The organism is Haloglomus irregulare (assembly GCF_007421925.1).
Classification (GTDB): domain Archaea; phylum Halobacteriota; class Halobacteria; order Halobacteriales; family Haloarculaceae; genus Haloglomus; species Haloglomus irregulare.
This window is the reverse complement of the sequence record NZ_QMDX01000002.1, coordinates 273,089-318,020: the sequence shown is the minus strand read 5'-3', so window position 1 is coordinate 318,020 and position 44,932 is coordinate 273,089. Positions and strand designations below refer to the sequence as shown.

Below are 44,932 nucleotides of genomic sequence, written 5' to 3'. Positions count from 1 at the left end.
TCGACCTGACGGTCCACGACGGCGTCGCCTACCTCGCCCACTGGGACGCCGGGACGTGGGCAGTCGACGTGAGCGACCCGACCGCACCCGAACTCCGTGCGAAGGTGCGCGGTCGCGACCCGGAAGCGTTCCTCGAGATGACGCGGGCCGAGCGCCGGCAGGAGTTCAGCGAGCCGCCGGGAAACGACCACTTCGTCGCAGTCGACGGGACCGGGGACCTGCTCGGCGTCGGCGGTGAATCCTGGGACGTGACTCCCGACGGCGAGGGGGGCGGTCCGAGTCCCATCACCCTCTACGACGTGTCCGACCTCGACGACCCGCGGGAACTGGCCGTCATCGACCCGCCGCCGACCCCGGACCCGACGCTGGGTGGCGTCTGGACCACCTCGCACAACTTCGAGTTCCGTGGCGACCGGCTCTACACCTCCTGGTACGAGGGCGGCGTCCGGGTGTACGACGTGCGCGACCCGGCAGAGCCCGAACTCCTGGCGCGCTGGCGCGATAGCGACGACACGAGTTTCTGGACCGCACGGGTCGCCGTCGAGGGCGAGTTCTTCATCGCGACGAGCCACCGTGACGGCCCACGGGCCGCCGAGGGGAGCAGCTTCGACCGTGCCGCCCTCTACACGTTCCCCGACCCGCCGAGCGACGCCGCGCCGCTGTCGGCGACCCCGAGCCCTGGGACCCCGACGGGGACGGCCACCGACACCCCCACGACGACGCCATCGCCGACGCGGAGTCCCACGGCGACGACCGGGGAGTCGACCGCGACCGACGGCCAGTCGGGCTTCGGCCCCCTGGCGGCGCTCGGGGGGGTGGGGCTGGGTGCATGGCGGTTGCTTCGGGAGAGGGGAACAGAAGATTAATGCCGGCCACATAATGGGATTATTTCCCCGTTTTCCACTCAACTCCGGATATTACACGACTCGTTTCGACCGCATGATAGTCGGCCATCAGATCCGAACTGGACCTCCCGACGCATCGCGTGGGGGTGCCATCGGTCGTCCGTACTGCATCCGCGCGAGCGGAGCGAGCGCGAGGACCCCCGAGCCGGCAAGAACGCCGCTCAGAGTGCGTTCTCCACCGCCGTCGCGACGTTGCGGGCCTTCCGCGCGAGCGCCTCGCTGACGTGGCCCCGGTCGACTGCCGTGTCGAGTTCGTCGTCGTCGACGCGCCGGACGGTGCCGTCGGCCTCCTTCACGACGTCGACGTGGAGGTCGACGTAGCGGGCGGCGTCGGGGAACAGCTCGACGGGCGTGCAGACGTTGACGTAGGTACCCCGACGACTGCCGTCGTCGGCGCGGTAGACCGTCGGGTACCACCAGCGGCCCTCCTTCAGCGTGGTGACCGCCACGTCGCCGGCCTGTCGCTCGGCACTGAGCGCGTCGTAGGTGCCGCCGGGGCTCATCTCCCGGCGGAGGGTGACCGAACCCCCGGGGTCGTAGTCGGTCACCTCCCCCCGACCGAGCGAGATGAGGCGGCCGTCGGGCTTCCCGTGGTGGAGCGCGAGCCGGTCGCCCTCCCGGGGGCCGAACTGGCGGGTGACGGCGGCGAAGGGAAAGGGGTCCTCGGGCTCGGAGCGGCTGGCGGCTTCCCCGCCGGCCGTTCGTTCGCCGGTCCCACCGGCGAACCGGTCACCCGCGACGGCCTCGGCGAAGTCGACGGCGGCGCTGGCGGCCCCGGCAGTGGCCTTCGTCCGGTGGTGGCCGGGCATCGTCGTGGTGACGCCGCGCCGATGCTCGTCCAGCTCGAAGCGGGACTCGCGGCCGAACCAGCACCAGGCGGTCGCCCCGATGGTCGCGAGGAGGCCGGGCGCCTCGTCCGGGTCGGGGTCGGTCGCAGTCGCCAGCGTCTCGACGCGGGCGACGCCACGTGAGAGCGCCGCCTCCAGTGCGTCGAGGTCGGCGTCGTCGGCGCCGCGGTCCCAGCGGGGCGCCCAACCCTCGGGGACCTCGACGGGGAGCAGCTCCGCCATCCGGGCAGCCTCGCCGGTGCCGCCGGTGCCGCCGCGGCGGAGTTCGACGAGGCCCGCGTCGACGACCAGTCCGGTACCGAGCTCCGGGCGGTCGTCGTCCCACGGCGGGCGTGGGTCACGGACCTGTACCCGGAGGACGTCGCCCTCCTCGACGTAGTCGTCGCTGTTCGCGTAGGGGAGATAGCCCGACGCCGGGCCGCAGTCGACGACGGCACCCCCGCCGGCGTCGTCCATGACGACCCCCTGGCAGACGGCGCCCGCGGGGAGCGTGGCGTGCCATGCGAGGGTGTCACGGCTGATGCCGGCGAGCCGTTCGCGGAGGCGGGCGACCGCCCACGGCGCGCCGGAGATGCCGACACCCTGGCGCTCCCCGGTCGTCGTGACCGTCGCGTCGGCGGGCGCGACGGGGAACGTCGCACCGGACTGGCCGGCGGCTTCGCCACCGGCTGTTCGCTCATCGGGGTCACCGGCGAACCGGTCACGGATGGGCTCGGACGCCTGCACCACGCGCGTCGGGACGCCGTCGGTCGTCGAGTCGTGCAGGAGCGCCGTCAGCGCCGTCGTGTAGATACCCCGAACCCGGACGGAGAGCGCCTCGGCGTCGGCGGGAACCGCCGGCGGCCCGTCGCCCGCATCGTCGCTCATTCCAGTGCCTCGCGGGTCGGTGCGAACCGGACGCGACCGTTGACCGTCGGTCCCAGCGTGAGTTCGACGACGTCCTCGGTGAGCATCCGGCCGTCCTCGACGGGGACGCCCCAGGAGTCGAACCGGAGCCAGCCCCGCAGGTCCGCGGCGTGGGTGTAGGTGTCCAGCCAGCGGATCTCGTGCTCGGGCAGATCCGCGGCGGAGTGGGCCTGGTCCATCGTGGAGTAGACGACGTCGTGGGTCTCGAAGAAGGATTCCAGGTCGGCGGCCGCGGTCTCGACGGCGTCGGCCACCCGTGCCGAGGCCGTCTGCAGGTCGTCGGTCGTGAGGCCGACCTCGCGGAGCGCCGCCTGCTCGCGGGGGTCGAAATGCATACCGTCCGTTCGGCGGGCGGACCTCAAAAGGGTCCGGTGTCCGGCCTGGCGGGCGGAAGCGTTAGGTCCGGCCCCCGAGTACGCGGTGTCGAATGGGAGACCGCGACCCGATCGAGGCGCGAAGCGACGGCACACGGGACCTCTACGACATCTCGACCTGGGAGCCACGCTCCGCGATCGACAGCCTCGCGGTCAGGGTCTACCGGGGGATCATCACGACGACGCGGGCCGTCGTCATCCTGCTGGCAGCGCTCATCCTGTTGAGCCAGTTCCTGCTCGGCAGCATCGGCGCCACCTTCGCGCGGGACCCCTACTCCGTCGGGCTGGTGGTGCTCTCGGTGGTCCCGGCGCTGGGGCTGGTCGCGTACGTCTACGTCGCCGACATCACCACCTCCGAACCGCTGGAACTCCTCGTCGGGACGTTCGTCCTCGGGGTGCTGTTCGCGGGGTTCGCCGCCATCCTCAACTCGGTGTTGAGCCCGGTCGTCCGCGGCGGGCCATCCATGCTGGGGCCGCTCGGGGCGCTCGTCGGGACCGTCCTCTTCTTCTACCTCGTCGTCGGCCCGGTCGAGGAGTCCGTGAAGCTGCTGGCCGTGCGGCTCTACCCCTTTCGCGACGCCTCCTTCGACGCCGTCATCGACGGCGCGGTATACGGCGCGGCCGCGGGCCTGGGCTTCGCCACCATCGAGAACGCCCTCTACATCACCCGCAACCTCGGCACCGGCGGGAACGAACTCGCGCTCGGGGCCGCGCTCGGGTCGGCGGGCCTGGGCTGGGTCGCGACCGGGCTCGCAGGGCTCCCGGTGGCCCAGACCGGCGGGAGCGGCATCATCGGCATCGTGGAGTCGGGCGGGCGCATCACCGCGCTCCGGGCGCTCGCGGGGCCCGGCCACGTCATCTACTCCGCCTTCGCCGGCTACTACCTCGGGCTCGCGAAGTTCAACCGCGACCGGGCCGGCCCGATCGTCGTCAAGGGCCTCATCATCGCCGCGACCATCCACGCCACCTACAACGTGCTCGTCGGCATCGTCCCCGTGCTCGTCAGCGTCGCCGCGAGCCAGTTCCTCGGGGTCACCGTCCCGCAGCTGGTCGCCTTCTTCGCGTTCGTTCTCGTCTACGACGGGGTCTTCGGCTACGCGCTGCTCCGGAAGTTCGCCAACTACCGGACGGCATATCGGGACGTCCACGGTCCCGGCGACGACGAGGACGGGGCGTCGTTCGTTCCGGAGTCGACGGAGTTCGACCCGTAGCGGGGGGCCGAACGCTTACTATACCGCTGGTCGAACGCCGGGTATGGTCCGTGCGTTCATCATGACGAGGGTCGAGACCGGGCACGCCGAGGGCGTGCTCGCCGAGGTGTCCGGCTTCGAGCGTGTCACGGAGGCGAAGGTCGTCGCCGGCGACTTCGACCTGGTCGTCGAGGCCGAGGGTGAGGAGGTGTACGACGTCCTCCACTCGGCGTCGAACGCCATCCGCGGGCTCACCCACGTGGTCGACACGAAGACGTACGTCTGTCTGGAGTAGCCCCGGCCCACCCGAACGGCCGTCACCTCACGGGTCGTCCGCGCGACCATACCGACATGGCGGAGGGCTGACCGGTCGCCGAACTGGCAGCGGAGTGCGTTGGTCACGCGAGCGACCGGGACCCGGACGCGATGGCCCGCGAGGACTGAACCACAGCGGGCGAAGCCCGCGAGGACGTCGTCGAGGAGTCCGCCGCCCTCGACACGCTCCACGGGCGCTGCGGGAGTCCTTCGAGGGGCCGCTCACCGCCGTCTCGGGTCCGGCGTTCGCGGTCGAGACCATCCACGAGGTCGACCGGGGGACGGCCACCGGCCAGTGGCGCCTCGCCGGCGCCGTCGAGGCCAGCCTGGGGCATCGGGGCGACCGGCGAACCGCTCGACGGCCGCGGCATCGACGTCATGGAGTTCGAGGACGGCCGCCTCGCGCACAACACCGTCTACGACGGGCCGACCGCCCGACAGGTCGGGCTGCTCGCCGGGGAGGACTCGCTGCCCGACCGCGCGCTCGTGGCCGGGGTCGGCGGGGTCACCGAGCCGCGGACGGAGCCGCTTGACTGCCCCCTACCGCCACACCGTTCCGGGTGCCGTGTGTCCTGCCTCCGTGTTGAGGTTTAACAACACCCCACTCCTATAGGGGTACGTATTCGATGCTCAGTAGCGACCGCTTGACATCAGCGCGGACCGCGGGCTACGTCGTCGCCGTGACGTTGGCACTCGTCTCCGCGACGGTGTTCGGACCGGTGGTGTGGAACGCTGCTTCGTCCTCGACGAACCCGACCGTCGCGGTCATCACGCTGGAGGGACCCACCAACGACCAGAACGTCAACCGGGTCACCCGACAGCTCCGCGAGGCGAGGCAGAACGATTCGGTGGCGGCGGTCGTCCTCCGCCTGGACAGCCCCGGCGGCCCGGCATCCGCGAGTTCCGAGTTCTACCTCGCGGTCAACCGGACCGCCAGTCAGCTCCCCGTCGTCGCGTACGTCAGGGGGCTCGCGGCCTCCGGTGGCTACTACGGTATCGCGCCGGCCGATAGCATCGTCGTGAAGTCCGGGTCCACGGTCGGCAGCATCGGGACCGTCGTCCAGGTCCCCTCGTCGGCGGTCGAGTCGGCCGGGCAGCGGTCGGACACCTTCATCCGGACCGGCCCCGACAAGGCACAGATCTCCCTCGATGGGCTCCGGGAGCGGCTACAGATACTGCAGGCGGGCTTCGTCGGGACGGTCATGCAGCACCGTGGTGACGAGCTCTCGCTCTCGCGGACGGAGGTCGCCAACGGGCGGGCCTATCTCGGCGCTACGGCGGTCCGGAACGGGTTCGCCGACGAGATCGGTGACCTCGGTACCGCCATCGAGCGTGCCGCGACCCTCGCCGACGACATCGAGGGCGACGACTACGCGGTCGACTACCGCGAGGCCCGGCCGACCCAGCTCTCGCTGTCCATCGGCGATAGCCGCGTCACCCGCGTCGAGGGGGACGTCGTCTACGTCGCCACCGAGGGGGAGGCGAACGCCCTCCCCGACGGGTTCGTCCGGCCCGTCCGCTACTGGATGGTCTGGGGCGTCCCGGCGGCTCCCCCGGACGACCCCGCAGCGGGGGCGGGCGGGAACACCAGTACGGCGACGGCCACGCCGACGCCCGGGGGTCAGGGCTGATGTCCGAGGGCCGCATCGCGAAGCCGCTGGCCGTCTACGTCCTCCTGGTGGTCGGTCTGCTCCTCGCCGTCGGCCTCGTGGGCGCCCTCACGGGCACCGGCGCGACCGACGGCCAGCAGGTCCAGGGGCAGTCGCCGGCGCAGTACCAGCCCGACGCCGTGCTGAGTGAGGTCGATCCGGAGAGCGGCACCATCGAGGTGGCGGGCGCGGATGAGGTCGGGGGCCAGAAGCGCGTCCTCATCGACACCCAGCACGACAACGAGTTCTCGCGGACCGACCTCGGACCGGCCGTCGACGCACTGTTCGCCGCGGGGCACTCGGTCACCTTCGCCGAGGACACCGGGGACGGTGATGTCGACTACGAGGAGTCACTGGACGAGTACGACGCCCTGCTGGTCATCCAGCCGACGGATCGGTTCACCCCCGAGGAGCGCCGGGCCGTCCGCAACTTCACTGACGACGGCGGCCGCCTGGTCGTCCTCGCCGAACCCCCGCAGGTGGAGGTCCGGGGACCGTTCGGCACCCCGAGGGTCACCGTCTTCCGCGCGACCAACCTCACGGGGGGCTACGGGGTCCGTATCGGTGCCGAACAGCTCTACAACACCGACGACGACGCCAACGACAACAACTTCCGCAGCTTCTACGCGAGACCCGCCGACGACAGTCGCCTCACCAACGGCGCCGACGCCGTGACGTACGATATCGGCGGCTACGTCGTCGTGCAGTCGGGGAGCAACCTCACCGGGCGCCTGCCCGCGGCCGAGGGCACCCGGGGGCTGGAGACCCGGCGCCCGGTCACGCCCCCGACCGTCGCCAGCGGCGATAACGTCACCGTCGTCGCCGACGCGTCGTTCGTCGAACCCGACGAGGTGTACGACGCCGACAACGAGGTGTTCGTCGGCAACCTGCTCTCGTTCATGATCCGGGGGCAGTCACCCGCCGAACTGAACGCGACGGCGACCCCCACGCTGACCCCGTCGCCCACGTCGACACCGACGCCGACGTCGACCGCCACGGTGACGTCGGGCGGGGGCAACAGTAGTTCGATGGCGGCCCCGGAGGCACGGGCGCCGACGGGGTGACCGCGGCCCCGTCGCTCATCGGTCCGGTTCGGCGTCCACGCCCCTCGCCTCGGGTTCGGGGAGGTCGGCCTCCGTCGGCTCGGTCGCACCGCCACCCGGCGTCTCGCGGTCGATGACGGCCTCCTTCCAGGTTCCCCGCGTGAACCAGAGTCCGGCGGCGAGCGCGCCGAGGATGTGGCCAGTGGTCATACCGACCCAGATGCCGGTCGCGCCCATGCCGAGCAGGAACGCGAAGCCGTACACCATCGGCACCCGGCCGACCCAGAGCGCGACCAGCGAGAACCCCAGCGCAGTCCGGGTGTTCCCGGCGCCCCGATAGGCGCCCAGCAGCACCTGGAAGACGCCGATGAAGGCGAACTCCACCGCCCGGATGCGGAGGTAATCCGTCGCGAGACCGATGGTCTCGGTCGCGGTCGCCGTCCCGGTGGTCATGAAGACGCTCACGACGGGGCGGGCGGCGACCAGCGCGACGACGCCGACCCCGATCATGACGGCGGCCGCGGCCCCGGCGGCGAGGCCGACGGCCCGCTCGGCGCGGTCGGGCTTGCCGGCGCCCAGGTTCTGCCCGACCATCGTGTTCGTCGCGCGGCCGAGTCCCATCGCCGGGAGGAAGACCAGCGAGATGAGCCGGTTGCCCAGCCCGTAGGCCGCGACGACCGGCGGGCCGAAGGCGGCGACCATCCCCGTGAGCGCGACCATCGCGAGCGCGGTGGTCGACTGCTCCAGCGCCGCGGGCGTGCCGATGCCGACGATCTCGCGGACCCGCTCGTACCGCAGCCGGAGATGCCGGAGCAGCACGTCGGGACCCCGGGTCGTCCGGAACAGGACGTAGAGGCCGACCACCGTCGCCAGCCCCCGGGAGATAACCGTCGCGTAGGCGGCGCCGGTGACGCCCAGGGCGGGCGCGCCGAACCAGCCGAAGATGAGCACCGGGTCGATGGCGACGTTCAGCCCGACCGATAGCGCCATCACGACCATCGGCGTCCGGGTGTCCCCGTAGCCGCGCATCAGCGCCGAGAACAGGAAGAAGCCGAACAGGAACGGCGTCCCGAGGAAGAACACGCGCATGTAGTCGGCCGCGTGCGGGACCACGTCTCGGGCGGTCGCGGCGTCCGCGGGGAGCAGGCCCAGTAGCGGTGTCACGCCGAGGTAGCCCAGCGCACCGAGACCGGTCGCCAGCAGTGTGACGAAGGCGAGCGTCTGGCCCGCGACCTGGCCGGCACCGTCGCTGCCGCGGGTCCGCTCGGCCCCGTCGCCGTCGGATTCGGCCCCGGTGTGCTGGGCGACCAGCGTCGACCCGGCGACGGTGAAGCCGCCGCCGACCGAGAGCACGAAGAAGACCAGGGGGAAGGCGAGGCTCAGCGCCCCGACGGCCTCGGCCGAGAGCCGCCCCAGCCACAGCGTGTCGGCGAGATTGTAGGTGACCTGCAGCAGTTGGGTGACGACGATGGGCCAGGCCAGGCCGAACAGCGGGCGCGCCAGGCTCCCCTCCGTGATACTGTCCTCCGCAGGCTGCACCAGCGGAAGGAAACGGCCCCCGGTTTTGTGTCTGTTCCTTCATCGACAGCGTACCGTATCGGCACTACTGACCGCAGCGGACCCGCGGGCCCGAGTGCCCCGTTTTCCCTCCGAAACCCGGATCCTTGCGACGATTCCGACCGGTTATCGCTCTACCCCGACCGTATCCGAGATATCGCTCGCGAGCGTCGGAGAGTGAGCGTTAACACGCCGGCCGCCCGAGCCCGGTCATGAGCGACCCCGATGACCGCCCGACACAGGTGGGGAGCGACGCGGGCGACGGCGACCGCCCGCCGACGGCGTTCGTCCCGGCGCACGTGACCGGCTTCTTCACCGCGGAGCCGGCCAACGACCCCACGAAGGCCGGCTCGACCGGCGCCGGACTGGCGCTCTCGGACGGCGTCACCGTCCGGGTGGAGCCGGCGACGCCGGGCACCTACGAGGTGCTGCTGGACCGGGAGCCGATGGACATCGAGGCACCGAAGCGCGTGCTGCAGGCGCTCCGGGTCGACGGCGCGCGGGTCTACGCCCGGTCGGAGGTGCCGCTGGCGTCCGGGTTCGGCGTCAGCGGTGCGCTCGCGCTCGGGACCGCGCTCTGTGCAAACGCGGTCTTCGACGGCGAGCTCTCGGAGAACGAGCTCGTCACGGTCGCCCACGGCGCCGAGGTCCAGGCCGGGACGGGACTGGGTGACGTGGTGGCGCAGGCTCGTGGGGGCGTCCCGGTCCGGCTGGAGCCCGGCGCGCCCGCGGAGGGCGTCATGGACGGCATCCCCGCGCGGTCACGCGTCGAGTACGTCACGCTGGGCGAGCTCTCGACCGCCGAGGTGCTGTCGGGCGATACCGAGGAGCTGACCCACGCCGGCGAGCGCGCGCTGTCGGCGCTGGTGCAGGAGCCGACGCTACCGCGGTTCGTCCGCGCCTCCCGGCGGTTCGCCCGAGAGGCGGGCCTGCTCACCGACCGCGTCCGGGACGTCGTCCTCGACGTGAGCGAGGCCGACGGCAGCGGGGCGATGGCGATGCTCGGCGAGACCGTGTTCGCGCTCGGGACGGGGCTCTCCGACGCCGGCCACGACCCCTCGGTCTGCCGGGTCCACCCGACGGGCGCGCACCTGACGCTGGACGGCTGGTAGCGCGGGCGACGGGAAGGCGATACGCTGAAACGACGGCCGCCCGTCGGTGAGCGCGTGCCCGAGGCCGACGACCCGACCGTCATCGACACCCTCGCCATCACCGCCGAGGACCTGATAGCGGCGCTGGAGGCGAACGCCCGCCGGGACGCGGGCGCGGTGCTCCGCGTGACGCCACCGTTCAGCGGCCGGATGCGCGCGCGACTCCACCTCGCCGGGGCGGAGGGCGGCTACGACGACACCCCGCGCCCGATCCATATCCCCCCTCAGCGGTTGCTGGCCGACGACGCGCCGGCCTTCCCCTCCGTCGACGCGACCGAGGACGACCTCCGGTCGAACCCCGAGACGGAGTACACGCCCGAGCGGCACCGGGAGCGACACGAGGGCCGCGTCGAGACGTGGCGCGACGCCGTCCGCGACCACGTGGGCGAGGCGGCGACCATCGAGACCGACGGCGGCGCGGTGGCGGTGACCGTCACCCTGCTTGGCTGACGCGCGGTCGCGGCCCCGTCGTGGGCGTGTCCGGGGCGACCCCAGCGTACCGGTCGGCTATCTACCTGGACGTGCAGTTCGGTAGATGCGCGAAATCACCTCAGATCGCTCGATAAAACGTCTCATGGGTTCTGCATCGCTCGTAAAACGTCCGGCGGGTGCCTTGAGAACGGAGTGAAACGTCCGAAACGAATCGAAGGCTCTGTCGGTTATATGTCGATACGGGGGTATGAAATGGACAGAGACGATGTCCACGAACAGTCCCTCGCTGTGGCCTATCAGCGAGTCCCCCGCCCACATCGCTGATGCCCTCCTCGGTTCCGCTCGCACCGTTGCCGAACACCTCCGCCCCCTCCTGCAGGCGACCGCGTTCTGGTCCGCTGTCGCCATGCCGTTCCTCTACGTCCCGCTACTGGTCGGCGGGCTCGCGGACGGCGAGGCGGTGACGTTCATCGGCCTCCTGTTCCTGAACGTGGTCGCGCTGGTGCTCGGCCACGGCCACCGCAGCGGCGACGTCGAGGACGACGCCGACGCGGCCGGGCAGTAAGCCGGTGCCGGCGAGCAGTCCGACGACGGTATCCAGCGCCGCGACGGTCCCCTCGGGGCCGGCCGTGAACGCGACCCCGTCCCCACAGCCATGCCGGGGGCGGCGCGGACGGCCACTCGAACCGACACCCGGGAGTCGGACCGCCCGACGATTGATTACCACCGCGAGCCACGGCGGAGTCGTGAGTGACGTTCCCGACCGCGTCGACTGCCTCCAGTTCCCCAGCGACGACGCCGGCGAGGTCCGCCTCGTTCCCGTCGGGACGGGCGAGCGCATCGTCGCGGCCCACCGCGAGGAGGTCCGGCGGCGGCGCCGCGTGGGTGCCATCGCCGTCGTCGTCGCGACGCTGCTGACGGCCGCTGGCGCGGTGCTGCTGGTCGGTCCCACCGTCGAGGCGGCCGCCGGGACCGCGCTGGTGGCGCTGGTCCTCGGGGCCGCGGCCCGCCGTGGCGGGCGGATCCCCCTGCCGGAACTCGTCGCGTCCGACCTCCCCCTCGCCGAGGCCCGCGACCGGTACGAGGTGGTGGCGGCGACGGACGACCCCATCTCGGACGGGTCGGACGGACCGGGGCCCGCCGCGTGACCCCGCAGTTTGGCAACGTGTCTCAGTTTCAGGGAAGCGTTTAGTCACTCCCGACAGGACGAGTGGGTATGCCAGGTCCCGCGTTCCGCCGCGGCGAGACCGTCGCCCTCCACCCGGCGAACGAGGAGGACATCGGCTTCCTCCACGAGCACGCCAACGACCCCGAGATCAGGTGGGGCCTGACGACGGCGTTCCCGCGGACACGTACGGAAACCGAGGAGCGACACGAACAGTACGCCGACGACGACTCCGGCGTCGGGCTGTTGGTCGTCCCGCGCGACGACGACGAGCCCGTCGGGAGGGTCGTCGGGTTCGGCATCGACCCGACACACGGCACCGCCGAACTCGCCGCCTGGGTCGACCCCGACTACCACGGCCGGGGGTACGCCTCGGAGGCGACGGCGCTGCTGATCGACCACCTGTTCGCCGAGCGCCGCCTCCACAGGCTCGTCGCGCGGGCTATCGTCCCGGACGAGCCCAGCCGCGCGGTACTGGAGGGGCTGGGCTTCCACGAGGAGGGCGTCCAGCCCGCCGAGAAGTACGTCGACGGCGAGCATGTCGGCGTGGTACGCTACGCGATGCTGGCCCGGGAGTGGGACGGCGTCGAGGCCGCCCTGGGAGGTGAGGCCTGATGCCCGGTCCCGTCTTCCGCCGTGGTGAGCGTGTGGCCCTGCACACGCTCGAGCGTGAGGACCTCGACCTCGTCGCGCGGCTCCGCAACGACCCGGAGCTTCGCTGGGGGCTGTGCCCCGCCACCCCCGAGAGCGACGTGACCATCGAACGCTGGTTCGAGGACCGCGTGGCCGAGACGGACGCGAGCGACGAGGGCGCGCAGTTCGTCGTCGTCCCACGCGGGGACCCGGACGTGGCGGCGGGCTACGCCTCGCTGTTCGACGTCCAGCGCCCCGCCGGCCACGGCGAGATCGCGGTCACCATCGCGCCCGAGCATCAGGACCACGGCCACGTCACCGACGCGGTCCGCGAACTGGTCGCCTACGGCATCGAGGAACTCCGGTTGAACAAGATCCGGGGACGCGCGCTGGCCACCGACGGGCGCTGGCGCGCGGCGCTGGAGGACGTCGGGTTCCGGCTCGGCGAGACCCGCCGCGAGGCCAGGCGCGTCGACGGCGAGCACGTCGACGTGGTGTCGTACTCGCTGCTCGCGGACGACTGGTTCGACCGCGAGGACACGGTTCGAGGGCTTCCCGGGCGACCGCCGGGCGCGACCGCCGCCGAACGCGGCCTCGACGACCCGGACAGCGGCGCGGTGGACGGGGGTGAGCGGTGATGCCCGGCCCCGTCTTCCGCGCGACCGACGACAGGACGGTGACGCTGCGGCCCCGCCAGGCGGAGGACCACGAGTTCGTCCGCGACGTGACGAACCGACCGGACGTGCGCCGGCTGCTTCGCAGCGTCTCGCCGAAGAACCAGCAGGCCGTTGCGGACGGCTACGAGGAGCACGCGGAGGGCGACGACGGCGTGAACTTCTGCATCTGCGCGCCTGAGGACCCGGTCGGGCACGTCGGGATGTGGCGCATCGACCACGTCAACGCGACCGCCTGGCTGGGTGCCTGGATCGACCCCGACCACCACGGCGAGGGGTACGCCCCCCGCGGCACCGCGCTCGCCGTCGACTACGCCTTCGAGGAGCTCGACCTCCACCGGCTCAACACCGCCGTCTTCGAGCCGAACCGGCCCTCACAGCGCGTGATGGAGAAGCTCGGGTTCACCCGCGAGGGCGTCCAGCGCGAGGCGATGTTCATCGAGGGCGACTGGTACGACACCTTCCAGTACGGGCTGCTCCGGCGCGAGTGGGACGGCTACGACGGGTGAGGCCGGAAATCTCAGCCCGCGGGAGCGCGGCGTCGGCGGGCTAAACGCAGGCCGCCGTCGCCCGGGTCAGGTCACGCTCGACAGCACGAAGAGGAGGGCGACGACGCCGGCGACGGCGGTGGCCGCGTCACCGGAGACGCCGCGCTGGTGCAGGAGGCCGAACCGCCAGATGACCGCGCCCCAGAGCGTCGCAAGGGCGCCCAGCATGGTCCCGACGAGTTCGACGTCGCGGACCTGCGCCAGCGCCGGCTGCCGGAGCGTCTCGGGGGACTGCTCGGGCGAGACGGTGAGCGGGTCGAAGGTGACCGCGAGCGCCGCGACGGTGAGGGCGCCCGCGAGGACCGCCGGTGCCAGCCCCCAGACGGCGACGGCCAGCGACCGGCCGAAGCCGCCCTCGCCGCCGGCGAGCGCCGAGCCGCCGTGGAGTCCCCCGGCGGTCACCAGCACGATGATGGGGATTCCGATGGCGGTCTGGCCCGCGACCGAGCCGATGGCGTCCCAGAGGACCCGGTCCACGTCCTGCTCGACCGTCGCGGGTTCGGTACAGCCGCTCGGCGTGTCGCCGTCACAGAAAACGTCACCGGGATACTCGGGGTTGCTCGTCTCGACGGTGCCGTCGATGTTGGCCGCGAACACCAGTCCGAAGCCGATGACGACCGTCACCGTCGCCAGCGTGACGAGCGCGGTGACGGCGAGCCCGCGACCGAGGGTGGCGGTCCGGTCGTCGAAGTAGCTGTCCGGGCGGAGGAGGGGCGTCCGTGGCGGGGACATGGGTTCGGGCACGTTCGTGGTTGAGATAAGTCCCCTGAGCGCGTATACAGCGCCGGGGGGCCCGGCGCACCCGACCGCTTCATTTGTCCGGCGCGCCCACGGATGGGTATGCTCAGACTCGGGGTCGCGACGGAAGCCGAGACGCTCGCACGGGTCCGCGAGCCACTGGCCGAACGTGGTATCGAAGCGGTCCACCTGCCGACGGCCGAGCGGACGGTCGACCTCACGGCGCCCGACGCGGCGTTCCCCGACGTGGACGTGGGGTTCGTCTACCCGCCGCGGCTGGCGGAGGGCGGCGTCGCCGACGCGCTGCTGGACGTGCCCTGGGTGAACGGCCGGGAGGCCGTCCTTCGCTCCCGGCACAAGGGGGAGACGCTGGCGCGACTCGGCCGGGTGGGCGTCCCGACGCCGGACTCGGTGGTCGTCTCGAACCCGGCCGACGAGGCGGCGCTGGAGGACGCCCTCGACCGGGTGGGGCTGCCGGCCGTCGTCAAGCCGAACTCGGCGACCCGCGGTATCGGGGTCGCACGGGTCGGCGACGCCGACTCCCTGCTCGGCGTCACCGACTACCTCGACCTGCTCCACGAGTTCCCCGCGACCGGCGACCGCTCGTTCCTCGTGCAGGCCCTGGTCCCCGACGCCCACGACTTCCGGGTGATGTGCGTCGAGGGCGAGTACGTCGGCGCGGTCGAGCGGCGACTCCCCGAGGCGGCCCGGGCGGCCGGGCGCTGGAAGCACAACGTCCACCGGGGCGCCGAGGCGACCGGCGTCGACCTGCCTGCGCCGCTCCGGGACCTGGCCGAGCGCGCCGCCCGGGCGCTCGAGGTGCCCTGGCTCGGCGTCGACCTGCTGGTGCCCGGAGGTGACGGGGCGGAGGACCTCGCGGTCGAGCGGGCCGTCGTCAACGAGACGAACGCCCGGCCGACGGTGGACGCGGCGACGAAGTACGAGTCGGGGTTCTACGACCGCCTCGCGGCGCTGGTGCGGGGGGCCGCCGAGCGGTAGTCGGGGGGGCTCAGTCGCCCCCGGGCGGGTCGCTGTCGAGCCCCTCGACCTCGAACCGAGCGCCGCCCCACCGGCTCTCGGTCGCGGTCAGCGACCAGCCGTGAGCCTCCGCGATGTCGCGGGCGATGGCGAGGCCGAACCCGCGGCCGTCACTGCTGGTGCTGTAACCGGGCTCGAACACCCGGTCGCGCTCGTCGAGCGGGACGCCCGGGCCGTCATCCGCGACGACGAGGCGGTCCCCGTCGACGAGCGCGACGCGGGCCGCCTGCTCGGCGTGCGCCACCGCGTTGTCGAGCAGGTTCTCCACCAACTGGACCAGCCGGGCCTCGTCGGCGCGGACCGCCCGGTCGGTCGCCTCGACGGTCACCTCGACGTCCTCGGAGCCGACGCCCGTCAGGGCGCGCTGGACGACGGCCGACAGGTCGACAGGTTCGGGGTCGGCCACGACGCGGCCCTGTTCGGCGAGGTCCAGCAGGTCGTCGATGAGCCGATCCATCCGGTCCAGGGCGTCGGCCGCCTGGTCGACCAGTTCCGGCTCCTCGCGGCCGGTCTCCCGGTACAGGTCGAGGCTCCCGTCAGCGACCGACAGTGGGTTCTTCAGGTCGTGACTGACGGCGCTCGTGAACGCCTCCAGCCGCTCGTTCTTGCGTTCGAGTTCGCGCTCGCGGGCCTTCCGCTCGGTGATATCCCGTCCCTCGGGGATGAGCAAGGTCACCTCGCCGTCGTCGTCGGTGACGGGCTTCAGCGAGAAGTCGATGATGGCGGGGCCGTCGGTGCCATCGATCTCCATCTCGAACCGGACGAACTCGCCGTCGCGGGCGCGCTCGACGGCGTCATAGACCCGGTCGCGGTTCCGCTCGGTGATCCACGGCGCCTCGGCGAGATGCACACCGACGACCTCGGACGGGGGGACACCGACGAACTCCAGGGCGGGGTCGTTGGCCCGGACGAGCGTGCCGTCGGGCTCCATCAGGCCGGTGAGCTGGAACGTGTTGTTGAAGACGGCCTCGAACTCGCGCTCGCGCTCGCGGCGGCCCCTGATGTCGCGCCCGATACCGACCAGCCCGAGCTCGGTGCCGTCCTCGGCCACCAGCGGCGCACCCGTGAACTCGTGGGGAACCCGCTCACCCGACGTCGTCTCGAACGCGCTCTCGACGGTGACGTGCTCGCCGTCCTCGACGACGGCGGCGATGCTGTCGGCGATACGCCCAGTCTCGTCGTCCGGGACGAACTCCAGCGGGTGCATGTCCGCGATCTCGGCGTCCGTGTAACCGGTCGTCGCCGCGAACCGGTCGTTCCAGCGGAGCAGGTCGCCCGTCCGGTCGAAGGCGTACAGCGCGTCCGGCAGGCCGGCGAGGACGCTCTCCGTGAACGCCCGCTCCTCACGGAGCTCCGCCTCCCGGCGCTTGCGCTCGGTCACGTCACGGAAGTAGACCGAGAGGCCATCACGCGCCGGGAACGCCCGGATCTCCAGCCACGAATCCAGCGGGTCGGCGAACACCTCGACCGTCTCCGACTCCTGGACCTCAAGCGCCCGACGGCAGGCCGTCACCGTCTTCGAGTCCTCGATGGTCGGGAACGCGTCCAGCAGGGGTGTCCCCCGCAGCACGTCGGGGTCGGCGTCCAGCAGGTCGGCCGCCTGGTCGTTGACGTAGGTGAACCGGAGGTCGCGGTCGAAGGCGACGAACGCGTCGGTGATGCGCTCGAACACCTGCCGCACGCGCTGGGCGGAGCGCTCGGCCTGCTGCTCCGCACGGCGCTGGTCGACCGCGTTCTCGATGCGGTTGACCAGCACCGTGAACCGGTCGCCGCGGGTACCCTTCTGGAGGTAGTCGGTGACCCCCGCCGAGATGGCCTCGCTGGCGATCTCCTCGCTCCCCTTCCCCGTGAACAGGACGAACGGCAGGTCAGGATAGCGCCCTCGGACCCGTTCCAGGAACTCCAGCCCGGTCATCCCGGGCATGTCGTAGTCACTCACGACGCAGTCGAAGGCCGGGGGGCCCCCGGTCGCGGCGACCGACTCCAGCTCACGGTCCGCCTCGCTCCGGACGCCCCCGTCGGTGGCCGCGCCCCTGGCGAGCAGCGACAGCGCGCGCTCCGGGTCCGTGGCGGTGGTCGGTTCGATGTCCTCGTTCTCCCGCTCCAGCCAGCTCCGGGTGAGGTTCAGGAACGCCTCGTCGTCATCGAGATGGAGGACCTCGATGCCGTCACCGTCCGAGCGCACCCCCTGTCCCCTCGGCTGCATGTCCTCGTAACCACGGGGTCGCGCCTCTTGAAGATTGTTCGTTCATCCGGAGGTGCGGCCGGGAGCCGTCAGTCGACGTGGATGCCGGTGCCGCTGTTCCCGTCGACACAGTCGAGGGTGATCTCGAGAACGCCGTTGTTGAACATCGCCTCCGCGGAGTGCTCGTCGACCCGGGCCGGGAGCTCGATCCGCTCGCGGTACTCGTAACGGTCGGTGTCGGCACCGACGATGACATCGTGGCCATCGCACTGCACGTCGATGGTCTCCTTCTCGACTCCCGGGAGGTCACCGACCACCCGGACCACGTCGTCCATGCGGTCGACCCGGAAGTGGACATCGTCGCCGAAGCCCGAGTCGGCACCACCCATCATCCGCTCGATCTCGCGGAAGAAGTCAGAGACATCCGAGAACGGGTCGTCGTCGCGGTCGTCGCGGCGCATTACACTCTAAAGTAGGGCGGCGCCGTGCAAAAGGCTTCGCACCCTGACAAACGATGACACGGGTTCCGGCCATCGGCAGCGGGCGCCGGCGCCGCCCGTTCGAACCGAGCCACACCGCCGGGCGCGGGGGCCGGATTACAGCCCCATCCCCATCGTCTCGTCCGTCCGCTCGCGGGATTCGCCGGCGTCGGCGGTCCCCAGCACCGCCCGGATGGCATCGACGTTCTCCGGCACGACGTCGGACTCCTGATGGATGGCCTGGAACAGGTAGAGGTCGTCGTCCTCGACGCTCACGGACTCGGTCCAGACGCAGTTCTCCCAGAGGTCACCGCGGGGGCGGCCCCGGTCCAGCGCGTACTCCTTCAGCTTGCCCGCACCGTCGATATCGTGCCGGGACTGGATCATGAACGTCCGGTCCTCCTCGGCGAGTAGCTCCCGCACCTCGTCGGCGCTCGGCATCCCGTCGGCATCGGGGTCGAGCTGGACGTTGACCGAGTGGGTGTGCATCAGCGTCGCGGGCACCTTCAGCCCCAGCGTGTCGATGCTGAGGTCCGGGAAGATGGTGTTCACGTCCGGGCCGTGGTGGCTCGGGAGTGCCACCGGGTTCGGGAGGATGTCGTTGATGGGCCCGCGGTCGGTCTGGCCGGGGTCGCCCCCCCGGCGGACCAGCGTCACGCGGGCCTTCTCCACGCCGTAGGCCTCCTCCAGCGGCGCGAACAGCCGCGACAGCCCGGTCGTGTTGCAGGAGACCACCCGGACGTGGTCGGCCCCCTCCGCGTCGGCGTAGTTCGCCCGCGCGTTGAACGACGTGTCCACGAGGTCCGCGTCCTCGCCGCCCTGGTAGAGCGCCGGCGTGTCGTGCGCCTCGTAGAGTGGTCTGTTCTCCGCGCCGATACCCGAGGGGCAGGCGTCGACGACGATGTCGGCCGCGTCGACGAGTTCGTCGACCGTGCCCGCGAGCTCGATGCCGGCCGCGTCGAACAGCTCGATGCGGTCCTCGACCGCCGCGTACAGCGGATAGCCGTTCTCGGCGGCCAGCTCCGCCTCGTGGTTCGGGCTCGTCTTGGCCACGCCGACCAGCTCCATGTCCGGCTGCAGCGTGACCGCGTCCGCCACGCGCTTGCCGATGGTGCCGTAGCCGTTGACCGCCACCTGAATCATGCTTCGTCGTGGTGTGTGCCCGGGCGTAAGCGTTTCGAGAACGCGGGGCGGGATGGGGCTCGGAGCCGCCCCGGTGGGCGGGATTCACCGGGCGCCGACGACAGCGGAATCGCCGCCAGGGTATCGGAGTACCGGATACGTTTCAGAGTTACAGCCACCGCTACGTGGTTATCGACTACCTTCGCACCAAGGTACGTCCCGGACACTGCTATTCGGAGATTACCCGGGATATCCGCCCTACTCCTCGCCCAGCTCCTCGTCGCCCTCGGGCGCGTAGTAGTACTCGCCCTGCTTCTTCTGCTTCCGGTCGAGCTGCGAGCCGGGCTTGTTGATGCGCGGCCGTCCGGTGTTCTGGTCGCGGCGGAAGGTGATGTCGAGGTTGGCGAGGAACTCGTTCATCCCCTCGCGCATCCCGACGGGCTGGCCGGCGTGGCCGCGTTCGGCCGGCGTGCCGTCGAACACCTGGAGCCGGTCGGCCAGCAGGTCGATCATGTAGATGTCGTGGTCGATGACCATCGCGGTGGCGTCGTTGTTCTCGGTGTAGCGGCGGATGGCGGTGGTCGCCTGGACGCGCTGTTCCACGTCGAGGAACGCGGAGGGCTCGTCCAGCAGGTAGAGGTCGGCGTCCTTCGAGAGGCAGGCCGCGATGGCGACGCGCTGGCGCTCGCCGCCCGAGAGGTCCGTCAGCTGCTGCTCCATGATGCGTTCGAGCTGCAGCGGCCCCGCGATCTCCGTGTTCCAGTACGAGGAACCGAAGTCGTCCGTGATGGAGGCGAGGAAGGCGTCGACCCGCATCGGCTGGTCGATCTCGATGTACTGGGGTTTGTAGGCGATGTCGAGACGCGTGTCGACCTCGCCGTCGGTGGGCTCCAGGCGACCGGTCAGCAGCTCGGCGAAGGTCGACTTCCCGATGCCGTTCGGGCCGACGATGCCGAGCACCTCGTTGTGCCGTATCTCGCCGGGCTCGACCTCAAGCGTGAACTCCCCCTCGCCGTAGGACTTGGTGAGCGCGGGGTACTCGACGAGGGTCTCCCCGTGGCTCCCCTGCCGGGGGGCGTGCTCCTCGAACCGGATGGCCGACTGCCGGATGCGCATGTTCTCGGCCTCCAGGTAGCCGTCGAGATACTCGTTGATGCCGTTCCGGGTCGACTTCGGCGTCGTGACGACGCCGAACGCCCCCGGCTCACCGTAGGTGACGTGGACCGTGTCGGCCACGAGGTCGAGGATGGCCAGGTCGTGCTCGATGACCATCATCGAGCGGTCCTCCTCCTCGGCGAGCTCCCGGATGAGCCGGGCGGCGGTCACCCGCTGGCCGATGTCGAGGTAGGGGGTGATCTCGTCGATGAAGTAGAAGTCGGCGTCACGGACCAGGGCCGCGGCCAGCGCTACGCGCTGGAGTTCGCCGCCGGACAGGGTGTCGATATCCTGGTCGACGACGCCGGCGATGCCGAGGCGTTCGGTGACCTCGTCGACGGCATCGCGCTCGTCGACGCCCGAGAGCAGGTCGATGGTCCGCCCGTCGAACTGGTCGGGGATGCGGTCGACGTACTGGGGCTTGCGCGCGACGTCGAGCTTCCCGCCACGGAGGTCCTCCAGGTAGTCCTGGAGCGCCGTCCCGCGGTACTCGTCGAGCACGGCCTCCCAGGAGGGTTCCTCGCGGTGGCGCCCGAGGTTGGGCGTGATCTCCCCCGCCAGGACACGGACCGCGGTCGACTTCCCGATGCCGTTCGGGCCGAGCACGCCGGTCACGCGGCCCTCCTGCGGGGCCGGGAGGCCGTACAGCCCGAAGGCGTTCTCGCCGTAGCGGTGGGCCGGCGACTCCGCTAACTCCCCGGGCAGGTTGATGATCTCGATGGCGTCGAACGGGCACTTCGTGACGCAGATGCCACAGCTCTCGCCGAGGCAGATCTCCTCGGAGATGCGGATCTGGTCCGGGGCGCCGTCCAGCAGCTCCGGGTCCTCGGCCTCGGAGCGCTTGGTGATGCACTCCTTGCCGGTGCGGTTGGGCGGGCAGTAGTTGGCGCACTCGTAGTTGCAGCGGTCGGGCTGGCACCGGTCCAGGTCCACGACCGCGATACTGTCCTCGGCCATCAGAGGGAGGCCCCCGAGCTGAGGAGCACCCCCCAGCAGACGAACCAGAACGAGAAGGTCATGAACACGACGTAGAGGACGTCCTTCGCGCCGAACTCGTCGACGTTCAGCTCGAGGAGGCCCGCCACGTCGATGCCCTGCAGGACGGCGAACTGGGCGAAGGTGAAGCCGACGAGCACGAACAGCGCGCTCCGGTCGGTGGCCCCCGTCGCGACCGTCGACGACACCAGCGCGGCCGCGATGCCCGCGAGCGCCGCAAGCGTCGTGACCGTCACCCCGCGCAGATGCGCGGTGGGGCGTTCGGCCGTATCGGTTGCCATACCCTGTCGTCGTCCGGCCGCGGGCAAAAGCGGTTCGCTCCGTCCGTCGCGTGCTCGGAGGGGCCATCCGGTCCGCTCGGAACCGGGGGAGTACCCCGCGAGCCACCCGATGTCATCGGCGCTGTTCTCCCCGTTTCCGGGCGGCACGCGCCCCGATGCCTCAATCTTTATACGGGTGGCATGCGTCAGTTGCATTCACAGATGGCAGAATCCGACGCGGAGGAACTCTCGGACCTCCCGCCGAGCGCGAAACTCGTCTTCAAAGTGCTCGAGTATAACGGGCCGATGACCCAGAAGGGTATCGTCGAGGAGTCCATGCTGTCGGCCCGGACGGTCCGCTACGCGCTGGAACGACTCGAAGAGATCGACACGGTCGAGGAGGACGTCTACTTCGCGGACGCGCGACAGAACCTCTACGAGATCATCGGGCCGGAGGCCGAGGCCGAGGCGCCGGCCGCGGCCGACGACTGACGGCGGCACGCCGACTTCTCTCCCGCTCTCCACGCCACCCAGCCACGGCGTAGTCAGTCCCCGCACGTCACCGTCCCGGACCGCGGGCGGCAGGAGCACGTCCGTCCGGGTGGTCGCGCCGCCAGTCCCGCCACGTCGCGACCAGCCCACGCCCGCAGAGCGGGCAGTAGGTCACCGGCGCCGGCCCGCCGAACCGGTCGTTCAGTGTTTCCTGGCCTTACGGCACCGAGAGCGGGTTGACCCGGGCGTGGCCCCCGGCAGCAGCCCGATGACCACGGCGCCGCCCGGCAGTCCGGGGTGGTCGTTCTCCAGCCGGTAGCGTCGCGCCGGGTCGACACCGCTCCAGTCGGCGGCGAAGGCCGGGTCGTCGATGGCGAGGAGGTCTGGCGGCTCCTCGCGGACCGTCGCCGGGATGCCGCTCTCGGCGACGGTGTCCGGGGTCCCGGGGGCACGCTCCCCAAGGGCGGCCCCCGTCTCGCCCGCCGAAGCGCCGCGGTAGCCGGTCAGGCAGCCGGCCACTCCCAGCTCCGGCCGCTGCCAGCAGCGCCCGTCGCTTCGTACGGGTATCCGAGGGCGAAAGCGGTTTACCCGACACGTGCGCTCGCGCGGCGAGCGCACGGCTGCGGCGTGGGTGGCGAGTTCGCGATGGGGAGCCGGGAGAGCCGCGAGGCTGCCGGGAACTGGCCAACGTGGAGAAGCGCCGGGCCGACTCAGGCGACGGCGTTCAGTACCTGGATGAGGACGCCGAAGAGGACGCCGAAGGCGACCACCGTCTTCGGGTCCACGGTCGGCGCGTTGCGGTCCTCGGAGTCGAAGTACCGGACGAGTCCGGCGCTGGACATCAGGCCGCCGGAGTTCTGCCCACTGCTCATGGCAGCACCTGCGCGAGCGGCGCACCTAACCCTTTCGACACGACGGCCGCATACGGGGCGCGGTCGGCGGCGACACCGGCGGCAGCGACCGGCTGGGAAATCCTTATGCGCGTGCCTCGGCAACCGCCGACAGTATGAGTGTCAGCCTGATGGACTTCCACGCGGACTGGTGTGGCCCCTGCAAGACACAGGACCCGATTCTCGACGAGCTGAAGAACGACTGGGGGGACCGGTTCGACCTTGAGAAGGTCAACGTCGACGAGGAACAGGACGTGGCCAACGAGTACCAGGTCCGGTCGCTCCCGACGCTCATCGTCGAGAACGACGACGGCGTCGTCGAGCGGTTCGTCGGCGTCACGCAGCGTGAGGACATCGAGGACGCCCTCGAGCGCGCCGGCGCCTGAGTCTGACACCCGACGCCGGACGGCCACTTCTCCTGTCGCTCCGTCACGGATCGGTATCACACGGAACCGAACCGTCCCGCCGATGACAGAGATATGCGGGTTGGAACGGCCTAACGGGGGAATCTGTGGGGTTCGGGGGCGGGAACGGTCAGAACTCGCAGGTGACGGTCCCGTCCTCGGTCAGCGTGATGACCCCGTCGAACAGCTCGCGGTACCCCTCGAGGACGGGTTCGTCGTGGACCTCGTCGGAGAGGTGGAACAGGCCGACGGCGTCGTACTCCGCCAGCAGGGCGAGCACGTCCTCGACGGCACCCCGGGTCCGCTCCTCGTCGGCGTAGTACGCGAGTTCGGTGATGGAGTCGAAACTGAGGCGGAGTTTCCCGTCGTGGTCCTCGAGGAACCGCTCGACGACCTCGACGATGCCGTCGAGGTCGTCCGGGGCCGCGACGTAGTGGACGTTGCTCGCCGACCGCCGGGAGTAGCCCCGCTCGACTGAGAGGGTGTCGAGGATGACGGCGTGCTCCTCATCGACGCCGTAATACTCCAGCTTCTGCTGGACCTCGCGGGCGGTGGTCCGGGTCGAAACGACCAGCAGGTGGTCGGTGTCGGTCTTGAGGAAGTCCGTGTCGATACGGTCGGTCTCGCCGGTGCTGGGATGGATCAGCAACACGCCGGTCCCGCCCGGAACGGTCGACGGCGCGTCCTCGATGGCCAACTCGTAGTCCATACCGGGCGAGGGCGTGGGAGCGTCTTAAATCCCGTGCGGGAGCGCCGGTCTCCGACCGGTTCGAGACGGTCGCGGAGTTCGATACCTCCCGCAGGGCTACTCCGGACCGTCCCGGTCGGGGTCGAACCGCGGCCGCTCGATGTCGGCCTCGTCGAACGCCGCCAGCGCCCGCCGGGTCACGTCCGAGGTGAGGAGGAACTCGTTGCCCAGGTCTGCGACGTACGCCTTTCCCCTCAGCGTCGTGTAGTAGGGGCCGTCCTCGACGATGACCGTGACCGGGTGGTCGCCGGAGAGCCGGACGTACGACGAGGTGAGGACGGCCTCCCGGACGAGCTCGACCGCGCGCTCCCGGTCGGCCGTGGGGCGTCGACGGCGCGGCGGTCAGTCGTCGCCGCTGGGGTAGTCCGCGCCGAGCACGTCGGCCTCGCTGGGGAGTGGTTCCTCGGCCGCGTCGCCGCCGGGCGAGACGCTGCCGGTCTCGTAGCCGGACAGGTCCAGCGTGACGTGGTCGAAGCCGGCGTCGGTGAGGTGCTCGCGGGCGGCCGCCGCGAAGTCGGTGTCGAGCGCGTACGCCAGTTCGTCGGCGCCGACCTCGATGCGGGCGAGCCCGTCGTGGTCGCGTACCCGGAACTGGTCGAAGCCCCAGGTCCGGAGGAGGCGCTCGGCCCGCTCCACCCGGGAGAGGCGCTCCTCGGTCACCTCGAGACCGGTCGGGATCCGCGAGGAGAGACACGCCATCGAAGGCTTGTCCGCGACCGAGAGGTCGTACTCGCGGGCGATGGCCCGGACCTCCGGTTTGGTGACGCCGGCGGCCAGCAGCGGGGAGACGGCGTCCATCTCGTCGACCGCACGGAGCCCGGGCCGGTGGCCGTCGCCGGGGTCGGAGGCGTTCGTCCCGTCGCAGACGGTCTCGATGTCGAGCTCGCGGGCGCGCTCGAACATGGCGCCCAGTCGCATCGTCCGGCAGTGGTAGCAGCGGTCGCCGTCGTTCTCGACGAACGCCGGGTCGTCCAGTTCGGAGAAGGTGACCTCCTCGTGACGGATGCCGATCTCGTCGGCAACCCGGCGGGCGTCGTCGAGCTCGGCGGTCGGGAGCGTCTCGCTCCGGGCGGTGCAGGCGACGGCGTCGTCGCCGAGGGCGTGGTGGGCCAGTGCCGCCACCACCGAGGAGTCGACGCCACCGGAGAACGCGACGAGGGCGCCGTCGCGCTCGGCGAGGGACTCGCGGACGGCCGCGGCCTTGCGGCGAACGCTGGCGGGGTCGGGCGTCCCGTCGGCCGTGTCGGCGTCCGTCGGGGGCTCCGAACCGTCGGGGCGGGCGTCGTCGGTCATCGTCGGAGGCAGGGTGGACGCGTTCAAAAGCGCTCCGGCCCCGTCGCGGCGCCGCACAGCCACCGAGGGCCTTTGCGTCCCCCACTCGAATCGCGGGTATGAACGACGGCACCGGCAGCGAGCAGGGCGACCGCTCCCGGCGGGCGGTCCTGCTCGGCGCCGCGGGGGCGACGGCTGCGCTGGCGGGCTGTTCGACCGGGTTCGTCGGGTCGACGGCGGACCAGCCGGACGAACCGACGGACACGCCCGACGCGGATGGCGGCCCGGAGCCGACGGCCGGCGAGAACGGGCGCTACACCGGGGCCTACCGCGCGACCGTCGACAGCGTGGCGGTCATCCGCGCCTACGGGCCGGACGGGCGCGCCGGTCAGGGCTCGGGCTTCGTCTACGACGGTCACATCGTCACCAACGAGCACGTGGTCGCGGGGGCCACCGAGTTCGAGGTCGGCTTCGCCGACCAGGACTGGCACGCCGGCGAGGTCGTCGGCGAGGACGTCTACTCCGACCTCGCGGCCATCGAGGTGGGGACGCTACCGGACTACGCGACCGACCTCTCCTTCGTCGAGCGCGAGCCGCCCATCGGGACGGAGGTGCTGGCCGTCGGCGCCCCGTTCGGGCTGGGCCAGTCGGTCTCCGCGGGCATCGTCAGCGGGGTCGACCGGTCGCTGTCGGCCGCGAACGAGTTCGTCATCCCGGACGCCATCCAGACGGACGCGGCGGCCAACCCCGGCAACTCCGGCGGGCCGCTGGTCGACCTGGACGCGAACGTGGTCGGCGTGGTCAACTCCGGCGGGGGTGACAACATCGCGTTCGGCATCAGCGCCGCGCTCGCACAGCGCATCCTGCCCGCACTCATCGGGACCGGCGACTACACCCACCCGTTCATGGGGGTCGGCCTCCGACCGGTGGCGCCCGTCCTCGCGGAGGGGAACGACCTCGAGTCCGTCCGGGGCGCCTACGTCGCCAGCGTCCGGTCGGGCGGCCCCTCGGCCGGCACGCTCCGCGGCTCCAGCGGCTCGACCGTCGTCAACAACGTCGAGGTGCCGACCGGCGGCGACGTCATCGTCCGGCTGGACGACACCCCCATCCGCACGCTGAACGACCTCTCGATCTACCTGGCCCTGGAGGCGAGCCCCGGGGACGAGTTGGCCGTCGGTATCGTCCGCGACGGGGAGGAACGGACGGCCCGCCTGACGCTCGGGGAGCGGCCGGACCCCTGAGCCAGCACTCGCGGGGCGCGCGGCTCCGTCCCCCCGGCGTAACGCTCTCCATTCGATAGCCCGTAGCACCGGCTATGCCCGGCGTACCCGACGCGTTCCGCTGTGACACCTGCGAGCAGGACGTGTCCCGCGAGGCCGCGACCCGGAGGGGGACGTTCGGCGACCTCGACCCGGAGAAGTGGCAGAGCTTCTGCTGTCCGGACTGTGGACGGAGACTACGGACCGTGTTCGTCGCGCTGGAGGACTGACCGCGGGCCCGGTTACACCTCGCCCAGCCCGGGGTCGACGATGGCGGCGTCGCGGGGGGCGAGCCGCGAGTGCGGGAACGAGTAGCGCCGGCGGTCCGCGAGCGGTTCCCCGCCGTCGAACGGGTAGACGACCTCGACGACCGGGTCGTCGCGCGGGTAGCCCGCGTTCGTCTCGTAGTCCGCCACCGGCCGGCCCGTGCCGTCGACCGCGACCGCGTCGGCCCGGTCTGCCGTCACCCGCACGACGAGCACGGCGTCGCCCGTCTCGCGGTCGGTCGCGAGGTCGCCGGACTCCAGCCGGCAGCCGCGGCAGTAGTCGGGGCCACCCTCCGGGACGAACCCCTCACGCCCGCACCCCCGGCAGGTGCCCCGGACCTGCCCGGGCGCGGGAATCCGGCCACGGGTGACCTCGATGGCGACCCGGCGGAGGTGCTTGCACCGCTCGCCCCGGATGCGGTGGTCCGGGCAGGTGCAGTCCCCGTCGGGCAGGTCGACGCGGTAGGTCCGGCCGGCGCCGTTCTCGACGTCGTACCGACCCTCGCCGGTCGCCCGGACGGTCATCGGCTCCGTCCAGGCCCGTGCCGAGCGGCCATCGAGCCGGCTCGTGTCCGGTGCGAGCGGCTGTGGCCCCGCGCCGGTCCGGCCCGTCCCGTCGCCGGTCGTCTCCATCACGTGCTCGACCACGGGCCGCTCCCGGTCGGGGTCGACCCCCCTTCGTTTCGACTGCGATTCATCCGATGACGCGGGTTTGTGTTCTGTATGCGTCATACGTGTGGATCGCGCTGTTTCCATCCGAAACCAGGGTTTCGACGGTTATAAGTGCCCCGCTAGCGGGGTGGAAGTGGAACCGCCGGACGTGGCAGGGGCGCGGCCACGGGTCGGGACGGGGGTCCGGCCGCGGCCCGCTTCGAAGTCCTTTTGAATCGACCGGCGGAATCCCGCGCTATGGCCCCCGACAGGGAGACGGTGACCGAGATCGCCGTCGCCGTCGCCGCCGTCGTGCTGTTCGCTGCCGGCATCGTCGCCGTCGGGCGGATGTCCGGGCAGACCATCGACGGCATCACGCTGGTCGGCGCCATCACCGGCTTCATCCTCGTGATGGCGGTCATCGGTGTGACGTTCGCGTACCGATAAGCCCGCTACCCTCCGATCTCATCGGCAACCGTCGGCATAGGAAGGTTATATCGGTTGTTATCACTCCGTCTTCCGTCTTCCGAGTGGAATCCGAGTTCGCACGCCTGCCGGCTGGCGCATACCGCCGTGACCGACGAGTGAGCGCCGGGTGACGGGACCCGCCGCGGCGCTGTGGCGACGGTTGACTCAGTCGGCCGTCGCGTCCTCCTCCGCCCCGCTCGGCTCGCCCGCCCGGCGCTCGTAGTACGAGAGCGGGTGGGCGATCTCCGCGCAGAGGTCGTCCTGGTTCACGCAATCGCCGTAGGCCTGCATCGTCGCGCAGGAGGGCGGCGCGAACGCGACCCCGCGGTCGTCGCGGAGCCGTTGGAGCTGGTAGCGGACGCGCTCGGGGTCGTCCAGCCCCGCGATGGCAGCGATGTCGTGGGCGTCGAGGTCGTCGAACGTGGCGAGGAAGCCGACCAGCGCGAACCGGGAGTGCTCGGGGAGGTCCTCGCCGTCGCGCGACCGGTCCAACAGCGCGTGCATGCAGGGCGGCAGCGACCCGGGCTCCATCCGTCCGGTGAACGAGCGCGGCGGGTCGGCGTCCGCGACGGCGGTCCGGAGCTGGCCGACCGCCTCGGAGAGCCCCTCGGCGATGGGGTCCGGAACCGTCAGCGGCAGCCCCTCGGCGACCCGCTCGCGGACGGCCTCCCGCAGTAGGGTCTCCAGCTCGGCGTTGTCGACTGGGACGACGCCGTCGTGGAGCCGGCGGCGGACCAGCCGCCAGTCCTCGCCGTCGAGGCCGCTGCTCAGCCGGAGGTACGCCGCGACCGCCACGTCGAACTGGCCGTCACCGGTCGGGCGGACGTCCCCCGAGAGGCCGAAGTCCGCGAGCAGGTCCCCCAGCGACAGCGTCTCGCCGCCGCTCCGGAGCGACCGCTCCTCGGCGAAGTCGGCGACGAACCGGCGCTGGGCCAGGGCGGCCTCCGCGCGGGCGTACTTCTCGGTCGCGCCGGGGGCGTCGAGTAGCGAGACCAGCACCCGCGCGACCGGGTAGGAGAGCAGCTCCGCCCGCGCGCCGTAGCGCTCCTCGCTCTCGGCGGTCCCCTCCAGCAGCGCGCGCCGCACCCGCTCGACGCCGCGCTCGACTGCCGGCCCGCCCTCCCGAACCAGCGCCACGAGGTCGACGTCCGCGGACTGGACGGCCTCGCGGGCGGCGGACAGGAACGGGTAGCGCGCGTGGAGCCGTTGCACGAGCGCACGGTGTGGAGCCGTCGTATTGAACGCGGCGGTCGGCCGTCCCCGGGTCGACACTCACTCCCACGGATGTCGTCCGCGGTCGGGCCACAGCGGGTACCAGTACTCCTTCTCGGGCTCGACCTCGAGTTCACCGTCGAGCACGCTCTCGAGCTTGAACTCGAGGCGCTCGACACGCTCCTTCCGGCCCCCGGGGTCCGGCACGAACGGGTAGTACGCCCCCCGGCGGAAGGAGTAGAGCCAGTACGCGGTCCCGTCCTCGTCGGCGCGTTCGAACGCGAAGGCCGCGGCGAGCAGTCGGGAGCCGAACCCGCGCTCGGTCAACTCGTCGGCCGCGAAGTGGACGCTCGTGACGAGGTCCTCCGGGTCGTCGTCGTGGAGGACGACCCACTCGTACCCCTTCCCGTCCGTGCGGACGTCGAACGCGGTGCCGGTCTCGGTCTCGCCGGCCGCGAGGATGTCCTCGATGGCTCGCACTGCGGCGGTGAACTCCGTGCTGTCGACGCCGGAGAAGCAGAGCGCCGCGTCACCGGTCGACCGGTAGCCGAGGTCGGCCTCCATCGTCACGTAGGCCGTCGACATCCCGAACAGGTCGTCCGGGTCCGCCCGGCGCGTGGCGTCGGCCTCCGCGCGCATCCCCAGCGCCTCGCGGAGCGAGTCGAGGAGTCCCATTCGTGCGCGGGACTACGTCCGTGGGGCGTTTCAGTCGTCCGGTGGGGTCCGGGCCGACCGTCACGTCTCCAGTTCCCGCTCCAGGTTCCGGAGCTCCTCCACCCGCTTCTCCGTCGGCGGGTGGGTGCTGAACAGCCGGCCGACGATTCCCGAGCGGAGGGGGATGATGAAGAACGCGTTCATCTCGTCCTGGTCGCGGAGGTCCTCCTCCGGGACCTTGTCCATCGAGCCGTCGATGGTGAGCAGGGCGGAGGCGAGCGCCGAGGGGTTGCCGGTGATGGCGGCACCGCCGCGGTCGGCAGCGAACTCCCGGTAGCGGCTGAGCGCCCGGATGAGCAGGAACGAGACGATCCAGACGACCAGCGAGACGAGGATGGCCACGACCACGCCGCCGTTCCGGTTCCGGCCGCCGCCGAACAGCCAGCCGAAGCGCACCACCAGGAAGGCGAGCGTCGAGAGGAACGAGGCGATGGTCATCACCATCACGTCGCGGTTCTTGATATGCGCGAGCTCGTGTGCGAGGACGCCCTCGAGTTCCTCGTCGTCAAGCCGTCGCAGCAGGCCGGTCGTCACGCAGACCGCGCTGGACTCCTGCGAGCGGCCGGTCGCGAACGCGTTCGGCACCCGCGAGTCGGCGACGGCGACCGTCGGTTTCGGGAGGTCGGCCTGCTGGGAGAGCCGCGTCACCCTGGCGTGGAGGTCCGGATACTCGTCCTCGTCGACGACGGAGGCGCCCATCGAGTAGAGCGCCAGCTTGTCACTGAAGAAGAACTGCCCGAACGAGAACAGCCCGATGATGAGCACCAGGGCGAACAGGCCGACGTACTGCGAGAGGATGCCGATGAAGCCGATGTAGAGGGCGACGAGCAGGAACATCGTCAGGAGCATCCGACCCCGCAGCCCCCAGTCCGTCTGCCAATCCATGCGTGATACTACGTCAGGGGTGGTTATAATCCTCTCCGTCGGCAGCCACGGCGCGTGCTATGGCTCACCCGTCCGTCGTGGGTCGTCACGGCGGAGTTAAACCGCCGGCCACCGAACCCCGACGCATGACGGACGCATTCGTATCGGCGGTCCGAGAGGCGAACAAGACCGAACTCTCCCGGCTGGGCTCCTCGAAGGCCCTCTACGCGCTCACCGCGGGCGAGATGGAGCCCGACGCGGTGCTGACGGCGATGGCCGACGACCACCACGTCGCCGCCGGGACGTACGAGGCCTGGGCCGACGAGGCGGACGGCGACGCGGCCGAACTGTTCGCGGCCGCCGCCGCGGCCGAACGGGAGGCGTACGAGACCGTCGCCGGGGAGGTGGACGACCACGACCCCGGCTCGGCCCCCGACCTGTACGACGCGATGGCCGACGCGGAAACGACGGCCGAGCGGCTGGGCGCGTTCGTGGGCCGCACACTCGTCGCGAAGGCCCACCGCTCGCAGGCGACCGGCTTCTTCACCGGCCAGGCCGACCCGGGGACGGCGAGCACGTTCCGCGGGCTCGGCGGCGACCTGGAGGACCACCTCGAGGACGCCGTCGCGCTGCTGTCCGACGACGATGCCGACGCGGCCGAGCCCCTGGCGGACGCGGTCGTCACCGCGGCGTACGACGACTACTTCGGGACGCTGGAGGAGATGGGGGTCAACCCGAAACCGGTCTGCTGACGCGCCCGTTCCCCGACGCCCGCTACTCCACGCCGGTCCCCGTGGCGGCTTCGGGCAGGTCGTACTCCGTCACCTCCAGCCCGAGTTCCTCGATGGCCGCCGCGAGATGTTCGTCCTTCGCGTAGTCGGCGCCGTCCGCGACGCGGAGGCGCTGGGCCGTCGCCAGTACCTCGCCGCGGCGGTCGTCCGGGATGTCGTACTTGTCCGCCGAGAGCTCGATGACGAGGCCGTTGTTGTCCGTGGTGTACAACGAGTGGAAGGCCCCCCGATCGAACACGTTGTAGCGCTTGCCGGCCTCGTCCAGCGCGTCCATAACGGTCTCGTAGCGCCCGGGGTCGAGCGAGAAGCAGAGGTGGTGGACGGCGCCGACGGCGCTGCGCTGGCCGCCCTGGTTGGAGGGCCGGTCGCCGACGAAGACCGTCAGGATGCGCCCGTCGCCGGTATCGAAGAACAGGTGCGTCTGCGAGGGGTCGTCGAGGTTCGGCTGCCGGAGGACGAGCGGCATCCCCAGCAGGTCACGGTAGAAGGCCAGGGTGTCGGCCTCGTTCGAGCCCCAGATAGTGATGTGGTCGGTGCCGGTCGTGTGGATGGGCGCATCGGGCAGGTCGGCGGTGACTTCGGGGTCGTCCGCCGTGCCGGCGCCCTCGTCCGCGGCGTCGCTCATCTGCGGTCGTACGCGGGCGGGTCTCATAAGCGCTCGCGGGAGCGGTCGCGCTCGACCGGGTTCCGAGGGGACGGACGTATCAGAACGAATCGGTGCGTTTGCGACATGTACCCACTACAGTTCGGCAGAGCGGCGCTTCGGGCCGTTATCCGTCCGCCCACTCCGTCGCGTTCTCCCGGACCACCGTGGCCGGGTCGGCGGTCGCCGCCGCGGGCGCCCCGGAGGGGTGCTCCAGCACCGTCACGCCGCAGTTGGCCATCGAGTGCTCGAGGAAGGCGTCGCGCACGCCCAGCCCCTTCACGTGGCCGAGCAGGAAGTGGATGGGGCCGCCGTGGGTGACGACGAGGACGGTTGCCTCGTCGCCGACCTCCGCCAGCAGGTCCGCCCAGCCGTCGAGCACGCGGTCGCGGAGGTCAAGCAGCGACTCGCCGCCCTCCGGGGTCTCGGTCGCGGCCTCGACGGCGGCCTCGCCCAGGCCGAACTCCGGGAACCGGTCGTACATGTCGGCGTAGGTGAGCCCCTGGTAGATGCCGAGGTCGCGCTCGCGCCAGGCCCGGCGGTAGGCGACGCGGTCGCCATCGGGGACCAGCCCGAGCGGCTCGCAGAGCCGGGCCGCGGTCTCGCGGGTCCGCAGCAGGTCCGAACAGACCGCCCGGTCGACGTCGTAGCGGCCGGCCAGCCACTCGCCGGCGGCGACCGCCTGCTCGCGGCCGAGCTCGTTCAGCGGCACCGGCGCCCACCCCTGCATCCGGCCCTCGCTGTTCCAGTCGGTCTCCCCGTGCCGGACGACGACGACCGTGGTCATGGCCCGGCTTCGTGAGGGGTGCCTATTCGCTTTCCGGGTCGACCCCGTCACCGTCGGCCACCCGTTCGGTGACCGCCGCCGTCCCCTCCTCCCGGCCGGCGGGGTGGGTGTCGTCGTGGTCGGCGACCGGCTCGTGCAGCGGCTCCCCGTCACGGCGCACGTCGACGGTGACGCCGTCCTCGGTCCGGCGGACGTAGAACTCGGCGAGGCCGGTGTTCTCCGGCCACCCCTCCGCCATGGCCGTCTCGAAGTCCTGGCCGCGGACGTAGGCGAGCAGGAGGAACAGCGGCCCGCCGTGGGTCACGACCAGCACTGTCTCGTCGGGTGCCGCCTCGGCCACCAGCGCCTCCCAGCCGTCGACGACGCGCTCCCGCGTGTCGATGAGCGATTCCCCGCAGGGGGGCGTCGCCTGGGCGCCCGCGACCCCGGCGTGCAGCAGCGAGTACTCCGGGTGGCCCTCGAACACCTCCTCGACGGTGAGCCCCTGGAGCTCGCCGAACGAGCGCTCGCGCCACCGGCGGTCGAACGTCGGCTCGACGTCGAGCGTGCCGAGCAACTCGGCGGTCGTCTCGCGTGTCCGGCGCAGGTCCGACGCCACGACCCGGTCCACATCGTACGCCGCCGCGATTGCCGTGCCCGCCCGCCGGGCCTGCTCGCGACCCCGGTCGGTCAGCGGCGTCGGCGCCCAGCCCTGCATCCGTCCCTCGCGGTTCCAGGTCGTCTCTCCGTGCCGCAGGAGGAGTACCGTCGTCACTGCTGACCTATACGATTGCGGACCGTATGAGGGTGGCGCCGAAGGCGAGCGGCCCCGGTCCGGGCCGCGTCGAGAGGGGTGGTCCGTATCGATTCGCGGGGGAGCGCGGCGGGGCGTTTCCGGGTTTCGTCACTCAGAAAGGACTCACTCGAACGTTTATGCCATAACTACGACCGCTCTGGAAATAAGACCGCAGTATCGCCGTTATGCCTCGACGGCGAGGCCGGACTCCCGGAGCGCCTCCCCCGGCGTCGCGTCCTCGTGGACGACCAGGTGGACGGCCCGCGTCATCGCCTCGGGGTCGTCGTGCTGGAAGACGGTCCGCCCCATCGAGACGCCCGCGGCGCCGGCGTCCATGGCGCCCCGGACGGCAGCGAGGGTCTCGCGGTCGCCGTCCGGCTCGCCGCCGGCGATGACGACCGGCAGCCGCGTCGACTCGCAGACGTGCTCGAACGACTCGCTGTCGCCGGAGTAGGCGGTCTTCACCACGTCGGCGCCCAGCTCCTCGCCCAGCCGGACGGCGTGACCCAGCGCCTCCGGGTCGGACTCGTCGACGCCGGGCCCACGGGCGTACGTCATCGCCAGCACGGGGAGGCCGTACTCGTGGGCCTCGCTGGTCAGCCGCCCGAGCTCCTCGATCTGCCCGGGTTCGTGGTCCGAGCCGACGTTGATGTGGAAGGAGACGGCGTCGGCGCCGGCCCGGATGGCGTCGGTCACGGTGCCGGTGGTCCGTTTGTCGTTCGCGTCGGGACCCACGGCGGTCGAGCCGTTGAGGTGGGCGATGTAGCCCGCGCCGTTCTTGTTGGGATGGACCCGCGGGGCGACCCCCCTCTGCGTGAGGACGGCGTCGGCGCCGCCGCGTGTGATGGCCGCGATGGTGCTCTCGATGTCCTTCAGGCCGGCGACCGCGCCGATGGTGATGCCGTGGTCCATCGGCACGACGACGTACCGGCCGTCCGTGCCGATACGCGCCAGGCGGGCCGCCTTCCCTGTGCCTGCATCCATGGGGCGTGGTGTGGCAGGTACGACCAAGGGCGTTCCGGTCGGGGATGACGTTGCGCGCACCCACGACGGCACCTCGAACGAGTCACCCCGACCGGGAGTCCGCTCCCGACGCAACGGGGAGTTCGAGGGTTATCTCGGTCCCGCCCGCCGCGCGCTCGGCGCAGTCGATGTCCCCTCCGGCGGCCGTGACGATCCACCGGACCAGCCAGAGGCCGAGTCCGCTGCCGTGGTCGAGCGGCGTCGGGTCGACCACGCCGGTCAGGAGCCGCTGCTCCCGCTCCGGGAGCCCTGGACCCGCGTCGGCCACGCTGATGCTGACCGTGTCCCCCCGGTCCGAGGCGGTGATCCGGACCGGTGGGGCCGCCCGGTCGACGTGTCGGACAGCGTTGTCGACCAGCGCGGCGATGGCCCGGTCCAGATGCCCGCCGGAGGCGACCGGCGGAAGCTCGCCCAGCTCGACCGTCACGTCGGCCACCTCGGCCGCCCGGAGGCCCGCCAGCGCCGACTCGACGGCCTCGTCGACGGCCGTCGAGTCGAGCGTCGGGTCGGCGTCGAGCACCCGCTCGATGTCCCGGGCCTCCTCCCCGAGGCGTTCGAGCGTCAGCGCGCTCGCCCGCATCCGTCGGACGGTCGCCGCCGCGTCGGCGTCGTCCACGTCGGCGGCGAGCGTGTCGGCCAGCTCGATCAGGCGGTCGACCTCCTCGGAGAGGTCGTTGCGGACGACACGGTTGAGGACGGCGAGCTCCCGCTCCTGCCTGATCTCGTCGGTCAGGTCGGTGTAGACGGCGAACCCCCGGTCACCGTCCCGGTACGGGACCCCCCGGTAGAGCAGTGTCCGGACCCCGCCCTCGGTCCGGCGCTCCACGATCGCCCGGTTGGACTTGCCCGCGGCCGTCCGACGGTCGAACCGGTCGCTCCGGTGGGCCCGGTCGCCGGGCACGATGAGGTCGTTCAGTGGTGTCCCCTCGACGGCGGCACGCTCGACGCCGAACAGGTCACAGAAGGCGTCGTTGACCGTCCTGATGACCGGCTCCCCGGCCTCGAACTCGAAGTCGACGATGCCGTCCTGAAGCGTCTCGAACAGCAGTCGGAACCGGTCCGCCGAAGGGTCCCCCGAGGGCCCGCTGTCGTCGTCGGTCTTCATCACTCGTCCGTATCGCACTGGGACGTAAGTACCTTGCAACCAATGTCCTATAGGACACTTTACCGAATATCCAGTGTTCTCGTGGCGCCATGCATGGATGTTCGTAGGTATCCATCCCGTATTACCGTATGGTACCGGCTTCGGGCTGTCGGGACCGGCCAGTGGGGGACGGCGTCGGGCGGCGCTTTGCCCGAGTCAGTCCGCCTGCGACGCCTCGGGTTCGGCGGCCGCGAGCGCGCCCTCTTTCAGTTCCCGGCCGAGCGCCTCCAGTTCGGCGGCCGTCTCCTCGGGAGGTCGGTCCTCGGCGTGGCCCTCGGCGACGATGTCGACCAGCGCGCTCCCGACGATGGCGCCGTCCGCGCCGGCGGCGATGACGTCGCGGGCCTGCTCGAAGGAGGAGATGCCGAAGCCGACGGCGCGAGGGAGGTCGGTCCCGGTCTCGGCGACGCGGGCCAGCGATTCGGTGGTTCGGTCGGAGACGCTCGCCCGGGCCCCGGTCACGCCCAGCCGGGCCTGGACGTAGAGGTACCCCGAGGAGAGGTCGACCAGCCGCTGGAGCCGGTCGTCGCGGGTCGTCGGGGCGACGATGGACACGAGATCGCGCCCGTGCGCGTCGCAGGCCGCACGCAGCGGGCCGGCCTCCTCGGCGGGCAGGTCCGGGACGACGAACCCGTCGATGCCCTCGGCGGCGGCGCGCTCGACGAACGGCTCCGGTCCCTCCTCGTCACCGTACTGGTAGATGAGGTTGTAGTAGGTCATACAGACCAGCGGGACGTCCACGTCGAGCGCGGCGACGAACTCGAAGTAGCGCTCGACGGTCATCCCGCCGTCCAGCGACCGGACGACGGCCTGCTGGATGGTCGGTCCCTCCGCGATGGGTTCCGAGAAGGGTAGTCCGAGTTCGATGACGTCGGCGCCGGCCCGCTCCAGCGCCTCGACGTACGCCAGCGAGGCCTCGAAGGTCGGGTCGCCCGCCGCCAGGTACGGGACGAACGCGGGCTCGCTCTCGAACGCCGCCGGGATGCGGCTCTCGCCGGTTCCGCCGCTCATCGAAGCCCCTCCCCGTCGAACACGTCCATCTCGGGGGCGTTGGGCAGGTCGCGGCCGGCGGTCTCCTCCATGGCCGCCGCGAGGTCCTTGTCGCCGCGCCCGGAGACGTTGATGACGACGTACTCGCCCAGTTCGCTCGGGTCGTCGTGCTGCTCCAGGTAGGCGACCGCGTGGGCGGTCTCCAGCGCCGGGATGATGCCCTCCGTCTGGGAGAGCCGGTGGAACGCCGCCAGCGCGGCGTCGTCATCGACGTTGACCGCGTCGACCCGACCTTCCTCGACCAGGTTCGCCAGCTCCGGGCCGACGCCGGCGTAGTCCAGCCCCGACGAGACCGAATGTGATTCCATGATCTGGCCGTCCGTGTCCTGCAGCACCTTCGTCCGGGCGCCGTGGAGGACGCCCTCGGTACCGGTCGACAGTGACGCCGAATTCGGCGCGACGCCGCGTTCCTCGTCCACGTCGAGGGTGGAGCCGCCGGCCTCGACCGCGTAGAGGTCGACATCGTCGACGCCCTCGGGGTCGCTGTCCCGGGGGTCGACGAACTCCGAGAAGATGCCCATCGTGTTGGAGCCGCCACCCGCACAGGCGACGACCGCGTCCGGCAGCCGGCCGAACGCCTCCCGGGACTGGCGCTTGGTCTCGGCGCTGATGGGCCGGTGGAAGTCACGCACCATCGACGGGAACGGGTGCGGGCCGACGATGGAGCCGATGATGTAGTGGGTGGTCTCCACCGTCGTGGCCCAGTCCCGCATCGTCTCGTTGATGGCCTCCTTCAGCGTCCCGCGGCCGACCTCGACGGGGGTGACCTCGGCGCCGTTGATTCGCATCCGGAACACGTTGGGGCGCTGGCGGTTGATGTCGCGCCGGCCCATGTAGATCTCGCAGGGCATGTCCAGATGGGCGGCGGCCATCGCCGTCGCGGTGCCGTGCTGGCCGGCACCGGTCTCGGCGACGATGCGTTCCTTGCCCATGTACTTCGCCAGCAGACACTGGCCGAGGGCGTTGTTGAGCTTGTGGGCGCCGCCGTGGAGCAGGTCCTCGCGCTTGAGGTACACCTCCGTCCCGTAGCGCTCGCTGAGCTGGTCCGCACGGCCCATCGGCGTGGGGCGGCCGCCGAAGTCCCGGATGCGGCGCCGGAACTCGTCCATGAAGCCGTCCTCGTTCCCGAGGACGTACCGCTCGTAGGCGTCGGTCAACTCCTCGATGGCCGGCATGAGTGCCTCCGGGACGTACTGGCCGCCGTAGTCCCCGAACTTCCCGTCGCGTCGTTGCTGTTGTTCGCTCATGAGTCGGTGTCCTCTGTGTCGCTGCCCGCCGCGGGCGTCGTCAGTCGCTCGGTGTTCGCGCGGACCGGGCCGTCCATGATGGCCGACCCGATGAGCAGGGCGTCGGCCCCGGCCCGTCGCATCCGCGCGACCGCCTCGTTCGTACTGATGCCGCTCTCCGCAATCAGCGTGACGCTCCCGCGCTCGGCCGTCGGCAGCGAGTCGGCGACCCGCTCGAAGGTGCCGAGGTCGACCTCGAGGGCCGCGAGGTCGCGGTTGTTCACGCCGACGACGTCCGCGCCGGCCGCGAGCGCCCGCTCTAGCTCCGCAACGTCATGGACCTCGACGAGAACCTGGAACCCCCGCTCCCGCGCCGCCTGCACCATCGGTTCGAGGTCGGTGCCGAGGAAGCGGGCGATGAGCAGGACCACGTCGGCCGCGACGGCGTCGAACTGGGCCTCGTGGAGCAGGAAGTCCTTCCGGAGCACCGGCACGTCGACCGCCTCGCGGATCCGTTCGAGGGCGTCGGTCGACCCGCCGAAGTGCTCGGGCTCGGTCAGTACCGACAGCGCCGCCGCGCCCCCCTCGACCATCGCCGTGGCCAGCGCGACGGGGTCCTCGTCGCGTTCCCCGTCGGTGGTGGGGGAGGTCGGTTTGACCTCCGCGATGACCGGCACGCGGTCGTCGGCCTCGGCCGCCGCGAACGCCGCGGGCAGCGACCGGGGGTCGACCGCGACCCGCTCGTCGCCGCCTGACCGCTCCCGGGCCGCCGACAGGATGGAGCGCACGGCGGGGGCCAACTCCGACTCTGTGGTATCCATTACTGTACACTGACGGTCGCATCTGTGCATAAGGGTTGCGACCGCCGGACGACGGGCCCGGTCGTCCGGTCGGACAAGTAGGTCCCGACATAGACGGCGACAGCCGTTACCGGCGCATCAACGTAGTGGCTGCACGAGCAGGCCGTCGGGCGGCGATGGTGGAGCGACCCGACGGGTGCGAGGACCGAGCATGATCGGACGACACGCGGACGATGGACCCGAGGGGACGAGGGACGAACAGGACGGCCGCCCGCCGGAAGCGGCCGAGGGGCGCGGGGACCGCCATGTACACGCCTCGCGGAGCCGGCGTGGCGTGCTCCGAGGGATGGCCGGCATGGGGGTCGGCGTCGGGACCACGACCCCGGGTCGGGTGCTGGAGGCGGTCGAGGACACGTTCTCGGAGGTCGACGAGGCGGAGCTCCCGGGCTCGGACAGCGACCCGGACCCGCACACCGTGGCGACGTTCCGGGCCGTGGTGGACGCGGTCATCCCGCCGACGCCGGAGCTCACGGACAAACTGAGCGGGGAGCGACTCACCGACGACGACCGGGTGCAGCGGTACGGTGGGCTGACCACCGACCTCGCCGTGCAGGGGGTCCGGTTCATCAACGACTTCATCTCGCCGGAGACGGCCGTCCCGCGGCTGTCGAACACGGGCGAGACGGCGAACCTCTCCGAGGCCGTCGCCGCCATCCTAGACTCGGCGGCGGCGGAGCTGCTGGGCCGCAACGGCAACGAGGACCGTCCGGAGCCCGGACGGTTCGGGCCGGCCGGCGGGCCGTTCGCCAGCCTCGCCCGGACGGACCGCTTCCGGGCGCTGAAGGACATCGAGGACAACGGCGGCAAGAACGGCGGCTTCGTCGTGGCGCTGACCGTCGCCTTCCCCGCGCTCGTCCACTACAGCGACCTCGACGGCTACGACGACTTCCTCGACGCGCCGCCCAGCGAGCGGGCGTTCGAGCCCGCCGAGCACAACACGTTCGATCCCGGCGACGGGGTCGACCTCGGGGGCGGACAGGACGCGCTGCTCGGGTGGAGGCAGTCCGGCTATCCGGGCATCGACGCGGGCTACGACGCCCTGCTGGGCTACGAGCTGGACGAGTCGTACGCGGCGACCGGCTACGGGCGGCGCAACGGGAACGGACGCCCGGGTCGGGGGCCGGGCCGCGCCCCCGGCTCGGGGGCGGGAGGTGGCGGGGACGGACCCGCGGACGACGAACCCGGTGCCGAGGGCTCCGGCGGCGATGCGAGCGACGCGGGCGGCGACCTGCCCCCCGGATTCGGGGAGTGGCTCGACGGGGGTGGTCGCCCGTGAGCACGTTCGACGACCCGGATGTCGTCGTCATCGGTGCCGGCGGGGACGGTCCCGCCTGCGCACAGCGGCTCGGCGAGCGCGGCGTGACGACCCTCGTACTGGAGGCGGGCCCCTGGTACGGCAACACGAAGTGGGAGCACCCGACAGAGGAGCCGGCGGACGGCCAGCGCTACTCCGCCGACCCGGCGGACCTCGACGGCGAGTTGCTGGACGACCAGTTCAGCACCCGGGAGCTGGAGATGATCGAGAAGCTCACCTGGGGGCCGGCCGACGTCGAACGGCCGGTCTGGTTCCGCGAGCAGCCCCAGGACGGCCTCATCATCCAGATCGCGGGCGTCGGCGGCACGACGCTGCACTACACGGGCTGTCACCCACGGGCCTACCCGAGTGCGTTCGACGAGCGTGGGCTCGCGGCTGGGGGCGAGGGCTGGCTCATCGACTACGAGGATCTCGCCGAGAAGGGGCCACGGGGCTCCGAGCGGTCCTACTACCGGACGGTCGAGGACCAGTTGAACGTCTCGCCGGCGCCGACGACGCCGAAGGAGGAGCTCTACTACCAGGGCGCCGCCCGGGCCGGGTTCGACCTGCTGGAGGGCCGTGACGTGGAGGCCGAGGGCTACCGCCCACAGCCCAACGCGATCACCCGGCCCGACGAGGCACTGCGGGCGAACAGCGGCGGGCGAACCGGCGACTACGGCGCCGACAGCGTCGACGGGCACACGCTGGTCGGGACGGAGATCCCCGGCAACCCGCATCCACGAGGCGCCGACTACGCCGACAAGGCGAAGAAGTCGAGCGCCATCGGGGTCGTCCCCGACGCGCTGGAGACCGGCGAGGTCGCCATCCGGCCGAACGCCTTCGTCACGGAGATACTGACCGAACCCGGGCCCGGGAGCGTCGAGGCACGCGGGGTCCGGTTCCGGGACACGTGGAGCGGCGAATCGCGGGTCGTGGAGGCCGACGCGGTGGTGCTGGCGGCGGGCGCCATCGAGTCGCCGCGGCTGTGGCTCAACTCGCCGCTCCCGCGCAACGACTGGGTCGGCCGGGGGCTCACTCTCCACTACGGCGACGTCGTTGCGGGCCTGTTCAGCGAGGAGGCGCTCCGGGCCGCGCTCGGCCAGGAGACCGTCCAGCCCTGGGCCGGCGAGCAGATCGCCGCCCGCTTCGACTGGCCCGGCAAGGGCGGGGTCCAGACGTTCGGCGGCGCCCCCGGGACGACGGCACTCTCGTCGATGGCCGGGTCCCGGCGAACGTTCACCGAGGACGTCATTCCCGAGGGGTACGAGGCCCCCGGAGCGGCCACCTGGGACAGTCAGGGCCGCATCGTCGGCGCGGAGCTGAAGCGGTTCATGGCCGGCTACGACCGGATGCTCTCGCTCCAGATCATGACCGACGACACCCCCCAGAGGCGCAACCGGGTGGAGCTGTCTGGCTACGCCGACGAGCACGGTCACGTCCCGCAGGTGACGTACGCACCCAGCGACGGGGACGAGGCAAAGCGCGAGGCGCTCGCCGAGCGGTGCGCGAGCATCCTGAAGGCCGCCGTGCCGGAGTCGGTGTACAGCGACCCCGGCGAGCGGCTCGAGGACCACGTCCACGTTCACCGGCTCGACGCCGGCCCGAGCGCCATCCACATCCACTCGACGATGCGGATGGGCTTCGTCGCCGACGAGGCCTGCGAGGCCTACGACGTCGACCGGCTGTTCATCGCCGACCACTCCGTGCTCCCGAACGGACTCGGCGGCCCGAACCCGACCAACACCGGACAGGCGCTCGCGATGCGCACCGGCGACCGGATCGCGGACCGCTACTTCGGCGGCTGACCGCCGGCCCGCGCCGGCGAACCCCCGCCGACGTTCGACCGCAGTGATCCTCGTGTGGGCGTTCGTGGCAGGCACTCCGAACCCGGGGTGGCCCGTCTCCGGGCTGTACCAGTATGATCGCCCGTTCGATGCGCTGATGACGGTTACTGACGGAGTTTCTCGTTCGCAAGGGGATCATCGGCGGATGACGCGGAACCGCGGGGACCCGAGGTGGGGACCAGTCGGGCGGGTCGTGTTGGCGGTGGGGCTCCGTGGGTAGGGAGGTTACGAGGCGTCGGTCACGCGGGTTCCACGCGCCACGTGGTCGCGCTCGTGTACGACCACTTCTCGATCTCGAGGTCGGCCGCGGAGTCGCGGAGCTGCACCATCAGCGCGCCGATCTCCTTCGCGGAGAGGCCGACCTCGTCCGCGATGAACTTGCTCTTGAAGTAGAGTTCGCCGTCCTGGGCGCGCTCGCTGAGGTACGCCTGGAGGCGCTCGTACTTGCTCTCGGTCTCGGCATCGTCGGAGGGTGACTGCGTGGTTGCGCTCATCTCTGACACCTCGTCCCGACACTGCAGCCGGACTATCATATAAAGCGATGTCGCTTGCCGTGGCTTCGGCTCGTTTCGTCGCTTAATCGGCGAGAAGGGCATCTTTCACGAGATTTCGAGAGACGGTTAGAACTTTTATCGAGCGTTCTGAGTCTTTCGTTTCCGAATCCTAATTATCGACCATTACAGTCGGGTCGCGCCGCCTCTTGGGCCGGGCTCGGCGTGGAACCGGGCCGCGTTCGATGGCACGCGCACCGGCCGGAACCCCTGCGGCCCGTCAGCTCGCCGCGCCCGCGACCGGGTCACTCGCGCTCGTGGACCCAGAAGGTCTCCGCCTCGGTGACCTCCTTCTTGAAGATGGGGACCTCGTCCTTCAGCCGGTTGATGCCGTCCTCGACCGTCCGGAACGCCTCCTCGCGGTGGCCGGCGAGCACCACCACGAAGACGATGTCCTCGCCGTCGGGGATGACGCCGGTCCGGTGGTGGAGGCGGACCTCGAAGACCCCCTCCCGCTCGGCCAGCTCCGTCTCGATGGTCCGCATCCGGTCGGCGGCGACGGCCTCGTACTTCTCGAACTCCAGATACTGGGTCCGGTCGTCGTCGGGGTCGTCCTGCGCGCGGACCCGGCCGGTGAACGTGGCGATGGCGCCCGACCGGTGGGCGTCGGGGGCACGCTTCACCTCGGCGACGAGCGACTCGACCGTCTCGAACGGTTCCACGTCCTCGATGGTGGCCACGAGGTCATCTACCGGGGCGTCGGCGTCGGCCACCTCGGCGACGACCGTTCCGGGCGGGTCGGCGCCACCCACGGCGACCGTCGGGAGGTCGGCCCCAGTGAACTCCACCGCGAGCGCGTGGTCGTGGTCCGGCGCGAGCCGCTCGATGGCGTCGCGCAGCGAGGGGTCGTCCCCGGTCGCGTGCCACCGGTCGGCGTCGAGGCGGTAGGTCGTGTCGGCGCTCGCCGGACGGGATGCGCTGGCCGGCCCCCCGTCCTCGGCGACCTGTCGGACGACGCCGACGCGCCCCGGGAGCGCCGCCACGAGGCGGGCGGTCAGGGCGTCCGCGCCGGGACCACAGATGGCAACGGTCTGCATGGCCGTTGGCAGGACGGCTGGCGGCTTGTATCCCTCGGACGGTCGAGCGTAAGCGGAAGGTTAACCGACGAGCCGGGGGTACAGACGGGGTATGAAGCTAGTCGTCTCCGTCGGCGGGAGCGTCCTCGCCCCGGACCTCGAACCCGGTCGGGTCGCCGCATACGGCGACGTGCTGGGGACGCTCGCGGCGGACCACGAGGTGGCCGCGGTCGTCGGCGGCGGGCGGGTCGCACGGGAGTATATCGACGCCGCCCGCGAGCTGGGTGGGAACGAGATCGAACTGGACCAGCTCGGCATCGGGGTCACCCGGCTCAACGCCCGCCTCCTGGGCGCGGCGATGGACGGGCCGGTCAAACCGCCCGAGGCGTACGACGCCGCCGCGGAGTCGCTCCGCCGGGACGGGCTGGTCGTGATGGGCGGGGTCGTCCCGGGACAGACCACCGACGCCGTCGCGGCCGCGCTCGCGGAGTACGTCGAAGCCGATCTGCTGGTGTACGCCACGTCGGTTCCGGGCGTGTTCGACGCCGACCCCAACGAATCCCCGGACGCGGAGCGGTACGACCGGCTCCCCGCCGCGGACCTCGTCGAGCTCGTCGCGGCGAGCGGCTCGCTCGGCTCGGCCGGCTCGAACGCCCCCATCGACCTGCTCGCGGCCAAGCTGGTCCAGCGCTCCGGCATCCGGACGCTCGTCCTCGACGGGGCGGACCCCGAGCGGGTCCGACGGGCGGTCCGGAACGGCGAGTTCGAGGGCACCGAGGTCGTCCCCGACGGGGTGGGCGAGGCGTGAGCGAGGAGCCGGGCCCGGCGCCATCGGGTACCGTCGACGTCCCGCTCGATGCCGACGCGTTCGAGGCGCGCTCGCCGCACACCCTCGCCGAGAGCGACCGCCAGCACGCGTTCTGGGCGGACGCCGCCGCCGACGCCGTCGAGGCCCGGGTGGAGGCCGCGGAGGAGGCGGGCGAGCGCGACCCCGACGACCCCATCGTGGTGAAGGGCGGCATCTCCCCGTCCGGCGTCCCCCACCTGGGCAACATGAACGAGGTGATGCGGGGCTACTTCGTCGCCGAGGTGCTCCGCGAGCGGGGCCACGAGGTCCGGCAGGTCTTCACCACGGACGACCGCGACCCGCTGCGGAAGGTCCCCCGGAAGCTGGCCGACCTCGACGGGAACGTGGTCGGCCTCGGCGAGGTCGAGGACGCGGGCGCGCTCGGCCGGAACCTCGGCAAACCGTACACGGCGATCCCGGACCCCTTCGGCTGTTGTGACTCCTACGGCGACCACTTCTCGGAGCTCATCCGGCGCTC

Annotated in this window: 51 protein-coding genes (1 of these 51 only partly in view); 24 read left to right on the top strand and 27 right to left on the bottom strand. The window is 71.5% G+C overall.

Annotated elements, in window-relative coordinates:
• A partial coding sequence (locus tag DP107_RS19860; protein ID WP_394348528.1) for an LVIVD repeat-containing protein occupies positions 1 to 866 on the top strand: 866 nt, incomplete at its 5' end.
• A gap of 200 nt (positions 867 to 1,066) precedes the next feature.
• Here DP107_RS19860 and DP107_RS05400 read toward each other — a convergent pair.
• Together DP107_RS05400 and DP107_RS05395 are read right to left on the bottom strand one after the other, a co-directional pair.
• Positions 1,067 to 2,620 carry a DUF402 domain-containing protein gene (locus DP107_RS05400; protein WP_144261123.1) on the bottom strand — a complete coding sequence of 518 codons (1,554 nt, stop codon included), beginning with the start codon at positions 2,618 to 2,620 and terminating at the stop codon, positions 1,067 to 1,069.
• Positions 2,617 to 2,994: a DUF7532 family protein gene (locus tag DP107_RS05395; protein WP_144261122.1), complete on the bottom strand. Its 378-nt coding sequence runs from the start codon at positions 2,992 to 2,994 to the stop codon at positions 2,617 to 2,619. The genes DP107_RS05400 and DP107_RS05395 overlap by 4 nt, the downstream gene beginning before the upstream one ends.
• A gap of 92 nt (positions 2,995 to 3,086) precedes the next feature.
• Between DP107_RS05395 and DP107_RS05390 the strand changes: the two genes are divergently transcribed.
• The 5 genes from DP107_RS05390 to DP107_RS05370 all read left to right on the top strand — a co-directional run bounded on the left by DP107_RS05390 (position 3,087) and on the right by DP107_RS05370 (position 7,251).
• Positions 3,087 to 4,244: a PrsW family intramembrane metalloprotease gene (locus DP107_RS05390; protein ID WP_144261121.1), complete on the top strand. Its 1,158-nt coding sequence runs from the start codon at positions 3,087 to 3,089 to the stop codon at positions 4,242 to 4,244.
• Positions 4,245 to 4,287: 43 nt separating this feature from the next.
• The gene (locus DP107_RS05385) at positions 4,288 to 4,518 is read left to right on the top strand and encodes an Lrp/AsnC ligand binding domain-containing protein (RefSeq protein ID WP_144261120.1); all 231 of its coding nucleotides are present in this window, start codon (positions 4,288 to 4,290) and stop codon (positions 4,516 to 4,518) included.
• Between the two features lie 398 nt (positions 4,519 to 4,916).
• On the top strand, positions 4,917 to 5,132 hold the full coding sequence (locus DP107_RS05380; RefSeq protein WP_144261119.1) for a hypothetical protein: 216 nt from the start codon (positions 4,917 to 4,919) through the stop codon (positions 5,130 to 5,132).
• 32 nt (positions 5,133 to 5,164) lie between these two features.
• The gene (locus DP107_RS05375; RefSeq protein WP_144261118.1) at positions 5,165 to 6,169 is read left to right on the top strand and encodes a S49 family peptidase; all 1,005 of its coding nucleotides are present in this window, start codon (positions 5,165 to 5,167) and stop codon (positions 6,167 to 6,169) included.
• Positions 6,169 to 7,251, top strand: coding sequence for a DUF4350 domain-containing protein (locus tag DP107_RS05370; RefSeq protein ID WP_144261117.1), 1,083 nt, complete (start codon positions 6,169 to 6,171; stop codon positions 7,249 to 7,251). The genes DP107_RS05375 and DP107_RS05370 overlap by 1 nt, the downstream gene beginning before the upstream one ends.
• Positions 7,252 to 7,266: 15 nt before the next feature.
• On the opposite strand, the gene DP107_RS05365 is transcribed toward DP107_RS05370, so the two are convergent.
• Entirely contained in the window at positions 7,267 to 8,769 is a 1,503-nt protein-coding gene (locus DP107_RS05365; protein ID WP_238330781.1) for an MATE family efflux transporter, read from the bottom strand.
• Between the two features lie 230 nt (positions 8,770 to 8,999).
• Here DP107_RS05365 and DP107_RS05360 point away from each other — a divergent pair, with 230 nt between their 5' ends.
• The 7 genes from DP107_RS05360 (at position 9,000) to DP107_RS05330 (ending at position 13,351) form a co-directional block, all read left to right on the top strand.
• On the top strand, positions 9,000 to 9,899 hold the full coding sequence (locus DP107_RS05360) for a pantoate kinase (RefSeq protein WP_144261116.1): 900 nt from the start codon (positions 9,000 to 9,002) through the stop codon (positions 9,897 to 9,899).
• Between the two features lie 54 nt (positions 9,900 to 9,953).
• On the top strand, positions 9,954 to 10,388 hold the full coding sequence (locus DP107_RS05355) for a hypothetical protein (protein ID WP_144261115.1): 435 nt from the start codon (positions 9,954 to 9,956) through the stop codon (positions 10,386 to 10,388).
• Between the two features lie 229 nt (positions 10,389 to 10,617).
• Positions 10,618 to 10,935 carry a hypothetical protein gene (locus DP107_RS05350; RefSeq protein WP_144261114.1) on the top strand — a complete coding sequence of 106 codons (318 nt, stop codon included), beginning with the start codon at positions 10,618 to 10,620 and terminating at the stop codon, positions 10,933 to 10,935.
• Positions 10,936 to 11,116: 181 nt separating this feature from the next.
• Positions 11,117 to 11,518: a hypothetical protein gene (locus DP107_RS05345; protein ID WP_144261113.1), complete on the top strand. Its 402-nt coding sequence runs from the start codon at positions 11,117 to 11,119 to the stop codon at positions 11,516 to 11,518.
• A gap of 68 nt (positions 11,519 to 11,586) precedes the next feature.
• The gene (locus tag DP107_RS05340) at positions 11,587 to 12,150 is read left to right on the top strand and encodes a GNAT family N-acetyltransferase (protein ID WP_144261112.1); all 564 of its coding nucleotides are present in this window, start codon (positions 11,587 to 11,589) and stop codon (positions 12,148 to 12,150) included.
• Positions 12,150 to 12,806, top strand: a complete 657-nt coding sequence (locus DP107_RS05335; RefSeq protein ID WP_144261111.1) for a GNAT family N-acetyltransferase — start codon at positions 12,150 to 12,152, stop codon at positions 12,804 to 12,806. The genes DP107_RS05340 and DP107_RS05335 overlap by 1 nt, the downstream gene beginning before the upstream one ends.
• Entirely contained in the window at positions 12,806 to 13,351 is a 546-nt protein-coding gene (locus DP107_RS05330; RefSeq protein ID WP_144261110.1) for a GNAT family N-acetyltransferase, read from the top strand. Before DP107_RS05335 ends, DP107_RS05330 begins: the two co-directional genes overlap by 1 nt.
• A 66-nt stretch (positions 13,352 to 13,417) precedes the next feature.
• Here the strand turns inward: DP107_RS05330 and DP107_RS05325 are convergent, their stop codons facing one another.
• Positions 13,418 to 14,122 carry a Yip1 family protein gene (locus DP107_RS05325; protein ID WP_144261109.1) on the bottom strand — a complete coding sequence of 235 codons (705 nt, stop codon included), beginning with the start codon at positions 14,120 to 14,122 and terminating at the stop codon, positions 13,418 to 13,420.
• Positions 14,123 to 14,230: 108 nt separating this feature from the next.
• Here DP107_RS05325 and DP107_RS05320 point away from each other — a divergent pair, with 108 nt between their 5' ends.
• Positions 14,231 to 15,127 (top strand): ATP-grasp domain-containing protein, encoded by an 897-nt coding sequence (locus tag DP107_RS05320; protein ID WP_144261108.1) that lies wholly within the window; start codon positions 14,231 to 14,233, stop codon positions 15,125 to 15,127.
• A 10-nt stretch (positions 15,128 to 15,137) separates the two neighbouring features.
• Here the strand turns inward: DP107_RS05320 and DP107_RS05315 are convergent, their stop codons facing one another.
• From DP107_RS05315 to DP107_RS05295, 5 genes are all read right to left on the bottom strand, one after another.
• The gene (locus DP107_RS05315) at positions 15,138 to 17,372 is read right to left on the bottom strand and encodes a PAS domain-containing protein (protein WP_144261107.1); all 2,235 of its coding nucleotides are present in this window, start codon (positions 17,370 to 17,372) and stop codon (positions 15,138 to 15,140) included.
• Between the two features lie 68 nt (positions 17,373 to 17,440).
• Complete coding sequence (locus DP107_RS05310; protein WP_144261106.1) at positions 17,441 to 17,812, bottom strand: Hsp20/alpha crystallin family protein; 372 nt, start codon at positions 17,810 to 17,812, stop codon at positions 17,441 to 17,443.
• 135 nt (positions 17,813 to 17,947) lie between these two features.
• The gene (locus DP107_RS05305; protein WP_144261105.1) at positions 17,948 to 18,973 is read right to left on the bottom strand and encodes a type II glyceraldehyde-3-phosphate dehydrogenase; all 1,026 of its coding nucleotides are present in this window, start codon (positions 18,971 to 18,973) and stop codon (positions 17,948 to 17,950) included.
• 237 nt (positions 18,974 to 19,210) lie between these two features.
• Entirely contained in the window at positions 19,211 to 21,064 is a 1,854-nt protein-coding gene (locus tag DP107_RS05300) for a ribosome biogenesis/translation initiation ATPase RLI (RefSeq protein WP_144261104.1), read from the bottom strand.
• Positions 21,064 to 21,384 (bottom strand): EMC6-like membrane protein, encoded by a 321-nt coding sequence (locus DP107_RS05295; RefSeq protein WP_144261103.1) that lies wholly within the window; start codon positions 21,382 to 21,384, stop codon positions 21,064 to 21,066. The genes DP107_RS05300 and DP107_RS05295 overlap by 1 nt, the downstream gene beginning before the upstream one ends.
• A gap of 201 nt (positions 21,385 to 21,585) precedes the next feature.
• Between DP107_RS05295 and DP107_RS05290 the strand changes: the two genes are divergently transcribed.
• Positions 21,586 to 21,855 (top strand): MarR family transcriptional regulator, encoded by a 270-nt coding sequence (locus DP107_RS05290; protein WP_144261102.1) that lies wholly within the window; start codon positions 21,586 to 21,588, stop codon positions 21,853 to 21,855.
• A gap of 201 nt (positions 21,856 to 22,056) precedes the next feature.
• On the opposite strand, the gene DP107_RS05285 is transcribed toward DP107_RS05290, so the two are convergent.
• Both DP107_RS05285 and DP107_RS05280 read right to left on the bottom strand, forming a co-directional pair.
• A complete protein-coding gene (locus DP107_RS05285) occupies positions 22,057 to 22,374 on the bottom strand; it encodes a hypothetical protein (protein ID WP_144261101.1) in 318 nt (105 codons plus the stop codon).
• 191 nt (positions 22,375 to 22,565) lie between these two features.
• On the bottom strand, positions 22,566 to 22,727 hold the full coding sequence (locus tag DP107_RS05280) for a preprotein translocase subunit Sec61beta (protein WP_144261100.1): 162 nt from the start codon (positions 22,725 to 22,727) through the stop codon (positions 22,566 to 22,568).
• 134 nt (positions 22,728 to 22,861) lie between these two features.
• On the opposite strand from DP107_RS05280, the gene DP107_RS05275 reads away from it, so the two are divergent.
• Positions 22,862 to 23,131 (top strand): thioredoxin family protein, encoded by a 270-nt coding sequence (locus DP107_RS05275; protein WP_144261099.1) that lies wholly within the window; start codon positions 22,862 to 22,864, stop codon positions 23,129 to 23,131.
• A gap of 148 nt (positions 23,132 to 23,279) precedes the next feature.
• On the opposite strand, the gene DP107_RS05270 is transcribed toward DP107_RS05275, so the two are convergent.
• Positions 23,280 to 23,858 (bottom strand): DUF7090 family protein, encoded by a 579-nt coding sequence (locus DP107_RS05270; RefSeq protein WP_144261098.1) that lies wholly within the window; start codon positions 23,856 to 23,858, stop codon positions 23,280 to 23,282.
• Positions 23,859 to 24,239: 381 nt separating this feature from the next.
• Positions 24,240 to 25,190 carry an ATP-dependent sacrificial sulfur transferase LarE gene (gene larE, locus DP107_RS05265; protein ID WP_144261097.1) on the bottom strand — a complete coding sequence of 317 codons (951 nt, stop codon included), beginning with the start codon at positions 25,188 to 25,190 and terminating at the stop codon, positions 24,240 to 24,242.
• A gap of 98 nt (positions 25,191 to 25,288) precedes the next feature.
• On the opposite strand from larE, the gene DP107_RS05260 reads away from it, so the two are divergent.
• Together DP107_RS05260 and DP107_RS19855 are read left to right on the top strand one after the other, a co-directional pair.
• Positions 25,289 to 26,410, top strand: coding sequence for a S1C family serine protease (locus DP107_RS05260; protein WP_144261096.1), 1,122 nt, complete (start codon positions 25,289 to 25,291; stop codon positions 26,408 to 26,410).
• A gap of 74 nt (positions 26,411 to 26,484) precedes the next feature.
• Complete coding sequence (locus DP107_RS19855; protein ID WP_185977181.1) at positions 26,485 to 26,658, top strand: hypothetical protein; 174 nt, start codon at positions 26,485 to 26,487, stop codon at positions 26,656 to 26,658.
• Between the two features lie 12 nt (positions 26,659 to 26,670).
• Here DP107_RS19855 and DP107_RS05255 read toward each other — a convergent pair whose 3' ends face one another.
• Positions 26,671 to 27,426, bottom strand: a complete 756-nt coding sequence (locus tag DP107_RS05255; protein WP_238330780.1) for an SWIM zinc finger family protein — start codon at positions 27,424 to 27,426, stop codon at positions 26,671 to 26,673.
• Between the two features lie 177 nt (positions 27,427 to 27,603).
• Here DP107_RS05255 and DP107_RS05250 point away from each other — a divergent pair, with 177 nt between their 5' ends.
• Positions 27,604 to 27,792: a DUF7472 family protein gene (locus DP107_RS05250; RefSeq protein WP_144261095.1), complete on the top strand. Its 189-nt coding sequence runs from the start codon at positions 27,604 to 27,606 to the stop codon at positions 27,790 to 27,792.
• Between the two features lie 186 nt (positions 27,793 to 27,978).
• Here DP107_RS05250 and DP107_RS05245 read toward each other — a convergent pair whose 3' ends face one another.
• From DP107_RS05245 to htpX, 3 genes are read right to left on the bottom strand one after another with little or no spacing between them, the layout of a single operon-like run.
• On the bottom strand, positions 27,979 to 29,025 hold the full coding sequence (locus DP107_RS05245; RefSeq protein ID WP_144261094.1) for a DNA primase large subunit PriL: 1,047 nt from the start codon (positions 29,023 to 29,025) through the stop codon (positions 27,979 to 27,981).
• A 60-nt stretch (positions 29,026 to 29,085) separates the two neighbouring features.
• Entirely contained in the window at positions 29,086 to 29,700 is a 615-nt protein-coding gene (pspAB, locus tag DP107_RS05240) for a PspA-associated protein PspAB (RefSeq protein ID WP_144261093.1), read from the bottom strand.
• A 60-nt stretch (positions 29,701 to 29,760) separates the two neighbouring features.
• The gene (gene htpX, locus DP107_RS05235) at positions 29,761 to 30,624 is read right to left on the bottom strand and encodes a zinc metalloprotease HtpX (RefSeq protein ID WP_144261092.1); all 864 of its coding nucleotides are present in this window, start codon (positions 30,622 to 30,624) and stop codon (positions 29,761 to 29,763) included.
• Between the two features lie 125 nt (positions 30,625 to 30,749).
• Here htpX and DP107_RS05230 point away from each other — a divergent pair, with 125 nt between their 5' ends.
• The gene (locus DP107_RS05230; RefSeq protein ID WP_144261091.1) at positions 30,750 to 31,355 is read left to right on the top strand and encodes a rubrerythrin family protein; all 606 of its coding nucleotides are present in this window, start codon (positions 30,750 to 30,752) and stop codon (positions 31,353 to 31,355) included.
• Positions 31,356 to 31,377: 22 nt separating this feature from the next.
• On the opposite strand, the gene DP107_RS05225 is transcribed toward DP107_RS05230, so the two are convergent.
• The 8 genes from DP107_RS05225 to trpC all read right to left on the bottom strand — a co-directional run bounded on the left by DP107_RS05225 (position 31,378) and on the right by trpC (position 38,863).
• Positions 31,378 to 32,019, bottom strand: a complete 642-nt coding sequence (locus DP107_RS05225; protein WP_144261090.1) for a VOC family protein — start codon at positions 32,017 to 32,019, stop codon at positions 31,378 to 31,380.
• Between the two features lie 145 nt (positions 32,020 to 32,164).
• The gene (locus DP107_RS05220) at positions 32,165 to 32,824 is read right to left on the bottom strand and encodes a histidine phosphatase family protein (protein ID WP_144261089.1); all 660 of its coding nucleotides are present in this window, start codon (positions 32,822 to 32,824) and stop codon (positions 32,165 to 32,167) included.
• 22 nt (positions 32,825 to 32,846) lie between these two features.
• Positions 32,847 to 33,578, bottom strand: coding sequence for a histidine phosphatase family protein (locus DP107_RS05215; RefSeq protein ID WP_144261088.1), 732 nt, complete (start codon positions 33,576 to 33,578; stop codon positions 32,847 to 32,849).
• Between the two features lie 204 nt (positions 33,579 to 33,782).
• Positions 33,783 to 34,583: a 2-amino-3,7-dideoxy-D-threo-hept-6-ulosonate synthase gene (locus DP107_RS05210; protein ID WP_144261087.1), complete on the bottom strand. Its 801-nt coding sequence runs from the start codon at positions 34,581 to 34,583 to the stop codon at positions 33,783 to 33,785.
• Positions 34,584 to 34,665: 82 nt separating this feature from the next.
• Positions 34,666 to 35,727 (bottom strand): PAS domain-containing sensor histidine kinase, encoded by a 1,062-nt coding sequence (locus DP107_RS05205; protein WP_144261086.1) that lies wholly within the window; start codon positions 35,725 to 35,727, stop codon positions 34,666 to 34,668.
• Positions 35,728 to 35,922: 195 nt separating this feature from the next.
• On the bottom strand, positions 35,923 to 36,777 hold the full coding sequence (gene trpA / locus DP107_RS05200) for a tryptophan synthase subunit alpha (protein WP_144261085.1): 855 nt from the start codon (positions 36,775 to 36,777) through the stop codon (positions 35,923 to 35,925).
• Positions 36,774 to 38,063, bottom strand: a complete 1,290-nt coding sequence (gene trpB, locus DP107_RS05195) for a tryptophan synthase subunit beta (protein ID WP_144261084.1) — start codon at positions 38,061 to 38,063, stop codon at positions 36,774 to 36,776. The genes trpA and trpB overlap by 4 nt, the downstream gene beginning before the upstream one ends.
• Positions 38,060 to 38,863, bottom strand: a complete 804-nt coding sequence (gene trpC, locus DP107_RS05190; RefSeq protein WP_144261083.1) for an indole-3-glycerol phosphate synthase — start codon at positions 38,861 to 38,863, stop codon at positions 38,060 to 38,062. Before trpC ends, trpB begins: the two co-directional genes overlap by 4 nt.
• A 190-nt stretch (positions 38,864 to 39,053) precedes the next feature.
• On the opposite strand from trpC, the gene DP107_RS05185 reads away from it, so the two are divergent.
• Together DP107_RS05185 and DP107_RS05180 are read left to right on the top strand one after the other, a co-directional pair.
• Positions 39,054 to 40,178 (top strand): hypothetical protein, encoded by a 1,125-nt coding sequence (locus DP107_RS05185; RefSeq protein WP_144261082.1) that lies wholly within the window; start codon positions 39,054 to 39,056, stop codon positions 40,176 to 40,178.
• Positions 40,175 to 42,001, top strand: coding sequence for a GMC oxidoreductase (locus tag DP107_RS05180; protein WP_144261081.1), 1,827 nt, complete (start codon positions 40,175 to 40,177; stop codon positions 41,999 to 42,001). Before DP107_RS05185 ends, DP107_RS05180 begins: the two co-directional genes overlap by 4 nt.
• A 278-nt stretch (positions 42,002 to 42,279) precedes the next feature.
• On the opposite strand, the gene DP107_RS05175 is transcribed toward DP107_RS05180, so the two are convergent.
• Both DP107_RS05175 and DP107_RS05170 read right to left on the bottom strand, forming a co-directional pair.
• Positions 42,280 to 42,534 carry a DUF7123 family protein gene (locus DP107_RS05175; protein ID WP_144261080.1) on the bottom strand — a complete coding sequence of 85 codons (255 nt, stop codon included), beginning with the start codon at positions 42,532 to 42,534 and terminating at the stop codon, positions 42,280 to 42,282.
• 302 nt (positions 42,535 to 42,836) lie between these two features.
• Positions 42,837 to 43,628, bottom strand: a complete 792-nt coding sequence (locus tag DP107_RS05170) for a molybdopterin synthase (protein ID WP_144261079.1) — start codon at positions 43,626 to 43,628, stop codon at positions 42,837 to 42,839.
• Between the two features lie 91 nt (positions 43,629 to 43,719).
• On the opposite strand from DP107_RS05170, the gene pyrH reads away from it, so the two are divergent.
• Both pyrH and lysS read left to right on the top strand, forming a co-directional pair.
• Complete coding sequence (gene pyrH / locus DP107_RS05165; RefSeq protein ID WP_144261078.1) at positions 43,720 to 44,415, top strand: UMP kinase; 696 nt, start codon at positions 43,720 to 43,722, stop codon at positions 44,413 to 44,415.
• On the top strand, positions 44,412 to 44,932 hold the beginning of the coding sequence (gene lysS / locus DP107_RS05160) for a lysine--tRNA ligase (protein WP_144261077.1). Its footprint extends 1,219 nt past the window's final position; the window shows 521 of its 1,740 coding nt (coding positions 1-521); the start codon lies at positions 44,412 to 44,414; its stop codon lies off the right edge, out of view. Before pyrH ends, lysS begins: the two co-directional genes overlap by 4 nt.

What these genes read in the sequence shown, in the direction of transcription:
- DP107_RS05230 (WP_144261091.1), top strand. Translation starts at nt 30,750, where the DNA reads ATGACGGACGCATTCGTATCGGCGGTCCGAGAGGCGAACAAGACCGAA.
- DP107_RS19855 (WP_185977181.1), top strand. Translation starts at nt 26,485, where the DNA reads ATGCCCGGCGTACCCGACGCGTTCCGCTGTGACACCTGCGAGCAGGAC.
- DP107_RS05300 (WP_144261104.1), bottom strand. Translation starts at nt 21,064, where the DNA reads ATGGCCGAGGACAGTATCGCGGTCGTGGACCTGGACCGGTGCCAGCCC.
- DP107_RS05395 (WP_144261122.1), bottom strand. Translation starts at nt 2,994, where the DNA reads ATGCATTTCGACCCCCGCGAGCAGGCGGCGCTCCGCGAGGTCGGCCTC.
- DP107_RS05400 (WP_144261123.1), bottom strand. Translation starts at nt 2,620, where the DNA reads ATGAGCGACGATGCGGGCGACGGGCCGCCGGCGGTTCCCGCCGACGCC.
- DP107_RS05260 (WP_144261096.1), top strand. Translation starts at nt 25,289, where the DNA reads ATGAACGACGGCACCGGCAGCGAGCAGGGCGACCGCTCCCGGCGGGCG.
- DP107_RS05225 (WP_144261090.1), bottom strand. Translation starts at nt 32,019, where the DNA reads ATGAGCGACGCCGCGGACGAGGGCGCCGGCACGGCGGACGACCCCGAA.
- DP107_RS05295 (WP_144261103.1), bottom strand. Translation starts at nt 21,384, where the DNA reads ATGGCAACCGATACGGCCGAACGCCCCACCGCGCATCTGCGCGGGGTG.
- trpB (WP_144261084.1), bottom strand. Translation starts at nt 38,063, where the DNA reads ATGAGCGAACAACAGCAACGACGCGACGGGAAGTTCGGGGACTACGGC.
- DP107_RS05175 (WP_144261080.1), bottom strand. Translation starts at nt 42,534, where the DNA reads ATGAGCGCAACCACGCAGTCACCCTCCGACGATGCCGAGACCGAGAGC.
- DP107_RS05305 (WP_144261105.1), bottom strand. Translation starts at nt 18,973, where the DNA reads ATGATTCAGGTGGCGGTCAACGGCTACGGCACCATCGGCAAGCGCGTG.
- DP107_RS05315 (WP_144261107.1), bottom strand. Translation starts at nt 17,372, where the DNA reads ATGCAGCCGAGGGGACAGGGGGTGCGCTCGGACGGTGACGGCATCGAG.
- DP107_RS05270 (WP_144261098.1), bottom strand. Translation starts at nt 23,858, where the DNA reads ATGGACTACGAGTTGGCCATCGAGGACGCGCCGTCGACCGTTCCGGGC.
- DP107_RS05310 (WP_144261106.1), bottom strand. Translation starts at nt 17,812, where the DNA reads ATGCGCCGCGACGACCGCGACGACGACCCGTTCTCGGATGTCTCTGAC.
- DP107_RS05340 (WP_144261112.1), top strand. Translation starts at nt 11,587, where the DNA reads ATGCCAGGTCCCGCGTTCCGCCGCGGCGAGACCGTCGCCCTCCACCCG.
- DP107_RS05275 (WP_144261099.1), top strand. Translation starts at nt 22,862, where the DNA reads ATGAGTGTCAGCCTGATGGACTTCCACGCGGACTGGTGTGGCCCCTGC.
- pyrH (WP_144261078.1), top strand. Translation starts at nt 43,720, where the DNA reads ATGAAGCTAGTCGTCTCCGTCGGCGGGAGCGTCCTCGCCCCGGACCTC.
- trpC (WP_144261083.1), bottom strand. Translation starts at nt 38,863, where the DNA reads ATGGATACCACAGAGTCGGAGTTGGCCCCCGCCGTGCGCTCCATCCTG.
- DP107_RS05325 (WP_144261109.1), bottom strand. Translation starts at nt 14,122, where the DNA reads ATGTCCCCGCCACGGACGCCCCTCCTCCGCCCGGACAGCTACTTCGAC.
- DP107_RS05220 (WP_144261089.1), bottom strand. Translation starts at nt 32,824, where the DNA reads ATGACCACGGTCGTCGTCGTCCGGCACGGGGAGACCGACTGGAACAGC.
- DP107_RS05250 (WP_144261095.1), top strand. Translation starts at nt 27,604, where the DNA reads ATGGCCCCCGACAGGGAGACGGTGACCGAGATCGCCGTCGCCGTCGCC.
- DP107_RS05350 (WP_144261114.1), top strand. Translation starts at nt 10,618, where the DNA reads ATGAAATGGACAGAGACGATGTCCACGAACAGTCCCTCGCTGTGGCCT.
- DP107_RS05255 (WP_238330780.1), bottom strand. Translation starts at nt 27,426, where the DNA reads ATGACGCATACAGAACACAAACCCGCGTCATCGGATGAATCGCAGTCG.
- DP107_RS05205 (WP_144261086.1), bottom strand. Translation starts at nt 35,727, where the DNA reads ATGAAGACCGACGACGACAGCGGGCCCTCGGGGGACCCTTCGGCGGAC.
- trpA (WP_144261085.1), bottom strand. Translation starts at nt 36,777, where the DNA reads ATGAGCGGCGGAACCGGCGAGAGCCGCATCCCGGCGGCGTTCGAGAGC.
- DP107_RS05390 (WP_144261121.1), top strand. Translation starts at nt 3,087, where the DNA reads ATGGGAGACCGCGACCCGATCGAGGCGCGAAGCGACGGCACACGGGAC.
- DP107_RS05320 (WP_144261108.1), top strand. Translation starts at nt 14,231, where the DNA reads ATGCTCAGACTCGGGGTCGCGACGGAAGCCGAGACGCTCGCACGGGTC.
- DP107_RS05385 (WP_144261120.1), top strand. Translation starts at nt 4,288, where the DNA reads ATGGTCCGTGCGTTCATCATGACGAGGGTCGAGACCGGGCACGCCGAG.
- DP107_RS05380 (WP_144261119.1), top strand. Translation starts at nt 4,917, where the DNA reads ATGGAGTTCGAGGACGGCCGCCTCGCGCACAACACCGTCTACGACGGG.
- DP107_RS05375 (WP_144261118.1), top strand. Translation starts at nt 5,165, where the DNA reads ATGCTCAGTAGCGACCGCTTGACATCAGCGCGGACCGCGGGCTACGTC.
- DP107_RS05335 (WP_144261111.1), top strand. Translation starts at nt 12,150, where the DNA reads ATGCCCGGTCCCGTCTTCCGCCGTGGTGAGCGTGTGGCCCTGCACACG.
- htpX (WP_144261092.1), bottom strand. Translation starts at nt 30,624, where the DNA reads ATGGATTGGCAGACGGACTGGGGGCTGCGGGGTCGGATGCTCCTGACG.
- DP107_RS05185 (WP_144261082.1), top strand. Translation starts at nt 39,054, where the DNA reads ATGATCGGACGACACGCGGACGATGGACCCGAGGGGACGAGGGACGAA.
- DP107_RS05360 (WP_144261116.1), top strand. Translation starts at nt 9,000, where the DNA reads ATGAGCGACCCCGATGACCGCCCGACACAGGTGGGGAGCGACGCGGGC.
- larE (WP_144261097.1), bottom strand. Translation starts at nt 25,190, where the DNA reads ATGACCGACGACGCCCGCCCCGACGGTTCGGAGCCCCCGACGGACGCC.
- DP107_RS05370 (WP_144261117.1), top strand. Translation starts at nt 6,169, where the DNA reads ATGTCCGAGGGCCGCATCGCGAAGCCGCTGGCCGTCTACGTCCTCCTG.
- DP107_RS05170 (WP_144261079.1), bottom strand. Translation starts at nt 43,628, where the DNA reads ATGCAGACCGTTGCCATCTGTGGTCCCGGCGCGGACGCCCTGACCGCC.
- DP107_RS05290 (WP_144261102.1), top strand. Translation starts at nt 21,586, where the DNA reads ATGGCAGAATCCGACGCGGAGGAACTCTCGGACCTCCCGCCGAGCGCG.
- DP107_RS05330 (WP_144261110.1), top strand. Translation starts at nt 12,806, where the DNA reads ATGCCCGGCCCCGTCTTCCGCGCGACCGACGACAGGACGGTGACGCTG.
- DP107_RS05280 (WP_144261100.1), bottom strand. Translation starts at nt 22,727, where the DNA reads ATGAGCAGTGGGCAGAACTCCGGCGGCCTGATGTCCAGCGCCGGACTC.
- pspAB (WP_144261093.1), bottom strand. Translation starts at nt 29,700, where the DNA reads ATGGGACTCCTCGACTCGCTCCGCGAGGCGCTGGGGATGCGCGCGGAG.
- DP107_RS05210 (WP_144261087.1), bottom strand. Translation starts at nt 34,583, where the DNA reads ATGGATGCAGGCACAGGGAAGGCGGCCCGCCTGGCGCGTATCGGCACG.